55 protein-coding genes and 1 pseudogene (1 of these 56 cut by a window edge) are annotated in these 57,268 nt (G+C 65.6%); 35 read left to right on the plus strand and 21 right to left on the minus strand.

The features are described from left to right. The first annotated feature begins 120 nt into the window (after positions 1-120). The 12 genes from ACIBG0_RS32550 (at position 121) to ACIBG0_RS32605 (ending at position 13,076) form a co-directional block, all read left to right on the plus strand. Positions 121-1,248, plus strand: coding sequence for a glycosyltransferase family 4 protein (locus tag ACIBG0_RS32550; RefSeq protein WP_397037797.1), 1,128 nt, complete (start codon positions 121-123; stop codon positions 1,246-1,248). Between the two features lie 117 nt (positions 1,249-1,365). Continuing rightward, positions 1,366-1,755, plus strand: a complete 390-nt coding sequence (locus tag ACIBG0_RS32555; RefSeq protein ID WP_397037799.1) for a polyketide cyclase / dehydrase and lipid transport — start codon at positions 1,366-1,368, stop codon at positions 1,753-1,755. A gap of 65 nt (positions 1,756-1,820) precedes the next feature. Then, positions 1,821-2,258, plus strand: a complete 438-nt coding sequence (locus tag ACIBG0_RS32560; RefSeq protein WP_397037800.1) for an SRPBCC family protein — start codon at positions 1,821-1,823, stop codon at positions 2,256-2,258. Next, complete coding sequence (locus tag ACIBG0_RS32565) at positions 2,258-3,550, plus strand: ArsA family ATPase (protein ID WP_397038029.1); 1,293 nt, start codon at positions 2,258-2,260, stop codon at positions 3,548-3,550. The genes ACIBG0_RS32560 and ACIBG0_RS32565 overlap by 1 nt, the downstream gene beginning before the upstream one ends. Positions 3,551-3,614: 64 nt before the next feature. After that, on the plus strand, positions 3,615-4,079 hold the full coding sequence (locus tag ACIBG0_RS32570) for a hypothetical protein (RefSeq protein ID WP_397037802.1): 465 nt from the start codon (positions 3,615-3,617) through the stop codon (positions 4,077-4,079). Next, a complete protein-coding gene (locus tag ACIBG0_RS32575; RefSeq protein ID WP_397037804.1) occupies positions 4,076-5,089 on the plus strand; it encodes an ROK family protein in 1,014 nt (337 codons plus the stop codon). Before ACIBG0_RS32570 ends, ACIBG0_RS32575 begins: the two co-directional genes overlap by 4 nt. A gap of 134 nt (positions 5,090-5,223) precedes the next feature. Next, positions 5,224-5,949, plus strand: coding sequence for a lysophospholipid acyltransferase family protein (locus ACIBG0_RS32580; protein ID WP_397037806.1), 726 nt, complete (start codon positions 5,224-5,226; stop codon positions 5,947-5,949). Between the two features lie 548 nt (positions 5,950-6,497). Beyond that, positions 6,498-7,448, plus strand: a complete 951-nt coding sequence (locus ACIBG0_RS32585; RefSeq protein ID WP_397037808.1) for a hypothetical protein — start codon at positions 6,498-6,500, stop codon at positions 7,446-7,448. A 411-nt stretch (positions 7,449-7,859) separates the two neighbouring features. Continuing rightward, positions 7,860-9,059, plus strand: coding sequence for an RNA-guided endonuclease InsQ/TnpB family protein (locus ACIBG0_RS32590; RefSeq protein WP_397037810.1), 1,200 nt, complete (start codon positions 7,860-7,862; stop codon positions 9,057-9,059). Between the two features lie 156 nt (positions 9,060-9,215). Continuing rightward, positions 9,216-10,775 carry an alkaline phosphatase D family protein gene (locus ACIBG0_RS32595; RefSeq protein ID WP_397037811.1) on the plus strand — a complete coding sequence of 520 codons (1,560 nt, stop codon included), beginning with the start codon at positions 9,216-9,218 and terminating at the stop codon, positions 10,773-10,775. A 52-nt stretch (positions 10,776-10,827) separates the two neighbouring features. Continuing rightward, the gene (locus ACIBG0_RS32600; protein ID WP_397037813.1) at positions 10,828-12,105 is read left to right on the plus strand and encodes an FAD-binding oxidoreductase; all 1,278 of its coding nucleotides are present in this window, start codon (positions 10,828-10,830) and stop codon (positions 12,103-12,105) included. 146 nt (positions 12,106-12,251) lie between these two features. Further along, positions 12,252-13,076: an SDR family NAD(P)-dependent oxidoreductase gene (locus ACIBG0_RS32605; protein WP_397037815.1), complete on the plus strand. Its 825-nt coding sequence runs from the start codon at positions 12,252-12,254 to the stop codon at positions 13,074-13,076. Positions 13,077-13,237: 161 nt separating this feature from the next. Here the strand turns inward: ACIBG0_RS32605 and ACIBG0_RS32610 are convergent, their stop codons facing one another. After that, positions 13,238-13,654 (minus strand): cytochrome c oxidase subunit 4, encoded by a 417-nt coding sequence (locus ACIBG0_RS32610; RefSeq protein WP_040688533.1) that lies wholly within the window; start codon positions 13,652-13,654, stop codon positions 13,238-13,240. A 13-nt stretch (positions 13,655-13,667) separates the two neighbouring features. Continuing rightward, a complete protein-coding gene (locus ACIBG0_RS32615; RefSeq protein WP_397038030.1) occupies positions 13,668-14,720 on the minus strand; it encodes a cytochrome c oxidase subunit II in 1,053 nt (350 codons plus the stop codon). A gap of 643 nt (positions 14,721-15,363) precedes the next feature. On the opposite strand from ACIBG0_RS32615, the gene asnB reads away from it, so the two are divergent. Then, positions 15,364-17,349, plus strand: coding sequence for an asparagine synthase (glutamine-hydrolyzing) (gene asnB / locus ACIBG0_RS32620; protein WP_397037818.1), 1,986 nt, complete (start codon positions 15,364-15,366; stop codon positions 17,347-17,349). 458 nt (positions 17,350-17,807) lie between these two features. Here the strand turns inward: asnB and ACIBG0_RS32625 are convergent, their stop codons facing one another. Together ACIBG0_RS32625 and ACIBG0_RS32630 are read right to left on the minus strand one after the other, a co-directional pair. Beyond that, the gene (locus ACIBG0_RS32625; protein WP_397038031.1) at positions 17,808-18,776 is read right to left on the minus strand and encodes a carbohydrate kinase family protein; all 969 of its coding nucleotides are present in this window, start codon (positions 18,774-18,776) and stop codon (positions 17,808-17,810) included. Positions 18,777-19,524: 748 nt separating this feature from the next. Beyond that, positions 19,525-19,875: an iron-sulfur cluster assembly accessory protein gene (locus ACIBG0_RS32630; protein ID WP_040688522.1), complete on the minus strand. Its 351-nt coding sequence runs from the start codon at positions 19,873-19,875 to the stop codon at positions 19,525-19,527. Between the two features lie 173 nt (positions 19,876-20,048). On the opposite strand from ACIBG0_RS32630, the gene ACIBG0_RS32635 reads away from it, so the two are divergent. Beyond that, on the plus strand, positions 20,049-20,720 hold the full coding sequence (locus tag ACIBG0_RS32635) for a DUF3043 domain-containing protein (RefSeq protein WP_397037820.1): 672 nt from the start codon (positions 20,049-20,051) through the stop codon (positions 20,718-20,720). Positions 20,721-21,183: 463 nt separating this feature from the next. Here the strand turns inward: ACIBG0_RS32635 and ACIBG0_RS32640 are convergent, their stop codons facing one another. After that, positions 21,184-21,366, minus strand: a complete 183-nt coding sequence (locus ACIBG0_RS32640; RefSeq protein WP_397037822.1) for a hypothetical protein — start codon at positions 21,364-21,366, stop codon at positions 21,184-21,186. Between the two features lie 62 nt (positions 21,367-21,428). Here ACIBG0_RS32640 and ACIBG0_RS32645 point away from each other — a divergent pair, with 62 nt between their 5' ends. From ACIBG0_RS32645 to ACIBG0_RS32665, 5 genes are all read left to right on the plus strand, one after another. Then, complete coding sequence (locus tag ACIBG0_RS32645) at positions 21,429-22,412, plus strand: helix-turn-helix domain-containing protein (protein ID WP_397037824.1); 984 nt, start codon at positions 21,429-21,431, stop codon at positions 22,410-22,412. Positions 22,413-22,509: 97 nt separating this feature from the next. After that, a complete protein-coding gene (locus tag ACIBG0_RS32650) occupies positions 22,510-23,064 on the plus strand; it encodes a bifunctional adenosylcobinamide kinase/adenosylcobinamide-phosphate guanylyltransferase (protein WP_397037826.1) in 555 nt (184 codons plus the stop codon). 392 nt (positions 23,065-23,456) lie between these two features. Further along, entirely contained in the window at positions 23,457-24,572 is a 1,116-nt protein-coding gene (cobT, locus tag ACIBG0_RS32655; protein ID WP_397037828.1) for a nicotinate-nucleotide--dimethylbenzimidazole phosphoribosyltransferase, read from the plus strand. A 530-nt stretch (positions 24,573-25,102) separates the two neighbouring features. Beyond that, positions 25,103-25,852: an adenosylcobinamide-GDP ribazoletransferase gene (locus ACIBG0_RS32660; protein ID WP_397037829.1), complete on the plus strand. Its 750-nt coding sequence runs from the start codon at positions 25,103-25,105 to the stop codon at positions 25,850-25,852. Between the two features lie 317 nt (positions 25,853-26,169). Then, positions 26,170-26,883, plus strand: coding sequence for an MBL fold metallo-hydrolase (locus tag ACIBG0_RS32665; protein WP_397037831.1), 714 nt, complete (start codon positions 26,170-26,172; stop codon positions 26,881-26,883). A 45-nt stretch (positions 26,884-26,928) separates the two neighbouring features. Here the strand turns inward: ACIBG0_RS32665 and ACIBG0_RS32670 are convergent, their stop codons facing one another. The 3 genes from ACIBG0_RS32670 to ACIBG0_RS32680 all read right to left on the minus strand — a co-directional run bounded on the left by ACIBG0_RS32670 (position 26,929) and on the right by ACIBG0_RS32680 (position 29,901). Continuing rightward, a complete protein-coding gene (locus ACIBG0_RS32670) occupies positions 26,929-28,029 on the minus strand; it encodes a branched-chain amino acid aminotransferase (protein ID WP_397037833.1) in 1,101 nt (366 codons plus the stop codon). Positions 28,030-28,131: 102 nt separating this feature from the next. Next, positions 28,132-29,232, minus strand: coding sequence for a glycine cleavage system aminomethyltransferase GcvT (gene gcvT, locus ACIBG0_RS32675; RefSeq protein ID WP_397037835.1), 1,101 nt, complete (start codon positions 29,230-29,232; stop codon positions 28,132-28,134). A gap of 57 nt (positions 29,233-29,289) precedes the next feature. Continuing rightward, the gene (locus tag ACIBG0_RS32680) at positions 29,290-29,901 is read right to left on the minus strand and encodes a GNAT family N-acetyltransferase (RefSeq protein ID WP_397037837.1); all 612 of its coding nucleotides are present in this window, start codon (positions 29,899-29,901) and stop codon (positions 29,290-29,292) included. A gap of 245 nt (positions 29,902-30,146) precedes the next feature. Between ACIBG0_RS32680 and ACIBG0_RS32685 the strand changes: the two genes are divergently transcribed. Beyond that, positions 30,147-31,682 (plus strand): leucyl aminopeptidase, encoded by a 1,536-nt coding sequence (locus tag ACIBG0_RS32685; RefSeq protein ID WP_397037839.1) that lies wholly within the window; start codon positions 30,147-30,149, stop codon positions 31,680-31,682. 76 nt (positions 31,683-31,758) lie between these two features. Here the strand turns inward: ACIBG0_RS32685 and ACIBG0_RS32690 are convergent, their stop codons facing one another. Next, positions 31,759-32,121: an oxidoreductase gene (locus ACIBG0_RS32690; RefSeq protein WP_397037841.1), complete on the minus strand. Its 363-nt coding sequence runs from the start codon at positions 32,119-32,121 to the stop codon at positions 31,759-31,761. A 259-nt stretch (positions 32,122-32,380) separates the two neighbouring features. On the opposite strand from ACIBG0_RS32690, the gene sucB reads away from it, so the two are divergent. From sucB to lipA, 5 genes are all read left to right on the plus strand, one after another. After that, the gene (gene sucB, locus ACIBG0_RS32695; protein ID WP_397037842.1) at positions 32,381-34,165 is read left to right on the plus strand and encodes a 2-oxoglutarate dehydrogenase, E2 component, dihydrolipoamide succinyltransferase; all 1,785 of its coding nucleotides are present in this window, start codon (positions 32,381-32,383) and stop codon (positions 34,163-34,165) included. Between the two features lie 23 nt (positions 34,166-34,188). Continuing rightward, positions 34,189-35,094, plus strand: a complete 906-nt coding sequence (locus ACIBG0_RS32700) for a TIGR01777 family oxidoreductase (protein ID WP_397037844.1) — start codon at positions 34,189-34,191, stop codon at positions 35,092-35,094. A 34-nt stretch (positions 35,095-35,128) separates the two neighbouring features. Beyond that, positions 35,129-35,662, plus strand: coding sequence for a GNAT family N-acetyltransferase (locus ACIBG0_RS32705; protein ID WP_397037846.1), 534 nt, complete (start codon positions 35,129-35,131; stop codon positions 35,660-35,662). A gap of 354 nt (positions 35,663-36,016) precedes the next feature. Then, a complete protein-coding gene (lipB, locus tag ACIBG0_RS32710) occupies positions 36,017-36,751 on the plus strand; it encodes a lipoyl(octanoyl) transferase LipB (RefSeq protein ID WP_397037848.1) in 735 nt (244 codons plus the stop codon). Positions 36,752-36,829: 78 nt separating this feature from the next. Then, on the plus strand, positions 36,830-37,846 hold the full coding sequence (gene lipA / locus ACIBG0_RS32715; RefSeq protein ID WP_397037850.1) for a lipoyl synthase: 1,017 nt from the start codon (positions 36,830-36,832) through the stop codon (positions 37,844-37,846). Positions 37,847-38,001: 155 nt separating this feature from the next. Here lipA and ACIBG0_RS32720 read toward each other — a convergent pair whose 3' ends face one another. Further along, positions 38,002-38,436 (minus strand): ester cyclase, encoded by a 435-nt coding sequence (locus ACIBG0_RS32720; protein ID WP_397037852.1) that lies wholly within the window; start codon positions 38,434-38,436, stop codon positions 38,002-38,004. Between the two features lie 574 nt (positions 38,437-39,010). Then, positions 39,011-39,121: pseudogene (locus tag ACIBG0_RS32725) on the minus strand (nitronate monooxygenase); the annotation flags it as partial. Between the two features lie 198 nt (positions 39,122-39,319). Between ACIBG0_RS32725 and ACIBG0_RS32730 the strand changes: the two are divergent. Together ACIBG0_RS32730 and ACIBG0_RS32735 are read left to right on the plus strand one after the other, a co-directional pair. Then, positions 39,320-41,527, plus strand: a complete 2,208-nt coding sequence (locus tag ACIBG0_RS32730; RefSeq protein ID WP_397037854.1) for an elongation factor G-like protein EF-G2 — start codon at positions 39,320-39,322, stop codon at positions 41,525-41,527. A 43-nt stretch (positions 41,528-41,570) separates the two neighbouring features. Further along, positions 41,571-42,122: a hypothetical protein gene (locus ACIBG0_RS32735; RefSeq protein WP_397037856.1), complete on the plus strand. Its 552-nt coding sequence runs from the start codon at positions 41,571-41,573 to the stop codon at positions 42,120-42,122. Between the two features lie 314 nt (positions 42,123-42,436). Here the strand turns inward: ACIBG0_RS32735 and ACIBG0_RS32740 are convergent, their stop codons facing one another. Both ACIBG0_RS32740 and glnA read right to left on the minus strand, forming a co-directional pair. Further along, positions 42,437-43,327 carry a tyrosine-protein phosphatase gene (locus ACIBG0_RS32740; RefSeq protein ID WP_397037857.1) on the minus strand — a complete coding sequence of 297 codons (891 nt, stop codon included), beginning with the start codon at positions 43,325-43,327 and terminating at the stop codon, positions 42,437-42,439. A 371-nt stretch (positions 43,328-43,698) separates the two neighbouring features. Next, positions 43,699-45,135 (minus strand): type I glutamate--ammonia ligase, encoded by a 1,437-nt coding sequence (gene glnA / locus ACIBG0_RS32745; protein ID WP_397037859.1) that lies wholly within the window; start codon positions 45,133-45,135, stop codon positions 43,699-43,701. Between the two features lie 253 nt (positions 45,136-45,388). Here glnA and ACIBG0_RS32750 point away from each other — a divergent pair, with 253 nt between their 5' ends. Continuing rightward, on the plus strand, positions 45,389-45,919 hold the full coding sequence (locus tag ACIBG0_RS32750; RefSeq protein ID WP_397037861.1) for an RDD family protein: 531 nt from the start codon (positions 45,389-45,391) through the stop codon (positions 45,917-45,919). Positions 45,920-45,956: 37 nt separating this feature from the next. Beyond that, a complete protein-coding gene (locus tag ACIBG0_RS32755; protein ID WP_397037863.1) occupies positions 45,957-46,346 on the plus strand; it encodes a YrdB family protein in 390 nt (129 codons plus the stop codon). Positions 46,347-46,392: 46 nt separating this feature from the next. Here ACIBG0_RS32755 and ACIBG0_RS32760 read toward each other — a convergent pair whose 3' ends face one another. Genes ACIBG0_RS32760 through ACIBG0_RS32770 form a run of 3 tightly spaced genes read right to left on the minus strand, consistent with a single transcriptional unit; the run spans position 46,393 to position 48,133 of the window. Beyond that, positions 46,393-47,136: a DUF4191 domain-containing protein gene (locus ACIBG0_RS32760; protein WP_397037865.1), complete on the minus strand. Its 744-nt coding sequence runs from the start codon at positions 47,134-47,136 to the stop codon at positions 46,393-46,395. A 42-nt stretch (positions 47,137-47,178) separates the two neighbouring features. Then, positions 47,179-47,628 carry a TY-Chap domain-containing protein gene (locus tag ACIBG0_RS32765; RefSeq protein WP_397037867.1) on the minus strand — a complete coding sequence of 150 codons (450 nt, stop codon included), beginning with the start codon at positions 47,626-47,628 and terminating at the stop codon, positions 47,179-47,181. 19 nt (positions 47,629-47,647) lie between these two features. After that, positions 47,648-48,133: a sigma factor gene (locus ACIBG0_RS32770; RefSeq protein WP_397038032.1), complete on the minus strand. Its 486-nt coding sequence runs from the start codon at positions 48,131-48,133 to the stop codon at positions 47,648-47,650. A gap of 120 nt (positions 48,134-48,253) precedes the next feature. Here ACIBG0_RS32770 and tsaA point away from each other — a divergent pair, with 120 nt between their 5' ends. The 4 genes from tsaA to ACIBG0_RS32790 are packed head-to-tail and all read left to right on the plus strand — an operon-like array spanning position 48,254 to position 52,653. Continuing rightward, entirely contained in the window at positions 48,254-48,670 is a 417-nt protein-coding gene (gene tsaA, locus ACIBG0_RS32775) for a tRNA (N6-threonylcarbamoyladenosine(37)-N6)-methyltransferase TrmO (protein ID WP_397037869.1), read from the plus strand. Positions 48,671-48,728: 58 nt separating this feature from the next. Beyond that, entirely contained in the window at positions 48,729-50,375 is a 1,647-nt protein-coding gene (locus ACIBG0_RS32780) for a CocE/NonD family hydrolase (RefSeq protein ID WP_397037871.1), read from the plus strand. Then, positions 50,372-51,781 (plus strand): M20/M25/M40 family metallo-hydrolase, encoded by a 1,410-nt coding sequence (locus ACIBG0_RS32785; protein ID WP_397037873.1) that lies wholly within the window; start codon positions 50,372-50,374, stop codon positions 51,779-51,781. The genes ACIBG0_RS32780 and ACIBG0_RS32785 overlap by 4 nt, the downstream gene beginning before the upstream one ends. Beyond that, the gene (locus tag ACIBG0_RS32790) at positions 51,778-52,653 is read left to right on the plus strand and encodes a lysophospholipase (protein WP_397037875.1); all 876 of its coding nucleotides are present in this window, start codon (positions 51,778-51,780) and stop codon (positions 52,651-52,653) included. The genes ACIBG0_RS32785 and ACIBG0_RS32790 overlap by 4 nt, the downstream gene beginning before the upstream one ends. Here ACIBG0_RS32790 and ACIBG0_RS32795 read toward each other — a convergent pair. Both ACIBG0_RS32795 and ACIBG0_RS32800 read right to left on the minus strand, forming a co-directional pair. After that, positions 52,650-54,092 (minus strand): metallopeptidase, encoded by a 1,443-nt coding sequence (locus ACIBG0_RS32795; protein WP_397037877.1) that lies wholly within the window; start codon positions 54,090-54,092, stop codon positions 52,650-52,652. The genes ACIBG0_RS32790 and ACIBG0_RS32795 overlap by 4 nt on opposite strands. 242 nt (positions 54,093-54,334) lie before the next feature. Continuing rightward, positions 54,335-55,279, minus strand: a complete 945-nt coding sequence (locus tag ACIBG0_RS32800; protein ID WP_397037879.1) for an endonuclease/exonuclease/phosphatase family protein — start codon at positions 55,277-55,279, stop codon at positions 54,335-54,337. Between the two features lie 110 nt (positions 55,280-55,389). Between ACIBG0_RS32800 and ACIBG0_RS32805 the strand changes: the two genes are divergently transcribed. Next, positions 55,390-55,719: a hypothetical protein gene (locus tag ACIBG0_RS32805; protein WP_397037880.1), complete on the plus strand. Its 330-nt coding sequence runs from the start codon at positions 55,390-55,392 to the stop codon at positions 55,717-55,719. Here the strand turns inward: ACIBG0_RS32805 and ACIBG0_RS32810 are convergent. Beyond that, positions 55,694-56,335 (minus strand): cysteine hydrolase, encoded by a 642-nt coding sequence (locus tag ACIBG0_RS32810; RefSeq protein WP_397037881.1) that lies wholly within the window; start codon positions 56,333-56,335, stop codon positions 55,694-55,696. The two genes, ACIBG0_RS32805 and ACIBG0_RS32810, sit on opposite strands and share 26 nt — an antisense overlap. Further along, a complete protein-coding gene (locus ACIBG0_RS32815) occupies positions 56,335-56,673 on the minus strand; it encodes a hypothetical protein (protein ID WP_397037882.1) in 339 nt (112 codons plus the stop codon). The genes ACIBG0_RS32810 and ACIBG0_RS32815 overlap by 1 nt, the downstream gene beginning before the upstream one ends. A 120-nt stretch (positions 56,674-56,793) precedes the next feature. Here ACIBG0_RS32815 and ACIBG0_RS32820 point away from each other — a divergent pair, with 120 nt between their 5' ends. Then, positions 56,794-57,126, plus strand: coding sequence for a winged helix-turn-helix transcriptional regulator (locus tag ACIBG0_RS32820; RefSeq protein WP_397037883.1), 333 nt, complete (start codon positions 56,794-56,796; stop codon positions 57,124-57,126). A 68-nt stretch (positions 57,127-57,194) separates the two neighbouring features. Here ACIBG0_RS32820 and ACIBG0_RS32825 read toward each other — a convergent pair whose 3' ends face one another. Further along, positions 57,195-57,268, minus strand: partial view of a bifunctional [glutamine synthetase] adenylyltransferase/[glutamine synthetase]-adenylyl-L-tyrosine phosphorylase gene (locus ACIBG0_RS32825; RefSeq protein WP_397037885.1) — the final stretch only. 2,938 nt of this gene lie beyond the right edge of the window; 74 of the gene's 3,012 nt are visible here — the last part of the coding sequence; its start codon lies beyond the right edge, outside the window — the gene reads right to left on this strand; its stop codon occupies positions 57,195-57,197.

Genomic DNA, 57,268 nt, shown 5'->3' on the forward strand with positions numbered 1-57,268 from the left:
CGAGCCGTCGAAGCGCATGCGACGAAGTCGCGAGTCTCGACGGCTCGGACGCGAGACACCAGGGGGCCGCGAACACGCCGCGGCGAAGCCGCGGCAAATCCAACGCAGTAGTTTGTTCGCATGGCCCGAACTCTGCTGGTTACCAATGATTTCCCGCCGCGGCCGGGCGGTATCCAGTCGTATCTGCAGGCGTTGGCCGGTGAGCTGCCGCCCGATGATCTGGTCGTTTACGCTCCGCGGTGGCGTGGCGACAGTCATCTGAAATTCGATGCGAAGCAGAAGTTTCAGGTGGTGCGCCACCCGACCACACTGATGCTGCCGACTCCGCTGGTGCTGCGGCGGGCCGCGCGCCTATTGCGCAGCGAGAACTGCGACACGGTCTGGTTCGGTGCGGCGGCGCCGTTGGCATTGCTGTCACCGATGCTGCGCCGTGCGGGCGCCACTCGGATTCTGGCCAGTACGCATGGCCATGAGGTCGGCTGGTCCATGCTGCCGGGTGCGCGGCAGGCGTTGCGCGCGATCGGCGAGCACACCGATGTCGTCACCTATGTCAGCAGATATACGCGCGGGCGGTTCGCCTCGGCGTTCGGGCCGAGTGCCGGGCTCGAATATCTGCCGCCCGGAGTGGATACCGAGGTGTTCCGGCCGGATCCGGCCGCGCGCGCGGAATTGCGCGAACGCTACGGTCTCGGTGATCGCCCGACCATTCTGTGCCTGTCCCGGCTGGTTCCGCGCAAGGGACAGGATGCGTTGATCGTCGCCATGCTCGAGATCCGCGCGCGGATTCCCGGTGCGGTGCTGGTGATCGCGGGCGGCGGACCGTACGAGGACAAATTGCACGCGCTCGCGGCGGCCATCGGTGTCAGCGATGATGTGGTCTTCACCGGCCGGGTCCCGGCCAGCGAACTGGCGGCCCACCACACCCTGGCCGATGTGTTCGCCATGCCGAGCCGCACCCGTGGGGCCGGGCTCGATGTCGAAGGTCTTGGCATCGTGTACCTGGAGGCCTCGGCGTCCGGAGTGCCGGTGGTCGCCGGACGTTCCGGTGGTGCGCCCGAGACCGTGCTGGAGGGCAAGACCGGCCGCGTCGTCGACGGACGCAAGACCACCGAAATCGCCGACGCTATCGTCGAGATCCTGTCCGATCGCGATTCCGCCGCCGCGATGGGCGCGGCGGGACGCGCGTGGGTCGAGGAACAGTGGCGCTGGGACAGTCTGGGCGCTCGACTGCGTCAACTGCTGCAATAAAGGCGACGGCGGCTCACAGTTCGGCGGTGTGATCTACTACGCTCGGGCTGTGAACGAGCGAACCATGTGCCAGCGCGCTCTGCGCACGGCGGAGCCGAGCGTCAGCGAGGCGCAGCCGTGAACAGCATTCAGGTCGCTGATCAGACGTTTGTCGCCGCTCCCGGTGCCGCGGTCGCGGAGATCCTGGCCGGGGAGAACAATTGGCGCCGCTGGTGGCCTGATCTGACCCTCGCCGTCCGGGAAGATCGGGCAGACAAGGGTATTCGCTGGTCGGTCACCGGTGCGCTCTCCGGAACCATGGAAGTGTGGCTGGAGCCCGCGCTGGACGGGGTGATCCTGCACTACTTCCTGCACGCCGAACCGAAGGCGCCGATACGGGATCTGTCCGCAGCCAATCGGGCGCGCCGGGTGGCGGGCAAGGATATGTCGTTCGAGATCAAGTCCAGGCTGGAGGCGGGCCGCCCGGCCGGTGTCGCGCCGGCACACACCGGCCCGCCCGCCCGCTGACGCACACGAGCCCCGCTGACGCACCCGAGCACGAGCACAGCAGCTGAAAGGAATCGTTGTCCGCCATGGCCGACAGGACCCAGAGGTCGATCATCATCGATGCACCGTCGCAGCGGGTGATGTCCGTCATCGCCGATCTGGAGTCCTACCCGGAGTGGGTCTCGGCGGCCAAAACCGTTGAGGTGCTGGAGAAGAGCGCCGACGGGCGGGCCAGGACCGCGCGCTTCGTCCTGGATGCCGGAGTCGTCAAGGACACCTATGTGCTGTCCTACACTTGGCGGCCGGACGACAAATCGGTCAGCTGGACGCTGATCAGCGGTGAACTGCAGAAAGCGCAGGACGGCACCTATCAACTCGTCGATCAGCCCGACGGCACCACCGAGGTGACCTATGAGCTGACCGTCGACCTGAATATCCCGATGATCGGCATGTTCAAGCGCAAGGCCGAGAAGGTGATCACCGATACCGCGCTCAAGGAACTGAAGAAACGGGTCGAAGGCTGATCGCGCACAAGCCCGAGGCGGCCGGTACTCGGGTCGAACTATTCATCGGCAAAGGCGGGGTCGGCAAGACGACGTTGGCCTGCGCTACCGCCATGGCCTATGCCAGGGCGGGGCAGCGGGTGCTGGTGGCCTCGCTGGATCAGGCGCATTCGCTCGGCGACGCGCTCGGCTTCCGATTTCCGCACGATCCCGGCACCGTGCCCGGGGTCGCGAGCGTACTGCCCGGCCTCGAGGTGATCGAGGTCGATTCCCTTGCACTGCTGGAGGATCGGTTCCGCGAGGTGGTGCGCGTGCTCGCGACCGGAACCGAGCACGATCACGGCATCGACTTGGCCGCACTGGATCCGGCGGAGCTGACCGGACTGCCCGGCGTACAGGAACTGCTGATGCTGGTGGAGATCACCCAGTTCGCCGCCGAGGGCGACTGGGATGTGATCGTCGTCGACTGCCCGCCCTCGGCGGATATGTTGCGCATCATCACCGCGCCGGAAACCCTGCTCGGATATGTGGAGCGGATGTGGCCGCCGCATGCGCGGGCGATGAGTACGGTCGGCACCGATCTGCGGCGCGTTGTGCTGGCCACCACGGTCGAACGGATCGTCAAGGCGGTGACCGAGGTGCGCGATCTGCTCGCCGATCACGGCCGCACCGGTGCGCGATTGATCACCGTCGCCGAACAGGTCGCCATTGCCGAATCGGAGCGGGTGCGTTCGGCGGCAGCGCTGCTCGGACTTCGGTTGGACGCGGTGGTGGTGAACAAGGTGCTGCCCGCCGTGCCCCCGCCGACCGCACTCGAGGTGGCCGCCCATCCGGCGGTGCAGTGGTATGTGAATCGACGCGCCGAACAATTGGATGTGGTGAACCGGCTGCAACGGGGTATGAACGGGACACGGGTGCTGATCGCACAGCACACCGGGCCCGAACCGGTCGGGCTCACGTCCCTGTCCGCGCTGTCGTATGCGATGGATTCGGTTGAGCGGTTGAATGCCGACTCGAAGCTGAGCGACAATCCGGCGGAGGTTCGCACAAGTTCCGGCGAGCCGGTGGTTCGATTGGAATCGGGCACCGGTCTGCATTCGGTGTACGCGTTGCGGATGCACCTGCCCGTCGTCGATCCGGCGACGCTGCGACTGGGACGAGTGGAGGACGATTTGATCGTGGGAGCGGACGGGGTCCGACGGCGGGTGCGCCTGGCGCCGGTATTGCGACGGTGCACTGTCGATCGCGCCGAACTCGACAACGGCTATTTGATCGTGCGTTTCCACCCGGACCCGGAAGTGTGGCCGGTATGAGCGAGCCGACCATGTCACGGCGCGTATCGCGCATGCCGGGGCCGAGTGCTGGTGAGGCGCGGGCATGAGCGAATCGAACGAATGGCCCGGCGCTGCCCAGCCCGGTGACGGCCTCGGCGAATTCGCCGCGGAATTGAAGCTGCTGGCCGAGGCGGTGCTCGAGCGGGTCGAACCCGTCCTGCGCCGCGCCGCCGATGGTCAGCCGGACTGGTCGAGTTGCAGTTGGTGCCCGGTCTGCGCGGCCGCTGCGCTGGTGCGCGGTGAGCATCACGATGTGCTCGCGGTGGTGGCCGATCACGGTACCGCGATCGTCACGGTGCTGCGCGAGGCGCTCGCCGGCGTGCCGGTCGATCCGGTTATGCCCGAAGATGGCGGGCCGCACGATCATTCCTTCACTCCCCAACACCGCGACGACGCATCTGGTCCGGAATCCACACCCACCGAAGCGGATACCCCTACGCGGCAGTCGAACTCGCCAGGGCGCAAGCGATCCCGCTATGTCGGCATCCCCGTGACGATCAAGGCATGACGGCGCGAGTAGCTGATGCGCGACCACTGACCGTCGGAATCGACGTCGGCGGCACCAATATTCGCGCATCGGTGGTCGACGGTGACGGCGAGGTGCTCGACACCGTGGTGGCCCCGACACCGCATTCGGCGCGCGCACTGGAGAACGCGCTGGAACGCGCGGTCCGCGAACTGTGCCGCAGACATCCGATCGGCGCGGTCGGCCTGGCGGTGGCCGGATTCATCAACGCCGATCGCTCGACGGTGCGCTTCGCACCGCACCTACCGTGGCAGGACACCCCGGTCGCGCAGCGGCTCACCGACCGCCTCGAACTACCGGTGATCCTCGAACACGACGCCAATGCCGCCATGTGGGCCGAGTACCGATTCGGCGCCGCGGCGGGCGGGCACAATTCGGTGCTCGTCGCGATCGGTACCGGCATCGGCGCGGCACTGCTCATCGACGGCGAACTGTATCGGGGCACGCACGGCGTCGCACCGGAGCTGGGACATCTGCAGGTGGTACCGCAGGGCCGGTCCTGTCCGTGCGGTAAGCGCGGCTGCTGGGAAAGGTATTGCAGCGGAACGGCTCTGGTCGATACCGCCATCGAAATGCTGGCCACCGATCCGGTGCATTCGACGGTGCTGGCGCGTGAGGTGCTGCGCGATCCCGGTTCGCTGACCGGGCGCCGGGTTGCCGGGGCCGCCCAGGACGGCGATCCGTTGGCGGTGGCGGTGATGGCCGATTTCGCCCGCTGGCTCGGGCTCGGGCTGGCATTCGTCAGCGATATCTTCGATCCCGGACTGATCGTGATCGCCGGTGGCGTAAGCAGTTCGGCGCCGCAGTTCCTGGACGAGGCGCGTGAGGAGTACGCGCGGGCGATCACCGGCGCCGGACATCGACCGCTCGCCCGGATTCGGACCACGCAGCTCGGTGAGGCGGCGGGGATGATCGGCGCCGCAGAGCTCGCCAGGGCCAACCTCGCCGAGACCGGGCGAGGCCGTTCCTGGGTGGCTCGTTCCACCCACTGAGTGGTCGGTTATCAGTACTCGAGAACATGTGGTGAGATACGCCGCTCGGCTTGGATGTGATCTCTACCCAGCGGTAAAGTCGGCAATTGACGGTTGTACCCGTAAACGATCCCGGCTGCGGGGGTTAGGACGCCATGCTCTACTGGATGCTGAAGTACCTGTTCCCAGGACCGTTCATGCACCTCTACAACCGTCCGACGGTCGAAGGCGTGGAGCATATCCCCGCCGACGGACCTGCCATCCTCGCGGGAAACCACTTGTCCTTCTCGGACTGGTTGTTCGCTCCGCTGATGAGCCCGCGTCGGATCAGCTATCTCGCCAAGGCCGAGTACTTCACCGCTCCCGGCTTCAAGGGGCGGCTGCAGAAGTTCTTCTTCAGCGCCACCGGGCAGTACCCGATCGACCGCAGCGGCGCCTCCGCGGCCGAGGACGCGCTCAATGCCGCACGCAAACTGCTCGACAAGGGTCACCTCGTCGGCCTCTACCCGGAGGGCACCCGCTCCCCCGACGGTCGCCTGTACAAGGGCAAGACCGGCCTGGCCCGTCTCGCACTGGAGACCGGTGTCCCCGTCATCCCGGTCGCCGTCATCGGCACCTTCGAGGTCTGCCCGCCCGGCCCGTTCCGCTGGCGCCGCCACAAGGTGACCGTCAAATTCGGCGCCCCCATCGACTTCTCCCGCTACGAAGGCATGGGTGGCAACCGTTTCGTCGAACGCGCCGTCACCGATGAGGTCATGTACGAACTCATGCAACTCGGCGGCCAGGAATACGTCGACGTCTACGCCGCCAGCCTGAAGAAGGGCGTCCCCAGCGGTTCGGCCCCCGAAGCCACCCGCATCCCGGAGACGGCCGCCAGCTAGCCCCTTGCACTTCCACGAGCCCGGTGCCGAACGTACCGGGCTCGTTCTGTCTCTACCCGACTGTCGAACTTGCTTGCCTCACAAGGGTATTCACAATCAGTGCGCTGGTCCCGCACAGCGATCACACATAGGCTGTTGAGTACCGTATTCGCACCTATCCGGGGGAGCATTCGATGTCCAACGTGGATGACCGCATCAATTTGGCCGCCGACTGGTTGGTTCGGAATATACGAACCGATAACTCGGGCGCTGCCGGGTGGGGTTGGGTCCCGGACGTACCACCAAATCCCCAGGACACCGCGGAAGTCGTATGTGCGCTGTCCGAAATCGGTCACGAGGTACCTGACAAGGCACAGGTCGTCCGTCTCCTCAGGCAAGATTCCCTGACAGAAGATACCCGTGGCCCTCGCGTCTTCCGCGCACCAATAGATATGGCGTGGCGATTGCGCGCATTGCTGAGCCTCGGCCATGGCCCCACCGATCGGAGCGTATCGGCCTGCGCAGCAGCCCTCCTTGCAGAACAGGATCACGAGACAGGCGGCTGGCGGATGAGCAGTCGGTCCGGCGCCATATCCGTAACCGCGACCACCGAGGCGCTGCGAGCACTAGTTGGCGTCGCCTCCTCGAACGGCACCCCGAACGCTGCGGCGGAGGCTGTCGCTCGCGGCACCAATTTCGTCGTCTCCGCGCTGCTGGAGGACGACGTGCGGTTCCGGCCGCTATACGCATCCTCACAAGCGGCAATTGCGTTGTCACTGCCGGAGATCACCGCATTCGGCGGCAAACGAATCGAGCGCGCGCGGGAATTAGCATGGAACAATATCCTGCACACCATTCGGCACACCGGCGCGCGAGTCGAAGAAGAGATCGTCCGCCGCGGTGATGTCACAGATGCGTGGCGGCATGTCTCGTTGCATTGGGCGGTGACCGCACTGGCGTACGCGGGCGGTCGAGTAGTGTTCGATCCGATCTTCCGCAAAGCGCTGAAGGATCTCCTCGATCTTCAGGACACGGCACCGACGCTGACAACCCGCGGCGGTTTCCGGACCTCGACCGAGGGCTTCGTCACCACCTACGCGACGACACAGGCGGTCGAAGCCCTTGCGCAACTGCGACAAACACTCAACGAAAGGGTCAATCCGGCAAAGGTCTTCGACCTCATCTGCCGTGATGAGGGTGCCAGCCCCGCCGATCCACAGGATGTGTTATCGGCGGGCGGCAGGTCAATGGTCATGAACAGTTATGCGGGGGCTGGAATGTTCGCGATCGGCGGCCCGGCGGGCTTGACCATCGCGATCACCTCGGTGGCGTTCGCCGATCATCTCGGCGATATCGGAAGCCGCGCCTTGGTCGTGTGGGGCACCCTATTCATTGCCATCAGCACCTACGTCTATGTCACCACACGATTCCCGACGGTTCCGAAGAGCCGAATCGGCACAGCGGTATTCGCCGCATTCACGGCCGTCGTGCTACCGATAGTGACGTTCCTACTTTCCTGATCAAAAGTTCGGACTAGCTCGTTCCAGAGGTGACGGGGACCCTGTGATTTCGGTCCGGGTGGACCGAAATCATGGAGTCCCGTCGGGCTTACGCGGACCGCTGTGAAGGCCCACGCGAGAGGGCCGCCGGGACGAGCGTGCCCTATATCGGGCGCTGTACCTCGATGCGGTGCTTCACTACCAATGGCACGTTCCGCACTACCAATGGCACGTCCGATGGGCCCGGAGAAATACGAGCCCGCCCATAGTCGGGGCCCCGCCAACAGTGGCGCACCAATTCGGGGAATTTCATCGCGACGACACGGGGTCACCAGCTTCGATCGCAACCTTCGGTGGGAAGTTCACCCGCAGATGCGAGTGGTTGTTTTCTCCCTTGAACTCGACCAACTCACCGACTGTACTGTGACAGATGTGCAGTTGAGGTACACCTTTCGTGTCTACCCGACACCCGGACAGCAGGAGGCTCTGTCTCGGGCGTTCGGGTGCGCGCGAGTGGTGTTCAATGACGCACTACGCGCCCGCCAGGACGCGCGAGCCTCCGGAGAGCCGTATCCGAGTGATGCCGCTCTGTCGCGGGCGTTGACCGCTGCGAAGAAGACGCCGGAGCGGGCGTGGTTGGGTGAGGTGTCGGCGGTTGTGTTACAGCAGGCGTTGGCGGACCTAAACGCCGCCTACCGCAATTTCTTCGCCTCGGTCAGCGGAAAAGGCAAGGGACCTAAGGTTTCCCCACCCCGATACCGATCCCGCAAAGACCATCGGCAGGCCATCCGATTCACTGCCAACGCCCGCTTCGCGGTCACTGAAGGCGGGAAGTTGCGGTTGCCGAAGATCGGCGATATCGCGGTTCGGTGGTCGCGGGAACTACCGTCGGCCCCGTCGTCGGTCACGATCATCCGTGATGCCGCTGGGCGATACTTCGCGTCATTCGTCGTGCAAGCGAGTGATCAGCCGCTGCCCGAAGTCGATACAGAGGTGGGGATCGACCTCGGATTGACAACGTTCGCTGTGTTGTCCGACGGCACCACGATCGCCACCCCGCGATTCTTACGGCGTGCCGAGCGTCGACTCCGCAGGGCACAGAAAGCCTTGAGTCGCAAACAGAAAGGCAGCTGCAACAGGAACAAGGCACGTGTGAAAGTGGCGAAAGCCCATGCGCTGGTGCGTGACACCCGCTTGGACTGGGCACACAAACACTCCACCACGATCATCCGCGACAACCAAGCGGTGTACATCGAGGACTTGTGTATCCAGGGTTTGGCGCGGACACGGCTGGCGAAGTCGGTTCACGATGCCGGGTGGGGTTTGTTCACCCGGTTACTGGCTGAGAAAGCGGACCGCTACGGGCGGTATTTCGGGAAGGTGGATCGATGGTTCCCATCGTCGCGGCTATGTTCGGTATGCGGGATGGTCGACGGACCTAAGCCGTTGTCGGTGCGAACATGGACGTGCCGGTGCGGTGCGGTACATGACCGGGACCGCAATGCCGCAACCAATATTCTCGCCGCTGGGCAGGCGGAGAGACGAAACGCTTGTGGAGTGCAGGTAAGACCGGAACCCGTTCCGGCCCCGCGCGGCGAAGCAGGAACCCACCGACAGGCCACAACGGTCTAGTAGGAATCGCCTCCGTTTTGGAGACGAGGATGTCAACAGAAGACCGGCTCATCCCGATCATCGAACTGCGACCGCGCGGCTGATACCGGTCACCTGTTGGCCGAGCCGACGATGGGAGTTCATATGGTGTTGGACTCCCTGCGCCAAGGTGGGCCAATGACTGGTTCGGACTTCGGTATCTCCCGGCGCACCCTGCTGCGCACCTCCGCCGTCGGTCTCGTCGCGGTCCCGGCTCTGGCGGCCTGCTCGAACAACGGACCCGCACTGGTCCGTCCACGCCCGAATCTCACCCATGGCGTCGCGGTGGGCGACCCGCGCACCGACGGCGCACTGATCTGGGCACGCTCCGATCAGCCCGCGAAGCTGATCGTGGAGACCGCCGCCACCGAATCGTTCACCGACGCCAAACGATTCACCGGCCCACTGCTCACCCCGGATTCCGATGGCACCGGACGCGTGCGCGTCAATGGTCTGCCTGCGGGGCAGCAGGTGCACTACCGGGTCACTCTGGAAGGCGAGGACGGCGCGACCTCCGAACCGATCGCCGGGGTCTTGCGCACCGCGCCCACCGGCGCGTCCGATATCAAACTGCAGTGGTCCGGCGATGTGGTCGGCCAGGGCTACGGCATCAACCCCGAACTCGGCGGTATGAAGATCTTCTCCGCGATGGCCGCGCGCGACCCGCACCTGTTCATCCACTCCGGTGATTCGATCTACGCCGATGTCCCGCTGCACGAAGCGGTGACGCTGCCCGACGGCCGGATCTGGCGCAATACCGTCTCCGAGGCGAAAAGTGCTGTCGCGCAGACACTGGACCAGTTCCGCGGCAACTACGCCTACAACCTGACCGATCAGAACTACCGCCGCTTCAATACCTCGGTCGCCCAGGTGGTCCAGTGGGATGACCACGAAACCGTCAACAACTGGTACCACGGCGGACTTGTCGCCGAGACCAAGGGCTACAGCGAGCGCAGCATGGACACCCTCGCGATGCGCTCCTGGCAGGCCTTCCACGAGTGGATGCCCGTGCAGCCCAGGGAAGCCGTCGACGGCCGCCTCTACCGCAAGATCTCCTACGGTCCGCTGCTGGACATCTTCGTGCTCGATATGCGGACCTATAAGGACACCAACGACATCGATAACGGACCCACCGGCCGCATCTTCGGTCCGGAGCAGACGAAGTGGCTCATCGAGGGGCTGCGCGATTCCACGGCCACCTGGAAAATCGTCGCCAACGACCTACCGCTCGGCCTTGTCGTCAAAGACGGTGAACAAAAAGTGACGGCCTACGAGGGCCCCGCCAATGCCGACAGCGGCACCCCGTCCGGCCGGGAAACCGAAATCGCCCAAGTACTCTCGGCGATCAAGGCGAACAAGGTCGGTGGCGTGGTCTGGCTGACCGCGGACGTGCACTACACCGCGGCTCACCACTACTCGCCCGAGCGCGCCGCCTTCACCGACTTCGACGAGTTCTGGGAGTTCGTATCCGGACCGCTGAATGCCGGTGCGTTCGGCCCGAATCCGCTCGACGGCACCTTCGGCCCGGAGGCGGTATTCGTGCACGCGCCCACCGTTCAGAACGCCGCACCGCTGGAGGGGTTCCAACATTTCGGCGAGGTGCTCATCGATGGCAAGTCGAGGGAACTTACGGTCAACCTATGCGATTCCGCCGGATTCGTCCTGTTCAGCCAGCGGCTCGCGCCGCCGGTCCGGTAACCGACAGGATCGAACGAGCATCGGAGGCCGCGCTGTGGTTAGCTTTCGGTCCATGAGCACGCCGCACACTGTCGCCGCCGAAGAATATCTACCTCGTGACACCGCGGATGTCGTTCGTACGGTGCGGAATTCACGCGGTCGCGTGGAAAACCTCACGGTGCGTGGCGGCGAACCGATCGACGATGGTCTGTCGTTACCCGATCCGCGCGCAGTGCTTTCGCTGCGCAAGATGAATGCGGTCCTCGATATCAACCTCGGCAGGCGCACCGTGCGAGTGCAGGCCGGCGCCAAACTCTCCGATATCGATCGCCGCCTCGGCGCGCACGGACTCGGTCTGCCGATCGTCGGCGACCACCGCGATATCACCGCGGGTGGTTTCGCATCGGTCGGCGGTGTCAGCACGGCATCGCACAAGTACGGCATGTTCATCGATCAGATCGTGGACCTCGAGTACGTCGATCCGGACGGACGTATCGGCACCTGCGGACGCAACCACCACACCGAGCGCTTCCACCGGATCCTCGGCGCGGGTGGGCGCGCGGGCATCATCACCGCGCTCACCCTCGATGCGGTCGATATCGACAAGGACCACACCTGGCTCACCACCGACGCCGACCGCTTCCTGGACTTCGACTCCTTCGTTGAAAACGCCTACGCCGAAATCGCCCGGCCGGGCAATGTCGCACTGCAGGTCGGTCGTTGGGTCGATACCGCGCCGCTGAAGGTGTCGCGTCCGGTAGGCACCGGACATGTGCAGTTGGGCACGGTGCGGTTCGGTCAGTGGTCGAGCTTCTACCCCACCACACCGACCCGCTCGCTGCGTGCGCGCCGTGAGGTCGGCACCAAGACCAGGAAGTCGTTGGGCGCCATCGCCTCTGCCGCGGGCGGGCGCGCGGGTGCACCGGTGCGCAATGCCGCGGCAGGCGCGCTCATGTTCGCCCCAAAGGTGCTGACGCTGCGCGATGCGGAGTATCTGGCCGATACGGTCATCAGTTCCTCCGAACGCGGACCCGCCTACCGGGTCGCGATTTTCGCGCCGCTGTCGACCTACACCTCGGTTTTCTACAGACTGCACGATTTGTTTGCTGGACACCGAGAGCGAACCGGATGCTTCACCGTCATCTCCGCGATGACCTATGGCGTCCGCTCGAAGTACCTGCGTGCGGAGGCGCAAGCGCACGGACTCGCGGTCGAGGACCACGGACTGATCACCTTCACCTGCCGTTTGCGGCCCTCGGCGCTGCCCTCAGAACTGTTGCGCGACATCGTCACCGGAATAGATGAGATCTGCACGTCCGAACACGCCCTGCGGTACGACTCCACGGATTAGACTGTGTCGCGCCGCACATAGTCGCCAGCAAATAGCCTGACCGCCATCCGACGGTTCGGCTATCGGTTGGCGACCGCGGTCGACTTCGGCACTGTCGGCGGGGTGTCGATGCGTTGGTTCAGCCCATCTAGGTGAAGGTTGCTCTGATGCTCGAATTCCGAACTGCCCCAACCCGTTTGCCGGACCGCAGGCGTCAGCGGCCCGAATCCGTCGAGGGGCTACGAGTTCTCGTGACGGATGCGTGTTCGGAGATCGGTCGCGCCACCGCCACGTTGCTTGCCGAACAGGGCGCACAAGTGCTGCTGGTCGCGCGGCGCGGGGATCAACTCGTCGCCACCTGCAATCAGATCGTCGACGCGGGGGGCGCGGCGAATTGGTTCCGCTGCGATATCTCGGCACTAGGTGATGTCGATCAGCTGGTCGAGTGGGTGCTCAGCGATTTCGGCCGGGTCGATGTGCTGATCAATAATGCGGGCCGTCCGCTGCGCCGACCGGTTTCGCAATCCCTGGATCGCTTCCGCGACTACCAGCGCATGATGGCGACCAATTACTTCGGTCCGCTGCGCCTGACGCTCGGCCTGCTGCCCGCCATGCTGGAATCCGGGTCCGGCCATGTGATCAATGTCGGACCGTGGAGCCTGAAGACCGGCGCCACCCCGAATTTCGCCTCCTATGCCAGCTCCCAGGCCGCCTGGACCACCTTCGGTCAATGCGTGGACGCCGAACTCTCACCGCGCGGCATCCAGGTGACGGACGTCCAATATCCGGCCGTCCAACCGGATACCGGCACCATCGCGCACTACGTCACCGAACCCGCGCTGGAACCAACCGACGCCGCCCGCCTGATCGAGACAGCCATCCGCACCCGCCCGGCACGTCTCGAACCCCGCTTCGCGCGCACCCTGCGCGGACTTGCCGGTGTCGCCCCTCGCTGCACCAACCGCATCCTGTCCCGCCTCGCCTCCCTCTAGCCCGCGCGGCAGCAGCGCCGACCGTAATCGAATGGTGGCTCCGAGGCCCCTCGGGTTCAAGGGATCGATGCAACAACCATTCGACTACCGTCGGCGACATCTCGGCCCAGCAACGACGAAGCGCTCCACCGGATTCCGGTGGAGCGCTTCGGAGCTCTAACTCAGTGCTTTTCGGGGCCGAGGTAGTACTCGAAGACCAGACCGGCGGCCGCACCGAGGATGCAGACCACACCGATGCCGATCAGCCAGAACTGGAAGAACGCCAGGCCGAGGGCGGTGATGGAGCCAGCACCGGCCAGGGTGATGGGCCAGAAGCTACCGGGCGAGAAGAAGCCCAGATCGCCCGCGCCGTCTACGATCTCGGCGTCCTCGTAATCTTCCGGACGCAGGTCGAGACGACGTGCGACGAAACGGAAGTACGTGCCGATGATCAGCGACAGACCGGCGGTCAACACCGTCGCGGTGGTGCCCGCCCACTCGACACCGGTCCGCGACTGGCCGGTGAAGTAGCCGTATACGACCGCCACGATGATGAAGAACACCGTGAGCAGTTCGAAAATCCGCGCTTCGATCTTCATTTCAGATCAGTCCTCACTTGCTCTCTACCGCGGACGCGCTCTTGGTGTCGCGCTTGGTGTTGAACGGCTGGGTGGAGGTCGCGACCGGGGATTCACCGATGGACTCGAGCGCCTCGGCGTTGGTCTTACCGGCCTTGCGCGCGTCGATGTACTTGGTGAACTTCTCCGGCGATACCGCGCGTACCTCGAAGTTCATCATCGAGTGGAAGGTGCCGCACATCTCGGCGCAGCGGCCGACGAAGGCGCCTTCCTTCTCGATCTTGGTGATCTGGAAGACGTTATCCGAGTGGTTTTCCTTCGGATTGGGCATCACGTCGCGCTTGAACAGGAACTCCGGCACCCAGAAGGCGTGCACCACATCGGCGGCGGCCAGCTGGAATTCGATGTTCTTGCCGGTCGGCAGCACCAGCACCGGGATCTCGCTGCTGGAGCCGACGGTCTCGACCTTGTCGTAGTGCAGGTAGGACAGGATGTCATTCTCCGGCTTGCCGTGCACGGGGCCCGGCTGCGGGTGACCGTCCTTGGTCCGCTCCTTGTACTCCTCGAGCTGCTCCTGGTTGGCGTCCTCGCGAGCCTTATCGATGCCGTCGAAGCGGTAGCCGTCCTTGAAGTCGACATTGCGGTAGCCGAACTTCCAGTTCCACTGGAAGGCGGTCACGTCCACGGTCACGTCCGGATTGGCGACCTTCTCGTGCACATAGTTCTGCACGACCACGGTGAAGTAGAACAGCACCGCGATGATGACGAACGGCACTGCCGTGTAGGTCAGCTCCAGCGGCACGTTGTAACCGGTCTGGCGCGGGAACTCCGGGGAGTCCTTCTTCTTGCGGTGGAAGGTGACGGTCCAGAAGGTGAGACCCCACACCAGCACGCCCATCGCCAATGCCGCGATGACCGACCAGGTCCACAGTTCCCGCATTCGGGTGGCCTGCGGCGTGACACCCGAGGGCCAGCCGAATCGCAGCCAAACATTGTCGATCGAGCAGCCCGAGACGAGCATCGCGGTGATCCCCAAGGACACCGCCAAGCCGACCCGCCGAAGAAGACGGCCCTGCCGACCCTTCACGGGTCGTGCCCCGATCTCTTCGCTCGCCTTGTGCGCCACGCTCACGCCTTCCTGGTCGCCACACATTCCGACAGTGCACCGCTCGGGTTGCGATCGCCCGGCGGTGCGTCCTAAGCACGTTTCAGGGCATTCCGGCCTGCGCACGCGCCACCTAAGAATGTCCTGAGTACTACGCAGCGTAGACCAAACCGGCGCCCCGTTTGACGTCGGGTCGCATTCGACACTCCGCCGCCTCCGGGGGTGGGTTCGGTCACCCGGACATCGTCCCAGGACAGGGCACGCGCCGCGACCGGATCCGAGCCATGCGATGCGCTCGGACACAACATTTCGGAGGCCACACGAGCTGCGGATTCCTTCGCTCGACGCCACATCGTCCACGCCGGCGACGCCAGGCTGATCCGGTGAGGTGCGACGCACTGGAACACGAGATTTCGTCGCGATGTCAGACGCTGACCGGGCATTTGCGGATCGCGGCACTCACCGGGCCCGGCCTTCCTGGAACACGGTGGGCGCGACACACGAATCCGCCCGGTGCGGCATACTCGGACACGAGATTTCGTCCTGTGCGCCCATCTATCGGGCGCAGCCACCCAATGAATCGGGCCAGCGCCCGTACCAAGTAGGAAACGAGGTTGCCGACGCCGTGTGTGGACTGCTCGGATTTCTGACATCTGATGCGGCAACCGACGACAGTCGGGGACGGCAGCCAGCGCAGCTGGCGGGGTGGGTAGACACCGTAGAGCGGGTGTACGACGCCCTGCACTGCGCACGACATCGCGGCCCGGACGAGCGCGGGACCTGGCACGACGATCATGTGATCTACGGCTTCAACCGACTGTCGATCATCGATATCGAGCATTCGCACCAGCCGCTGCGTTGGGGACCGGCCGAGAACCGGGAGCGCTACGCGCTGACCTTCAACGGTGAGATCTACAACTACATCGAGATCCGCGAGGAACTCGCGAAGGCGCACGCCGACGAGTACCCGGACGGCAGGATCTTCGAGACCGAGGGCGATAGCGAGGCGATCGTCGCCGCCTTCCACTACTGGGGTCCGGAGGCGGTGCGCAAGCTGCGCGGCATGTTCGCGTTCGCGATCTGGGATACCGAAACCAAGGAGCTGTTCCTGGCGCGCGATCCGTTCGGGATCAAGCCACTGTTCCTGGCCACCGGACCGGGTGGGACCGCGTTCGGCAGTGAGAAGAAGAGTCTGCTGGAGCTGCTGCCCGCGCTCGGACTGTCCGATGCGCTGGACCCGCGGGCATTGGAGCACTACACGGTGCTGCAGTACGTGCCGGAGCCGGAGACGCTGCACAAGGACATCCGTCGCCTCGAATCCGGGCACTACGCGACCGTGCGGGCGGCCGAAGCGCCGCAGATCACCCGCTACTTCAACCCACAATTCAAGGTACGGCCGTTTGCCCCCGGATCGGCGGCCGCACGCTATCGCGATATCGCCGAGGCCCTCGAAGACTCGGTCGCCAAACATATGCGTGCGGATGTGACGGTCGGGTCGTTCCTGTCCGGCGGCATCGACTCCACCGCGGTCGCGGCGCTGGCCATGCGGCACAACCCGAAGCTGATCACCTTCACCACCGGCTTCGAGCGCGAGGGCTACTCCGAGGTCGATGTGGCCGCCGAGAGCGCGGAGGCGATCGGCGCGCGGCACATCGTCAAGGTGGTCTCCCCCGCCGAATTCGCGGCCGCCATTCCCGAAATCGTCTGGTACCTCGACGATCCCGTGGCCGATCCGGCGCTGGTTCCGCTGTACTTCGTGGCGAAGGAGGCGCGCAAGCACGTCAAGGTGGTGCTTTCCGGTGAGGGCGCGGACGAGCTGTTCGGCGGATATACGATCTACCGGGAACCGTTGTCGCTCCAGCCATTCGAATACTTGCCGCGCGGGGTGCGCAAGCTGGCGGGCAAGCTCTCGGAGCGGATTCCGGACGGTACCCGGGGCAAGAGCCTGCTGCACCGTGGTTCGCTGCCGCTCGAGCAGCGCTACTACGGTAATGCGCGCAGCTTCAGCGATGCGCAGCTGCGCGCGGTGCTGCGCGAATTCCGGCCGGAATGGACCCACGAGGACGTCACCGCGCCGATCTACGCGCAGTCGCGCGGCTGGGACCCGGTGGCGCGCATGCAGCATCTGGATCTCTACACCTGGTTGCGCGGCGACATCCTGGTCAAGGCCGACAAGATGACGATGGCGAATTCGCTCGAGCTGCGCGTGCCGTTCCTGGACTCCGAGGTACTGAAGGTCGCCGAACAGCTGCCCTACGAGCAGAAGATCACCAAGGAAACCACGAAATACGCACTGCGCCAGGCACTCGAGGGCATCGTCCCGCCGCATGTGCTGCACCGCGCGAAGCTGGGTTTCCCGGTCCCGCTGCGGCATTGGTTGCGCGGCACCGAACTGTACGACTGGGCGCACCTGCAGATCGCCGAATCGCAGACCGATCACCTGCTGGACAAGGGCGCCATCAAGAGCATGCTGGAAGACCACCGCGCGGGCCGCGGCGACCACAGCCGCCGCCTGTGGACACTGCTGGTCTTCATGGTCTGGCACGGCATCTTCGTCGAAAAGCGCATCACCCCAGCCATCCAGGAGCCGGTCTACCCCGTCGCGCTGTAATCGCTGGTGCCGCGCACGTTACGCCCGCGGCAGATGCAATGCGGCTGTGCCGCGCATCTTTTCGCCCGCCGCGCATGGAGTGGCCCGGTGAATTCGTACGTGTCGCGCGAAAACGTGCGCGGCAGCGGAGTCCGAATGCGAACGGCCACACCGAGACGGTGCGGCCGTGGGGGTCGGCGTCGCTCAGGGTTGCCGTCGGCGGCGGTGCAACACAACGCGCGCGGCGCCGAGGTGAGGACGTGCCGTCACCTCATGCGATGCGCCCTCTAGCGCGCACCTTTCGTGCGCCGCACATGGATTCGCGCGCCACGCATGGATTCACACGCCCCACATGGATTTGCGCGCCACGCATGGATTTGCGCGATGAATCGTGCGCGGCGCGCGAGAACGTGCGCGGTGTGGGCAGTGAACGCGAACGGCCGCACCGGGGATGGTGCGGCCGTAGAGAGCGGTGTGGGTCAGAGCAAGGGCTTGATGTCGGCGGCGGCTTCGGGGCCGTAGGCCTTGGTGAGGCGTTCGAGGGCGTCGTCCTTGTTGAGGGTCCACTCCTGGGTGCCCATGGTCTCGAGTACGAGAACCGCGATGAGCGAACCCAATTGGGCGGAGCGCTCCAGCGAGAGACCGACGGTGTGGCCGGTGAGGAAACCCGCGCGGAAGGCGTCGCCGACCCCGGTGGGCTCGACCTTGTTCACCTCCGGGACCACACCGACGCTCACCTCGGTGCCGTCGCGGTCGACGATCTGCACGCCGTCCTTGCCGAGCGTGGTGACCCGGATGCCGACCTTGCGCGCGATCTCTTCCTCGCTCAGACCGGTCTTCTGCAGCAGCAGCGCCCACTCGTATTTATTGGTGAAAAGGTATGCGGCGCCTTCGATCAGCTGCACGGCCTGATCGCCGTCGAGGCGGGCCAGTTGCTGGGACGGGTCAGCGGCGAACGGAATGCCCAGTTCGCGGCATTCGGCCGTGTGGCGCAGCATGGCCTCGGGATCGTTGGCGCCGATGAGCACCAGGTCGAGGGTGTGCTGCTCGGCGAGTTCGCCGATCGAGATATCGCGGGCCTCACTCATCGCGCCCGGATAGAACGAGGCGATCTGGGCCATATCATCGTCGGTGGTGCAGACGAAGCGGGCGGTATGCGCCCGATCCGAGATCTTGACGGTCGAGCAGTCGACACCGTGCTTCTCGAGCCAGGCGCCATACTCGGCGAAATCGGCGCCGACCGCGCCGACGAGCAGCGGCGTACGGTTCAAAACGCCCATGGCGTAGGCGATATTGCCCGCGACACCGCCCTTGCGGATCTGCAGATCATCGACGAGAAAGCTCACCGAGACATGGTCGAGCTGATCGGCCAGCAGCGCGTCGGCGAACCGTCCGGGGAAGCGCATGAGATGGTCGGTCGCAATGGACGCGGACACGGCGATAGACACGAGGCTGAGCCCCTTCGAGTAGGCGGCAGACGACGAAAAGCGCGGGGACGAACCCGCGCCTTCACCGTAGCTCACCCGCCTCCCCGAGTCTCTTGCCGACGGCGGAGTGCCCAAGGCTTACGTCGCGGACCGGCGGTCGACACCCAGTTCAGATCTCAACGTCCCGACGAGTCAGCCATGACTCCCGCCTACCCTTAGCCTCTTGCCGACGGCGGAGTGCCCAAGACTTACATCGCGGACCGGCGGCCGACACCGGTTCAGATCCCAACGTCCCGGCGAATCAGCCATGACTCCGCCCCTGAGTCTCTTGCCGACGGCGAAGTACCCAAGGCTTACATCGCGAACCGGCGGCCGACACCGGTTCAGATCTCACGTCCCGGCGAATCAGCCATGACTCCGCCCCTGAATCTCTTGCCGACGGCGAAGTACCCAAGACTTACATCGCGGACCGGCGGCCGACACCTAGATCAGATCTCAACGTCCCCGGCGATTTACTCGTGCCCGCGCCTCCGCGCACCTTTTGCAGACCCTTCAGAGCCCGAACACCTACATCGCGGACAGGCAGTCAAACACCCATATCAGTCCTGGCCGCCCCCGAGAGTTACCCATGACTCCCGCGCCTTTCGCCGCCCCTGAGAGGCCGAAACTTACGTAGCGGACCGGCGGTCGGTCAGATGCGCGGAAGTCTTGGACGTGCCCGCCCATGGCCTCGCGAAGTCAGTTGTCGCGGGCGGAGACGGATGAATTGTCAGTTGAAGGAGTCGCCGCAGGCGCAGGAACCCGTGGCATTCGGGTTGTCGATCGTGAAGCCCTGCTTCTCGATGGTGTCGACGAAGTCGATCGAGGCACCCTGCACGTACGGCGCGCTCATCCGGTCGACGGCCAGCTTGACGCCGCCGAAGTCGACGGTCAGGTCACCGTCGAGCGAGCGGTCGTCGAAGAAGAGCTGGTAGCGCAGGCCCGCACAGCCGCCGGGCTGCACGGCGATACGCAGGGCGAGGTCGTCGCGACCCTCCTGGTCGAGCAGCGCCTTCGCCTTGCTGGCGGCGGCGTCGGTCAGAGTTACACCGTGGGTGGTCGTCTCGTCTTGCACAGTCATGAACTCTCCTCAGGACAGCTGTGTTCAACCCGTGAACAGCGCACGGCTCGTGGCAGTCAACACCACTCAGCGGGCTGTTATTCCCCCATCTTGCCACCACCGCGTACTGCGGTGGACACAACCTCCCGCCGACCTCATTTCCTGCGGGGTAGCGCATCGAATAGCCTGGTCGCGTGAAATTGTTCCGTCGCGGCGAGTCCAGCACCACCGACGAGAGCGCCGACAAGACGGCGGGCTCGGACGGCGGCTCGACCGCAGTCTCCACCACTAAAGCGGTCACCGCCACCGAGGGCAAAGGCCGACCAACTCCGAAACGTCGTGACGCCCAAGGCAAGCGGCGCGGGCCGGTGGCTCCGGCCCCACTCACCGCGAAGGAGGCGCGCGCCCGGCGCAAGGCGACCCGCGGTAGCCGCGAGGACCGCAAGACTGCCTCGGCCGAACGTCGGCTGGCGGCCCAGGACCGGCGCGCCCGAATGCTGGCCGGTGAGGACAAGTACCTGCTGCCCCGCGATCAGGGCCCGGTGCGGGCCTTCGTGCGCGATATCGTCGATGCCCGGCGCAACCTCGTCGGATTGTTCATGCCGATGGCGCTGGTCCTGATCCTGTCGATGTTCGTCGCGCCCGCGCTGCAGACAATTGTGACGTTGGCCATGCTGGTGATGATGTTCTTCATGATCGCCGAGGGCTTCCTGCTCGGCCGGATCGTCAACGGACGGGTGCGTGAGCGCTTTCCGGAGAGCACCGATACCGGCTACAAGCTGGGTTGGTACGCCTTCGTCCGCGCCTCGCAGATCCGCAAGATGCGCGCCCCTAAGCCGCGAGTCGGCCCCGGCGATAGTGTCTGAATTAATTTGCTGTGTTATTTGGCCGCGGCTCCGCTGCGGCGTGTTCGCGGCCCCCTGGTGTCTCGCGTCCGAGCCGTCGAGACTCGCGCCTGCGGCGCATGCGCTTCGACGGCTCGGACGCGAGACGGGCCGCGAACTCCTCGCTCGTAAGACTCGCTCCGTGGTGGTCGGTGATGGCGGGACCTTCGGCACCTGATGCGCACGCATCAGAGATTCGCGCCTACGGCGCATAGGCGTCGACAACTCGGACGCGAACGAGCTACGAACGTCGCTCGGAAGACTCGCTCCGCGCTGGTTGCTGACAGTCGGGCATTCAACACCTGATGCGCGCGCACCAGAGACTCGCGCCTACGGCGCATACACGTCGACAACTCGGACGCGCGACGGGCCACGAACGTCGCTCGCAAGACCCGCTGCATGCTGGAGCGAAAGCTGAGGATGCCGCAGTCCGTCGCCGCAGCCCTCAGTGGTGATGTGAGTGGGCGATGATGGCGGACAGATCGGACTGCACGCGCTGGGCGTCGCGATCGATGACATTGGCTGATCCGGCGTGACCGCCGCCCCGTGTAATGAGGACCGCGAAGCCCACCACGACCGCCATGCTGACGAGAAAAGTAATCATGGCAGTAATTTTGCGCTCGGTCATTTAGCGCCGAAAGTGGCTGTTCTGACATTGTTCGTAAAGATCCAGCCAGGTACGCTCTACCCATGCTGTCCAAGGTCGCGGTAGTGCTCACCGAGCGCTTGGCCATGTTCGAATTCGGCGTGGTCTGTGAGGTTTTCGGACTCGATCGGACCGCGGACGGACTGCCCGGATTCGATTTCAAGGTGTGCGGGGCCGAGCCCGGGAAGCCACTACCGTCCACAACTCCTGGCATAACCGTCACGCCGGAGTTCGGGCTGGCGGAGTTGGCGAAGGCCGATCTGGTGGCGATTCCGGCTTTTCCCGCATCGGCGTTCGAGAAGGGACTCGATCCGCGGGTCGTCGATGCGATCCGGGACGCGTCGGATGGTGGAGCGATCGTGCTCACCGTATGTTCCGGTGCGTTCCTGGCCGGGGCGGCCGGGCTGCTCGACGGTCGCAAATGCACCACGCATTGGCGCTATGTCGACCAGTTGGCAGCACAATTTCCACAGGCCACGGTCGATCCCGACGTGCTGTTCGTCGACGAGGGCAATCTGATCACCTCGGCGGGTACGGCCGCGGGCATCGACGCCTGCCTGCATCTGGTGCGTCGAGAGATCGGCAGTTCCGTCGCGAATGCGATCGCGCGGCGCATGGTGGTGCCGCCCCAGCGCGATGGGGGGCAACGCCAATTCATCGAGCGTCCGGTGCCCGAATGCACCTCCGACAGTCTCGGCTCCACGCTGCAGTGGATGAACGAAAACCTCGACCTGCCGCACACCATCGACGATCTGGCCGCCCGCTCGATGATGTCCACCCGCACCTTCGCCCGCCGCTTCGCCGCCGAAACCGGAACCACACCGGTGAAATGGCTGACCAATCAGCGCGTGCTCTACGCCAAGCATCTGCTCGAGGACACCGACGAGGGACTGGAACAGATTGCCGCACAAGCGGGATTCGGATCCGGAGCGCTGCTGCGGCATCATTTCCAGAAGGTCGTCGGTATCGCGCCGACCGAGTATCGACGCCGGTTCGGGGGCGCGGAGGCGACCGAGCAGCGCGCCTGAGCGAGCGAACAATCAACACAGCCGCTAACGCGGTCAGACCGGAGCCGAGTGGCAGCGAGGTCCAGGCTTGTGCGCGGCGGATTGATACGGTGCTGCCGTGTCGGACCATTCATCTACCAGCAGTCGCGCGCACCGCATCCTCGTGCTGGGCGGTGCGCGATCCGGTAAGTCGGCGTTCGCGGAGGTGCTGGCGGCCGAGGGTGGACCGGTGCGTTATATCGCAACAGCGATTCCCGATCCGGCCGATCTCGACTTCGCCGAGCGCATCGCGCGCCACCGCGATCGCCGGCCCGCGGACTGGACAGTTCTGGAAAGTGCCGATCCGGCAAGGGTTCTCACCGCGGCTCCACCGGCCGGGACCACACTGCTCGATGATGTCGGCACCTGGCTCACCGGGCGTATCGACGGCCGCGCGGCCTGGGATGCCCCGCGCGGCACCATCGCCCCCGACGCGGACGCCTTGGTCGCCGCCGTCGCTGTCTATCCCGGCCGCTTGGTGATCGTCACCCCCGAGGTCGGTATGGGCGTCATCCCCGCCACTCGCTCCGGGCGCCTCTTCCGCGACGAAATCGGAACCCTGAACCAGCGCCTGGCGCAAACCTGCGATGAAGCCTTCTTCATTGTCGCCGGGCTCCCCCTCCGCCTGAAATGACACCGCACGGCTGCGGCGATCACGTCGCGACCTCGCTGCACCGCGCCCTATCGGGTGCCGCAACCGTGCATACGCCGTACGGAGGCCGAGTAGGGACGCAAAACACACAGGACGACACATCCGGCAGAGCGTGGGCCGTGCAGTCCACCTGAAACACGAGCCCACGGCCACGGCGATCATGTCGTCACTCGCGAGAGCCGCGCCTTATCGGGTGTCGTGTCGAGCGTGCAGGATGCGCCGTGCGGACCCGTCGAGTCGGACCGCGAGCGCGCGGGACGAGGCATCGGGTGGCGGGGTGGGTGGTGCGCACGGGTGAGGGTGGCGGCAAGATTGGGCCGGATATGGACTGCGCGGTGTAGGAATGAACTGCCCCGACCCGGAAAGGCTCGATAGTGACAGACGGATTCGGACCGGTTGCGCCACCCGATGCGGGAGTTCGGGCGGCGGCGGAGCAGCGGCAGGCGCAGCTGACCAAACCAGGTGGGGCGCTCGGGCGGCTCGAGACGCTCGGAAATTGGGTCTCGGCATGTCAGGGGGTGTGCCCGCCGAAGCAGTTCGAGCGGGCGCGGGTGGTGGTGTTCGCGGGGGATCACGGCATTGCGCGCCATGGCGTTTCGGCATATCCGAGCGAGGTGACCGCGCAGATGGTCGCCAATTTCCTCGGCGGCGGCGCGGCGGTGAATACGCTGGCCGGGGTCGCGGGCGCGACCGTGCGCGTGGTCGATATTTCTGTCGATGCCGATACCGATCCGCAGGTGGCCAAGCACAAGGTGCGGCGCTCGAGCGGGTCGATCGATCGCGAAGACGCGCTCAGCGAGGACGAGATCTATGCCGCGCTCGCCGCGGGCAAGGCGATCGCCGATGAGGAGATCGATTCGGGCGCCGACCTGCTCATCGCGGGTGATATGGGGATCGGCAATACGACCCCCGCGACAGTCCTCATAGCGACCCTCACCGACACCGAACCCATCGCCGCTGTGGGCCGGGGCACCGGTGTGGACGACGCGGGCTGGATCCGCAAGGTCGCCGCGATCCGCGACGCCATGCGCCGCGCCCGCCCCGTCGCCAAGGACCCCGTCGAACTGCTGCGCGTAGCCGCCGGCGCCGACTTCGCCGCCTTGGCGGGCTTCCTAGCTCAAGCCGCGACCCGCCGCACTCCGATCATCCTCGACGGTGTGGTCGTCACTGCGGCAGCCTTGGTCGCCGAAGATTTGGCCGCCGGCGCCAGCGCTTGGTGGCTCGCGGGCCACCGCTCCACCGAACCTGCCCACACGCTGGCCCTGCGCCACCTCCGCCTCGACCCGCTCGTCGACCTGGACATGCGCCTCGGTGAAGGCTCTGGCGCCCTCACCGCCCTCCCCATCCTGCGCGCCGCCGTAGCCACGCTCGCGGAAATGGCCACCTTCGCGGAAGCCGGTGTCAGCACCGCCGATTCCGCCACCGCCGAAGCCGAAGCCGAAGCCGGCATCGCCTCCGTGGCGAGTGCGCAACCGGACTTGCGGAAGTAGACGGTGACCGCAAGCGCGTTCGCCAACGAACGAGCCCGGCGCTCCGGACAAGCGGACCACACGCGCGGCCGGGAGCGCCCTGGCAATCGGCGTCAGCATCGGGCGATCCCGACTAGGAGGTCGACCGCGAACACCAGCAACACGCACGCCGCCACCGACAAACGAACCTGGCCCTCACAGCCCACAGACCACACGCGCGGCCCGGAACCCTCCAACAACCGACATCACCAGCAGACCATCCCGACAACTAGGCCGACCGCGACCACCAGCAACACACACCCCACTACCAACAAACGAACCTGGCATTCACAGCCCACGCACCACACTCGCCGACCGGCCCCCTCCAACAACCGACATCACCAGCAGACCATCCCGACGAACAGATCGACCGCGGCCACCGGCAACACGAGCCTCCAGCGACCTGTGGGCCGGACGCTCCAAGCCGAGGAAGCGCTCCGCAGGAACGGTTTGCGGCGTACGGCGGTGGTTTCGGACGAGGGCGACGGTCGAGCGATTCCCGGTCGGCGAATATGAATGGTGTGCGGCTTGCGGTGTCGTGGCTGACGGTGCTGCCGGTGTGGGGGCCGGAGAGTGTCGATCGGAGCGCGGCGGGGCGGGCGATTGCGTTGGCGCCGTTGGTTGGGGTGGGGCTGGGGGCGGCGGGGGTGGGTTTGCTGTGGGTGTTGGTATGGAGTGGGGCGAGTGCGGCGGTAGCGGGGCTGGTGGTGGTTGCCGGGTTGGCGCTCGTCACTCGCGGGATGCACCTGGATGGGCTGGCCGACACGATGGACGGGTTGGGGTCCTATGGTCCACCTGAGCGGGCCAGGGCGATACTGAAGAGTGGCGACACGGGTCCGTTCGGGGTAGCCGCAATTGTGTTCGCCGTTGGGCTCCAAGCGTTTTCATTCACCGCGCTGGCGCAAGCCGAGCGTTGGTTCGCGGTGCTGCTCGCCGTGGCCGTCGGCCGAGTGGTGGTAGTCATCGCCTGTCGGCGCGGCATCGCTGCCGCGCCCGATACCGGCTTCGGCGCGCTGGTCGCCGGGACCCAGCACCCGATCACCATCGCGGTCTGGTCCGCACTCGCCATTGCCGCGGGCATATTCGCGATCCCGGACCATCGCTGGCTCGGCCCTGTCGTTGTCCTTGTCGCCCTGGGTATTTCAGCTTTAATGGCCCGACACTGCACCCACCGCTTCGGCGGCCTCTCGGGTGACATCCTCGGCGCGACACTCGAGATGTCCGTCGCCATCACCGCCGCCGGACTAACCCTGGGCACCTGACTCACAACAGCGTCGCCAGCAACGCGTTGCCATGCCGCACTCGATATTTCGGGTCTCATGACCCACATCGGTCCCCGCGCCTTCGGGCCTGAGTGTGCATTCTCGCGTGGACTAGGCGGGAAGTGCAGGCTCAGACCACGTCCACCGTCAGGTGGACAGTGCAGCGGCCGAATTCACGCGCCTGCCAACACGACGGCTTGGTCGGTCCGTCAACTACGCGCACGCGCGAGCCCGCACTCATATCCGAACACATTGCCCACGATGAGATAGCTGGCACGGTGCGCGCATTGTCTGGGTCAGGCAATACAGTGGACGGTATGTCTTCCGAGCGTCTGTACTTTCGTCAATTGCTGTCCGGTCGAGATTTTGCCGTGGGTGATCCGATCGCGACGCAGATGCGAAATTTCGCGTATCTGATCGGCGATCGGGAGACCGGCGAGTGTGTGGTGGTGGATCCGGCGTATGCGGCGGGCGATCTGGTGGATATCGCCGAGGCCGACGGGCTGCGGCTGACCGGGGTGCTCGCCACCCATCACCACCCGGACCATGTGGGCGGCACCATGCTGGGATTCACCCTGCGCGGGGTACGGGAGTTGCTGGAAAAGACCAGTGTTCCGGTGCACGTCAATGCCGAGGAACTGTCCTGGGTCGCCAACGTCACCGGCATCGCGCCGAGCGAACTCACCGGACACCAGCACTGCGACAAGGTCAGCGTCGGAGCCTTCGATATCGAGCTGCTGCACACCCCCGGCCACACGCCCGGCAGCCAGTGCTTCCTGTTCGACAATCGCCTCATCGCGGGCGACACCCTGTTCATCGACGGCTGCGGCCGCACCGACTTTCCCGGCGGCGACTCCGACGCCATGTTCCGCAGCCTGCGCTACCTGGCCGACCTCTCCGGCGACCCGGTCGTCTACCCCGGTCACTGGTATTCCCAGGACCCGTCCGCCGCCCTGTCGACAGTCAAGGACGCCAACTACGTCATGCGTCCGCAGACGCTGGAGGAATGGCGCACCTTCATGCCCAGTTGACCTACGAACGGCACACGGCTGCGGCCGTCCGCGAGACTGCCGCAGTCACATGCCGCGCATCCACCCGTGGATATCGGCGAAGGTGCCGCGCTGGATCCCGGTGAGTGTGTCGCGCAGCGCCATGGTGACCTCGCCCGGTTCCCCACCGCCGACGGCGAATTCACCATCGGCGGAGCGAACCCAGCCGACGGGAGTGATCACAGCAGCGGTACCACAGGCGAAAACCTCGGTGATCGCACCGGATTCGGCGCCCTTGCGCCACTCCTCCACCGAAACCTTGCGCTCCTCCACCACATAGCCCGAATCGGCGGCGAGAGTGAGCAGCGAATCACGGGTGATGCCGGGCAACAGCGATCCGGACAGTTCCGGAGTGACCAGCCGCGCCTCCGAACCGGAGCCGAAGACAAAGAACAGGTTGTTGGTACCCATCTCCTCGACATAGCGACGCTCACAGGCATCGAGCCAGACGACCTGATCGCAGCCCTTCTCCGAGGCCTGCGCCTGCGCCAGCAGCGAGGCCGCGTAGTTACCAGCGACTTTCGCCTCACCGGTGCCCCCCGGTGCGGCCCGCACGTATTCGGTCGACAGCCAGACCCGCACCGGCTTCACACCGCGCGGGAAGTACGCGCCCGCAGGCGATCCCAGCAGCAGGTATTTGTAGGCGGCGGCGGGTTTCACACCGAGCCCGGCCTCGGAGGCGAACATGAACGGCCGCAGGTACAGCGACTCTTCACCACCGGCCGCCGGCACCCAGCCGCTATCGACCTCGAGCAGTTGCCGCACGGATTCGATGAATAGTTCCTCGGGCAGCTCCGCCATCGCCATCCGACGCGCGGACTTGCGGAAGCGCGCCGCATTCGCGTCGATGCGGAAGCAGGAGATGCTGCCGTCGTTCTGCCGGTAGGCCTTGAGACCTTCGAAAATGGCCTGGCCGTAGTGGAACACCATCGTCGCCGGATCCATCGCCAACGGCCCGTACGGCTCGACCCGGGCATTGCCCCAGCCTTCGCCCTCGGTGTAGTCGATGGAGACCATGTGGTCGGTGAAGAAGCGTCCGAATCCCGGCGCCGACAGAATCTCCTGTACCCGCTGCGCCGGGGTGGGCGCGGGATGCGGAACATGGGTGAACTGTGCGGCAGCGGTCATGAGGCAGATCCTATCGGTCGCGATTTTCTCGCCGCGCGAGTGTCTACGTGCAGCGAATACCCGCGTCACCCGCCGACGTCGGCGTTAGCAGCCGGACGCCGACTATTTGGTCTTCGTGTCGACGAACGGCGGGCGCACGACCTCGCAGCGCAACCGTCGCCCGCGCACATCGACCTCGACCTGTGCGCCGGGTTCGATAGCCGCTTCGGTATCGAGCAGGGCGAGGGCGATACCGATCTGCAGCGTGGGTGAGAAGGTGCCGGAAGTGGTTTCACCGACAGGCTCGCCGTCGCGCAGCACGGTCTGTCCCTGGCGCAGCACGCCGCGGTCAAGCGCCTTCAGTCCCAAAAGGATTCGGCGCGGACCCGTCGACTTCTCCTGCTCCAGCGCATCTTTGCCCCAGAACTCGGACTTCTTCCAGCCGATCGCCCACCCGCAGCGCGCCTGCGCGGGCGAAATCTCCAGCGACAGTTCATGTCCGTGCAGTGGATAACCCATCTCGGTGCGCAACGTATCGCGGGCGCCGAGCCCGGCGGGCTGCCCATCGTGCGCGCGGACCTGCTCGACGAGCGCGCGGAACAGCGGCTCGGCATCGGCCCACCGCGGCAGCAACTCGTAGCCGTGTTCGCCGGTGTATCCGGTGCGACAGACCCGAATCCGGCGGTCATCCCAATCGGCGTCGGCGTAGGCCATGTACTCCATATCGGTCGGCAGCCCGAGCGCGGTGAGCACCTCGGTCGAGCGCGGTCCCTGCACCGCGAACACCCCGTACTCGCGGTGTTCATCGGTCACCGTGATGCCCTCCGGCGCGACCTTCTGCAGTTCGGCGACGACCGCCGCGGTGTTGGCGGCGTTGGGCACCAGGAAGATCTCGTCATCGCCGACGTAATAGGCGATCAGATCGTCGATCACACCACCGTCGGGCGCACAGCACAGCGTGTACTGCGCCTTGCCCGGTCGGATCCGGCCGAGATCGTTGGTGAGGGCCGAGTTCACGAACTCGGCCGCACCGGCGCCGCGCACCGTTGCCTTGCCGAGATGGCTCACATCGAACAGGCCGACCGTCGTGCGCACCGCCTGATGCTCGCCGACCGTCCCCGCATACGACACCGGCATCTGCCACCCGCCGAACGGCGCGAACTTCGCCCCGAGTTCGACGTGGACGTCATGGATCGGCCCTTGCAGCAGATTGGTATCGGTCACCCGGCGAGCTTATCCCGGCGTTGTCCGCTGCTCGACCTGCTGGCGCGGCGATCTCGATCAGCCGCGGAACCACATGGGAATCAGCGTCGGGCCGTGCTCCGGGAGGGTGTGGGTCTGCCCTTCGCGCACGAATCCCTTGCGCGCGTAGAGCCGGGCCGATCGTTGCGTACTGGCTTCCAGGAATGCCGGAATACTCGCATCGGATGCGGCCTTCAGCCGGTCGGTGAGGATGGCGCCGCCCGCGCCCTTTCCGCGATGCTCCGGAACGGTGACGATCACCTGGAGGTAGCGGTGCGGGAATTCGCGTGGATGTTCCCTGGCGAGCAGGCCGGTGACATAGGCCGCGCGGCGCAGCGCCGAGACCTCGGGGGCAGCATCGGCGGCGGCCCGGAGTTCGGCGGCCTCGGCCGCGTAGCGGTCGACGGAAGTGACGGTCTGCCACAGTGATACGGCTCGGATGCTGCCGTCGGCCTCGGCAATCCAGATCTCGTCCTCGCGCAGCGCCTTGTCGATGAGATCGGGCACCCAGCCCGCGAGGAACTGGTCGGCGGGGTGGCCATGCAATATCCACACGGTCACCGCCTCATCCAAGGAGGCCGCGGCGAATGCGGCGATGAGCGGATCGCGATCCGCCGCGGTCGCCTGCCGAACGGTCGAACCGGTACCCATAGCGCAATCCTCTCGCCGCGAACGATGTGTTCATTGGCCAATGTAGGTCGGACATACCGGGGTTGGTAGCGATGACCGAATTCGTCGTGGCCCGAAATGCACCCGCACCAAGGACATCGGCGGACCGACGGGTCGAACTCAGCCACTTCGCCCGGTCCCGAACTGGACTTCGCCGCCCTGCTCGATACCGGCCTCGAACTGCTCCTCGACGGGATAGCGGCACGTCTGCCCAGTAACCTGTGCCCATGACCGCTGTTGCAGATCGTTCGCTCGGACCGGAACTGGACCTGGTCGACACCATCGGCCCCGACACCGACGTACTGGTGATCGGATTGGTGTCCGGTGACGACGGCCCGACGATCGCCACACTGGAGGACGAATTCGTCGACAACATCCTCGCCCCGGATGTCCGCGCCGCGCTGCAGGAACAGCTGCGCGCCGTCGGCGCGAAGGGCAAGGCCGAGGAACTCGCCCGGATTCCCGCACCGGCCGGCCTCGATGTGAAAAGTGTGCTCGCCGTCGGACTCGGCGCCGCGGACAAGATCGATGCCGAACAGATCCGTCGCTCGGCCGGTGTCGCCGGCCGTGCGCTGACCGGTGTCGGCTTGGCCGTGACCACGCTGTCGGGTCTCGAGGGCGGCATCGGCCCCACCGCCGAAGGAATCTTCCTCGGCGCGTACTCCTTCACCGCGTTCAAATCCGAGGACGCCAACGGTAAGCCGGACGAGCAGCCGGTGCGCAAGGTCCAACTCCTGGTCGGCGACCCGAGCGTGTCCTACCGCAAGGGCTTCGACCACGACCGGGTGATCGCCGAATCCATCGCCATCGCACGCGATTTCGTCAACACCCCGCCGAGTCACTTGTACCCGGCCGAATTCGCCTCCCGCGCGAAGGCTTTGGCCGAGGCGGCAGGTCTGCAGGTCGAGGTGCTCGACGAGCAGGCGCTGGCAGAGGGCGGCTACGGCGGCGTGCTCGGCGTCGGCAAGGGCTCCTCGCGCCAGCCGCGCCTGGTGCGACTGACCTACAACGGCGGCGCCAAGAAGGTCGCGCTCATCGGCAAGGGCATCACCTTCGACACCGGCGGCATCTCGATCAAGCCAGCCGCGAATATGGAAAATATGACCTCGGATATGGCGGGCGCCGCCGCGGTCATCGCCGCCACCATCGCCGCCGCCGAGCTGGAGCTACCGGTCACGGTGATCGCGACCGTGCCGATGGCGGAGAACATGCCATCGGCCACCGCGCAGCGCCCTGGCGACGTGCTCACCCAATACGGCGGTAAGACCGTCGAGGTGCTCAACACCGATGCCGAGGGCCGCCTGATTCTCGCCGACGCGATCGTGCGAGCGAGCGAGGACGATCCGGAGTACATCATCGATGTCGCCACGCTTACGGGCGCGCAGATGGTCGCGCTCGGCACCCGAACCCCCGGTGTAATGGGCACCGACGAATTCCGCGACCGCGTCGCGCGACTGTCGCGTTTGGCCGGTGAAAACGGCTGGGCGATGCCGCTGCCCACCGAACTGCGCGCCGATCTGAACTCCAAGGTCGCCGATCTGGCGAATGTCGCATCACACCGCTGGGGCGGCATGCTCTCGGCCGCGATCTTCCTGAAGGAGTTCGTTCCGGAGGGCGTGCAGTGGGCGCACCTGGACGTCGCGGGTCCGGCCTACAACACCGGCGGCCCGTTCGGCTACATCGGCAAGGGCGGCACCGGGGTTCCGGTCCGCACCCTGGTCTCGGTAATCGAGGACATCGCGCACGAGGATGCGACGGAGTAACCGAATGGCGGTGCGGCGTCCGGATTGCCGGGCGTCGCACCGCGCTCGGCGAACAAATTGAACGAAAAGAACAGCACTACAACTCGCCCAGATCGCGTTCCAGCGCCCGCTTGCGCTCGATCCGCTTGCGGGCGTCGTGGTCGCGCATCCGCTGCGGATAACCGGTCTTGCGCACGTCGTAAACGGGAATCCGCAAATCTCCGGCTAGCCGGCGCGCACCGCGCTCTCCGACGACGCGACGGGTCCATTCGCCGTCGGCCGCGATCAGTACAACAGTGACATCCGTCACCGTCGTCTTCGGCTCTACGTAGGCCTCCACCCCGCTGTGCGTGCGCACCCACTCGGCGAGGTAACGAGCATTCTCACCATTACCCGAACCCGCACGTAAAGCGCTGCCACCTCGGGCCACGCCGCCTCGGAAACGATCCAGCAAACCCAACGACGCCGACCTCCTTCGCCCGGTGACCCACAGCTCGGCACCGGTCATTCCATCTTGCCAGCCCCGTGCAGTTCGCTGCCCTGTGCTACACGTCTCGCAAGCGAGTGCAAGGATGGATCGCGGTACAAGAACCACACAGATCTCCGGTGCCACGCACAATGATCGGTGGCTTTCGGACACCCATCGCGACCCGCGGTGGGTGTCCGCAGTGAGATCAACTGTTGTAGAACCCGTCGAGCAGTCAGAGGAGTCAACGGACATGGCCTTCTCCGTCCAGATGCCGGCTCTTGGTGAGAGCGTCACCGAGGGAACGGTGACCAGGTGGCTGAAGCAGGAAGGAGACACGGTCGAGGTCGACGAGCCACTGCTCGAGGTCTCCACCGATAAGGTCGACACCGAGATCCCGTCGCCGGCGGCGGGTGTGTTGTCGAAGATCGTCGCCGCCGAGGATGACGTCGTCGAGGTCGGCGGTGAGCTCGGTGTGATCAGCGAAGCCGGCGAAGCGCCCGCGCCCGCCGCCGCCCCCGCACCTGAAGCCGCGCCTGCACCCGCCCCGGCACCGGAGCCGGAACCGGCCCCCGCGCCGGCCGCCGCCGCTGCGGCCCCCGCACCCGCGGCTCCTGCCGCCCCCGCCCCCGCCGCCGCGTCGGGCACCCCGGTCAAGATGCCGGAACTCGGTGAGTCGGTCACCGAGGGCACCGTCACCCGCTGGCTCAAGCAAGTCGGCGACCAGGTCGCCGTCGACGAGCCGCTACTCGAGGTCTCCACCGATAAGGTCGACACCGAGATCCCCTCGCCCGTGGCGGGCACCCTGCTGGAAATCTCCGCGCAGGAAGACGATGTCATCGCCGTCGGTGGACAGCTCGGCGTGATCGGCAGCGGCGCCCCCGCGGCCGCCGCACCGGCACCCGCCGCCCCCGCACCAGCTCCGGCGGCTCCGGCTCCCGCCCCGGCTCCGGCTCCCGCCCCGGCTCCGGCTCCCGCCCCGGCTCCGGCTCCCGCGGCCGCGGCACCTGCCCCGGCCCCGGCCCCGACCCCGAAGCCTGCTCCGGCCCCGGCCGCCACGGCTCCGGCGCCGACCCCGGACACCTCCGGCAACGGCGCGACCCCATACGTCACCCCGCTGGTTCGCAAGCTGGCCGAGGAGAACGGCGTCAACCTCGCCACCGTCACGGGCTCCGGAGTCGGCGGACGCATCCGCAAGCAGGATGTGCTCGCCGCCGTCGAGGCCAAGAAGGCACCGGCTCCGGCCGCCGCCCCCGCGGCAGCCGCACCGGCCGCGAAGGCGCCCGCCGCCGCACCACAGTCGCAGCTGGCGCACCTGCGTGGCACCGTGCAGAAGGCGAGCCGCATCCGTCAGATCACCGCCACCAAGACCCGGGAATCGCTGCAGACCACCGCGCAGCTGACCCAGGTGCACGAGGCGGATGTCACCAAGATCGCGGCGCTGCGCAGCCAGGCCAAGGCCGCGTTCAAGGACCGCGAGGGCGTCAACCTGACGTTCCTGCCGTTCTTCGCCAAGGCGGTCGTCGAGGCGCTCGGCGTACACCCGAATGTGAACGCCAGCTACGACGAGTCCACCAAGGAGATCACCTACCACGCCTCGGTGCACCTCGGCATCGCCGTCGACACCGAGCAGGGTCTGCTGTCCCCGGTGATCCACAACGCCAGCGACCTGTCGCTGGCCGGACTGGCCCGCGCCATCGCCGATATCGCCAACCGCGCCCGCACCGGAGGCCTCAAGCCGGACGAGCTGGCCGGCGGCACCTTCACCATCACCAATATCGGCAGCCAGGGCGCGCTGTTCGACACCCCGATCCTGGTTCCGCCGCAGGCGGGCATGCTCGGCACGGGTGCGATCGTGAAGCGTCCGGTGGTCGTCACCGATGAGACCGGCAACGAGTCCATCGGCGTTCGGTCCATGTGCTACCTGCCGCTCACCTACGATCACCGCCTCATCGACGGCGCCGATGCCGGTCGCTTCCTGACCACCATCCGGCACCGGCTCGAGGAAGCGGCGTTCGAGGCGGACCTCGGTCTGTAGTCGGAAAGGGTCGTCTGTCGCGTATGAAGGTGGTGATCGCCGGTTCGTCCGGGCTGATCGGGACGGCACTCGTCGCGGCATTGCGCCGCGAGGGGCACGAAGTCTCCAGATTGGTACGCCGCTCGCCCAACGCGCCGGACGAACACCGCTGGGACCCCGCTCGCGCCGATCTGGACGAGCGGGCCCTGCGCGGCGCCGACGCGGTGGTCAACCTCTGCGGAGCGAGCATCGGGCGGCGGCGCTGGAACGGCAGCTATAAACAGGAACTGCGCGATAGCCGCCTGACCCCGACCGATGTGCTGGCCAATGCGGTCGCCGCCGCTGGTGTGCCGGTACTGGTGAATGCCAGCGGCGTGCACTACTACGGCGGCACCACCGGCAATCGGGTGGTCGACGAAACTGCCCCCGCGGGAACAGGTTTCCTCGCCACCCTCTGCCGGGACTGGGAGGCCGCGACCAACCCCGCCGTCGAGGCGGGTGTGCGCACAGTGCTACTGCGCAGTGCCGTGGTGCTGTCCCATCACGGTGGCATGCTCGGGATGCTGCAGCCGCTGTATTCACTCGGGCTCGGCGGGCGACTCGGCAACGGACGCCAGTACACGCCGTGGATCTCGATGGCCGACGAGATCGGCGCGATCATCTTCGCGCTCACCCACGACAGCATGGCCGGGCCGATCAATTCGGTCGGTCCGGCACCGGTCACCAATGCCGAATTCAATCGGGCACTCGGCCGCGTGCTGCACCGGCCGACCCCATTTGTCGTGCCCGCCTTCGCATTACGCGCGCTGATCGGCGAATTCGCCGAAGAGGCGATCCTGAACGGCCCGCGCGCGATTCCGACGGCGTTGGAAGCGGCGGGTTACCCGTTCCAGCACCAGACGATCGGCGCTGCGCTGGCGGCCGCCCTCGGCCGCGACGACGATCGTTGACGCGGCATCCGAAGACCCACTATGGAGTAGATCGATGACCGAGCTGGACACCCGACCCGCCACCGTCATCCGTGACGCGCGCGAGGGCGATCTGCCCGAGATCCTGGTCATCCACAACGCGAATATCGCCGCCTCCACCGCCATCTGGGATCATGAGCAGGTCGATCTCGACGATCGGCGCGCCTGGTTCCGCGGCCGCACCGCCGCCGGGCTGCCCATTCTGGTCGCCGATATCGGCGGCGAGGTCGCCGGTTACGCCAGCTACGGCCCATGGCGGACCCGCTCGGGTTACCGCTTCACCGTGGAGAATTCGGTATACGTCGCCGACCGTTTCCACCGCCGCGGTATCGCGAGTGCCCTGCTCACCGAGCTGATCGAGCGCGCCAGCCAAGCGGGCACCGTGCACGCGATGGTCGCGGCCATCGAATCCGGCAATACCGGTTCGATCGCGCTGCACGAGCGATTCGATTTCCGCATTGTCGGGGAACTGCCGGAGGTCGGACGAAAGTTCGGACGTTGGATGGACCTGACCCTGATGCAGTTGAGTCTGCCGATCGAGGGCGACTGAGCCAACTGGCGCCAGTGCCCGCCCAGATAGGTCGCTCGCGTAATGACGGATGCCGCGTGCGAATTCGTGCGCGGCAGCAGCCCGAGTAGGGGCCGGTCACTTGGCCGGAGGGCGATGGTTATCGGTCCGACATTTTTGGGCGCGGCACTGACCGCACTCTGGACCTGGCTACCCGGCCTGGCGAACGCTGCATGCGGTTTACGGGGTGAAGCCTGCTTACAGGACGCAGCTCGTCGATAGGCTGCCCGATGGACCAGCGCACACTTGAACCTGACGCCAAACCTGGCAACCCTGTGGCATCGGCCACATCGGGTTGGTTTATCGGATCGTCACACTCGGCGTACCGTCAAGGGCGTGAACGACACGCGCACCACTTGGTCCGCCCGATTCGATACGACCCCGATCGTGGTCGAGGATCTCGGACTCATCGATTACCACAGCGCCTGGGATATGCAGCGGTCTATCGCCGCGCAGCGGGCCGCCGGGGAAGGCTCCGACCATCTGCTCCTGCTCGAGCACCCGTCGGTCTACACCGCCGGTCGCCGCACCGAGGCCGAGGATCTACCGATCGACGGCAGCCCCGTGGTGCAGGTCGATCGCGGCGGCAAGATCACCTGGCACGGTCCCGGCCAACTGGTCGGCTACCCGATTGTGCGGCTGGCTGAGCCGGTGGATGTCGTGCACTACGTCCGCAGGCTCGAAGAAGCGCTGATCACCGTCTGCACCGACCTCGGGCTGGATTGCGGACGGGTCGAGGGCCGTTCCGGTGTGTGGCTGGCCGCGACCGAGCTCTACTCCGAGCGCAAGGTCGCCCAGATCGGCGTGCGGGTACAGCAGGGCGTCGCGCTGCACGGCATCTCGCTCAATTGCAATTCCGCACTCGACGGCTTCCAGGCGATCGTCCCGTGCGGCATCCGCGACGCCGGTGTCACCACGCTGTCGCGCGAACTCGGCCGCGAGGTCACCGTGGCCGAAGTCAAGCCGCTGGTCGCCGATGCGATCACCCGCGCGCTCAATGGCGAACTCCCGGTGACCGCACACGACATCGTCCGCGCCGCAACGGCCGTGGCGCCTGCGAGAGCCGAATGAGTCGGCTGCTGTCGCGTTGCCCGGGACAGTGACGGACTGCATCCGACGGCGGCGCACGGCAGGCGTAAGGTCGATCGAGTGACCTCAGCTTCAGCACCGGCAGGACGCAAACTGCTACGCATCGAGGCGCGCAACGCGGAGACCCCGATCGAGCGCAAGCCTCAATGGATTCGGACCCGAGCAAAGATGGGCCCCGAGTACACCGAACTCAAGGGCCTGGTGAAACGCGAAGGCCTGCATACGGTGTGCGAGGAGGCGGGCTGTCCCAATATCTTCGAATGCTGGGAAGACCGCGAGGCCACCTTCCTGATCGGCGGCGAACAATGCACGCGCCGCTGCGACTTCTGCCAGATCGACACCGGCAAGCCCGCCGCACTCGATCGTGACGAGCCGCGCCGGGTCGCCGAAAGTGTGCAGGCGATGGGTCTGCGCTACTCCACGATCACCGGTGTCGCACGCGACGACCTCGAGGACGGCGGTGCCTGGCTCTACGCCGAAACCGTCCGGGCCATCAAGGCTTTGAACCCGAACACCGGCGTGGAACTGCTCATCCCGGACTTCAACGCGGTCCCCGAGCAGCTCGCCGAGGTCTTCTCGTCCCGCCCCGAGGTGCTCGCGCACAACCTGGAGACGGTGCCGCGTATCTTCAAGCGGATCCGTCCGGCGTTCCGTTACGAGCGTTCCCTCGCCGTGCTCACCGCGGCGCGCGAAGACGGCCTGGTCACCAAGTCGAACCTGATCCTCGGCATGGGCGAAACCCCCGAGGAAGTCACCCAGGCCATGCGCGACCTGCACGAGGCCGGCTGTGACATCCTCACCATCACCCAGTACCTGCGCCCCTCCCCGCGCCACCACCCGGTCGACCGTTGGGTCAAGCCGGAGGAATTCGTCGAGCACTCCCGTATGGCCGAGGAAATCGGCTTCGCCGGTGTCATGGCCGGACCACTGGTTCGCTCCTCCTACCGCGCGGGCCGACTCTATGCCCAGGCGATGGCCCACCACGGCCGCGAAATCTCCCCCGCCATGGCACACCTCGCTGCGGAGGGCACCGCCTCCCAGGAGGCCAGCTCCGTCTTGGCGCGCTTCGGCAGCTGAGTGCCGCTGCGGCGATCGGACCGGGCGGCGGAAGCTGCTGGTTCGATCGCCGGTGGCCGCAACGATGTCGGCTTCGCGTGGGCGCAGACAACCGCCGACTCGAATTTCACCGCCGCACTTGACTTTATCCAATTGTGGCGCGGATACGGTGCGAGTCAGGTTGTTGCGGGGTGCGCCGACTGGACGACACCGAGTTGCTGCATCATGCCGAGTGTGTCCCAACATGACCAGCTTTCGACGATCTTGCCGTCCTGGAAGCGGTTGATTGTGATTCCCTGAACGGTCGCTGATTTGCCTGTCGGGGACATGCCCATCATCTCGCCGTCGTTGGTACCGGTCGCCGTCCACCGGGTAGTGACGAAATCGCCTTCGGCGATCTGTTCGTTGACCAAGAACCGTTGATCCGAGAATGCGGCGATATACATCTGCACGAGCTTTTTGTAACCGTCCGGGCCGTGAATATCGGCGAACGGGCTCTGCGGATCGTGATTGATGCAGTCAGCCGAAATCACCTCGTCGAATACGCTGAGGTCTCGCATGTTCCATGCGTCGAGGACGCGCTTGGCGGTGGCCTTGTTCTGCTCTGACATGACCCTTCCTATCGCTTGATGGTGCCGAACTGGCGGGGCGGCCTTGGTCGCTACAGGCAGCATTCGCGGCGCCCGGTATCGAGCGTGGTGTGGAGCGCGGCCACGATGCCAACAGCGGACCCGGGCACCGCCCCCAATATGTGGACGCTGTCATCACGGCGGATGACCGTCCGAATGCTCTCGGCGGACATCCAGTTACCCGCCGATCACAAACGCTGAAGCCGGTGTATCGCAACCATTGTGCGCCTCTTTCGTGCACGAAGTAAGGGGCAACGGAGACTACTTCGAGCACGCGTACATCACCTACCTGCGCATTGGTAATTCAGCATGCTGGGTTGGGATCGACGGTCAGGACGCCTCGGGCGGCCACATCGCGGTGATGTCTGAGCGAGTTGCCACACAGATCTGGCAAACGAGCAAATGTGGCGAATATTTAGTTAATAAACGTTCGGTTTAACGGTTCGCCTTACGAGGTCGGCGAAGACAGCTGGGCACCACGTCGCTGGCGCCCAGACCGGCAGCGATGCGCAGACCTTCGCCGTCGAAATCACCTTGGTGGTACGACTCTGCGTCATGCTCCAGCAGTCGTACACCGGCGAGTGCCGATCAGCGCGCCCGCCTCACCGAGTACGAGGGCGGCCGCGAGTCCGCGCCCGTCGGCTATCCCACCCGCGGCCAGCACCGGCTTGCCCGCCACTGCTCGGCCACCAAGATGTACACACCACCAGCGGGCAACCGGCACCAACGAGGTACGGACCTGAACCCCACATGCACACGCCCCGACGCCTACCTGAACACACCGGATCTTCCGATCCGGGCACGCGACGCGACCGCTGGTGGGAAGCTCGAAGCAGCGCAGGTGTCGACCCCGAAAGCGAGACACATGGTCGAGAAAGCGAGTGCGTCCGCAGGGACCAACGGTAAGGCTGTGACGGCGCAGCGGCCGGAGGACATCCGGAATGTGGTGCTGGTCGGGCACAGTGGGTCGGGTAAGACCACGTTGGTGGAGGCGTTGGCGCTCACGGCAGGCGCGGTGAATCGCGCTGGCCGGGTGGAGGACGGGACGTCGCTATCGGATTACGACGAGATCGAACACCGCCAGCACCGATCGGTGCAGTTGTCGGTGGTGCCGATGGTGTGGCACGGGATCAAGATCAATCTGCTCGACACCCCCGGATACGCCGATTTCGTCGGTGAGCTGCGCGCGGGTCTGCGTGCGGCGGATGCGGCCCTGTTCGTCATTTCCGCGGCGGAAGGGGCCGAGGCCGTGAGCGGCGCGACCCGTGCGCTGTGGGAGGAGTGTGCGGCGGTCGGGATGCCGCGGGCCATCGTGATCACCCACCTCGATACGGCGCGCGCCGAATTCGACGAGATGACCGAGACCTGTCGGGTGGTACTCGGCGGCGGTTCCTCGGAAAACATTCTGCCGCTGCATCTTCCGGTGTACGGGCCGAAAAGTCCGGACGGTCATCGCCCGGTGACCGGATTGGTCGAACTGCTGCCGCACTGCATCGCGGACTACTCCTCCGGGGAGGAGGTCCAATGCGAACCGGCCGACGATCAGTTGCCGCTGCTCGAAGAGGCGCGCAACCGGCTGATCGAGGGCATCATCGCCGAGAGCGAAGACGAGACGCTGATGGAGCGCTATCTCGGCGGCGAGGAGATCGAGCTGGCGGCACTGGTCGAGGACCTCGAACGCGCGGTCGCCCGAGGCAGCTTCCATCCCGTGCTGTTCGGCGCGCCCGCTCCCGAGGGGGCCAAACAGGGCCTGGGCACCATAGAACTGTTGGAGCTGATCACCGGCGGATTTCCAACACCGTCGGAACATGCGGTCTCGGCCGTCACCACCTCCGACGGCGCGGCGCCGACTCCGTTGCACTGCGATCCGGATGGCGCGTTGGCGGCCGAGGTGATCCGCACGGCATCGGATCCGTATGTCGGGCGCGTCTCGCTGGTCCGCGTTTTCTCCGGCACCCTGCGACCCGACGACACCGTGCATGTCTGCGGCCACGGCCTGGAGGACCGCGGCCACGAAAGCCACGATGTGGACGAGCGCATCGGCGCCATCACCGCACCGTTCGGCAAACAGCAGCGTCCGCTCGGCCAGGCCATCGCCGGGGACATCGCCTATGTCACGAAGCTGAGCCACGCGGAAACCGGCGACACTCTCTCCGGCACCGCCACCCCGCTGCTGATCGAACCATGGCAGATGCCCGATCCCCTACTGCCCATTGCCATTCAGGCGCGCAGCAAGCCGGATGAGGACAAGCTGTCGAGCGGCCTGGCCAGGCTGGCGGCCGAGGATCCCGCGATCCGGCTGGAACAGAATCCCGATACCCATCAGATCGTGCTGTGGTGTCTGGGTGAGGCACACCGCGATGTCGCGCTGGAGCGATTGCGCACCAGGTTCGGCGTGCAGGTCGACGTGATCGACCACAAGGTCGCGTTGCGAGAAACGTTCGCGGGCAAGGCGACCGGTAAGGGCAGGCACGTCAAACAGTCGGGTGGGCACGGGCAGTACGCGGTCTGCGAGATCGAGGTGGAACCGCTGCCGGGTGGATCCGGTATCGAATTCGTCGACCGGGTCGTCGGCGGAGTCGTACCGCGGCAATTCATTCCGTCGGTGGAGAAGGGTGTGCGCGCCCAGGCCGCACGCGGTGTGGCGGCCGGGTATCCGCTGGTCGACATGCGTGTGACACTCTTCGACGGCAAGGCACATTCGGTCGACTCCTCCGATGCCGCCTTCCAGACCGCGGGCGCGCTCGCATTGCGCGAGGCCGCGGCCGCGGCGGGTATCGACCTGCTCGAACCGATCGCCGACGTATGGGTGGTGGTCACCGACGATTACGTCGGTCCGGTGCTCAGCGATCTGTCCGGACGTCGCGGACGCGTCCTCGGTACCGAACCACACGGCACCGGCCGCACCCGCATCCACGCCGAGGTCCCCGAACTCGAACTCACCCGTTACGCAATAGATCTCCGCTCGCTCTCCCATGGAGCGGGTGATTTCACACGCTCGTATATCCGGCACGAGCCCATGCCGAAGGCATTGGCTGGTTCGGTCCGCGAGCAGGCCAAGAAGTCGGGTTGATACCCAGCGCCACAGGATGTTTCGCTAGCGTCGAAGGAGCCGGGTGAGCAGTCCAGAGCGTTTTGTCGTCGACACCGAGCATTTCGGCAAGATAGTGATCACGCGTACCGATGAAAGAGTGGTCACCGCGCCGGTATTCGATGATGCCACCGTGGTGACGATCGAGCGCATCGGTCCGCGCACCCGTCAGCGTGTTCCGATCGGTACGCGCAATGCGAAGCGGCTGCGGGCATCGATCAATGACCGCCCCATCAGGTTGACGGTCGGGCGCGGACACTTCTACCACCGGTGGACCTATCGCGCGGCCGCCGAGGTGGACGGCAAGTTTTTGCGGTTGATGCCGAAGAATCTGCATTCGAGCACCTTGATCCTGGGGCAGAAGGGGCAGGGCGATCATGTGCTCGGCGAATTCATGCTGACCGGAACGCACCAGATCGACGTCGACTGGGCACTGCCTTTCACATCGCGCGACCACAAGGTAGCCGGTCGGCAGCCGACTCTGGAGGACGCACTTATCGCATACGCCTTGGTTACGGCATTCGGCACCGGAGGGGTCTCACTATTGGACCTGGCCGAGATGGTGCTGCCGGTCTAGTTCTGCTGTCGCACAAGGTTTGCCGAGCTCGCGCAGGCTATAGAGCTGGTTGCCGGAACGGCGGATTTTCGCCGCGCCACAGATCAACCGCCTGGACGGACTACTGCCCGGTGATCATGCTCGCCGGTAGGTAATTGTGGGCCCCGCTGTGACGTCACGATCGCGTGCTGGGCGTATTCGGCAACAGACTCCAGTTAGTGCGTGCGATCGGGAAAGTTTGTGCGGCAGCTCGTGGATTCGGCCGCGGATGCCAGGCTGAGCTGAATGCGCTCGGGCCCACTCCGCCGGAAAGGAGTGGGCCCGAAACGTTCTCGTCAGCTCACCAGATTCTTCCGCAGTTGTACGAGGGTGCTGCCGTCGAGGCCCAAGCCCTGTGTCAGGAACTTCCCGAAATCGCCATAGGTCTGCTCCATCGCAGTGATCGCGGTATCCAAGTACTCGTTACGAACCTCCTGCAGCGGAATGAGCAGATCGGGATTCTGCATCAGCCCCGCCTGCGCGACCTGCTCCCGCAACTTCGCATCCGCCGCGGCCCGGTACTGATTCGACAGCAGATAATCTTGCCGCGCGGTAGCTTCCGGCACCCCGACCGCCCGCAACACCACATACGTCAGCCAGCCGGTGCGATCCTTGCCGGACGTGCAGTGATACAGCGTCGCCCGGTCGGTCGCCGCCAAATCCCGAATCGTCTGACCGAACTTGGCTCGCGAATCATCGGTGAAGAAGCTGCGATACACGTTCGCCATGATCTCCTCGGCCTTCCCGTTCCCGAGCAGTTCCTGCTGCTTCACCGGATCCCGGGACTGAATGGCCGCCAGCATCTGCTGGAACAACCCGGTGTCATCGATGGGTCGCGCCACCTTCTGCACCCCGGCAGGTACCTTGTCGGCCCCGGCAAACTGCACCTCGGCAGGTGTCCGCAAATCAATAACGGCTTTGAGGTTCAGTGTCCCGAGCTTCTGCACATCGGAATCCGTCAACTTCTCCAACGAATCCGCCCGAATAGCCTTACCCGACTTGACCATTGCCCCGTCATAAGTCCGATATCCCCCGATATCCCGAACATTGACCGCCCCCTGCACATCGATTTTCCCGCCGACCGCCGCAACACTCGGCTCAGCGATCGCCGAAGGCTGCACCCCCGTCGCAGTCAACGCCAAAGCCGCCGCAGCAGCACCTATAAGTGAAAGAAGTGAAATCCTCATGGCGCGGGACAGTAGAACCATTCGGCACTCGGGTGCGCCAATTCACCCGAACCAGCCGCCGTAACCCCGCTCACCGGTATCACCGTGCCGCTCAACGGGATTCAGACTGTCAATTCGGCGCTGAAGTGCCTATTAACCCGAAAACGGTTGCGCCAGTACCGAAGCAGTATATGCCTACTCGAAATTACCCGCGCGGCAAGAGGGTTGCAACAACCGGCTACGTCGAGATGCGACACTGCACCGGTGCGCCGCTTTAGGTAGGGCTTCCAGCCGAAAGCTTCCCCGAGAAACGAAGGAGCCCCATCCGTCGAAACGAATGGGGCTCCTTGCGTTACAGCGCAGGAGCGAAGCCTGCGGAGCGGCCGACGGGCCTACACGTCGAAGTAGAGCTCGAACTCATACGGGTGCGGACGCAGGTTCACCGGCGCGATTTCGTTTTCGCGCTTGAGGTTGATCCAGGTCTCGATGAGGTCGGGGGTGAAGACGTTGCCTTCGGTCAGGTAGTCGTGGTCCTGCTCGAGGCGGTCGATGACCGAGGCGAGGCTGGTGGGGGCCTGCGGGATGCCCTTGGCCTCCTCCGGCGGGAGCTCGTAGAGGTCCTTGTCGACCGGGGCCTTCGGCTCGATCTTCTTCTTGATGCCGTCCAGGCCGGCCATCATCATGGCGGCGAAGGCCAGGTACGGGTTACCCGAGGAGTCGGGCGCGCGGAACTCGATGCGCTTGGCCTTCGGGTTGTTGCCGGTGACCGGGATGCGGACCGCGGCGGAGCGGTTGCGCTGCGAGTACACCAGGTTGATCGGGGCCTCGTAGCCCGGGACCAGGCGGTGGTAGGAGTTCACGGTCGGGTTGGTGAACGCCAGCAGCGACGGGGCGTGGTGCAGGATGCCGCCGATGTAGTGGCGCGCCAGGTCGGACAGGCCCGCGTAGCCGGCCTCGTCGTGGAACAGCGGCTTGCCGTCCTTCCACAGCGACTGGTGCACGTGCATACCCGAGCCATTGTCACCGAAGAGCGGCTTCGGCATGAAGGTGACGGTCTTGCCCTCGGCCCACGCGGTGTTCTTCACGATGTACTTGAACAGCTGCAGGTCGTCGGCCGCGCCGAGCAGGGTGCCGAACTTGTAGTTGATCTCGGCCTGACCGGCGGTGCCGACCTCGTGGTGGCCGCGCTCGAGCTCGAAGCCCGCGTTCTGCAGGTTGGTCGAGATCTTGTCGCGCAGGTCGACGTAGTGGTCGTACGGCGCGACCGGGAAGTAACCGCCCTTGTTGCGGACCTTGTAGCCGCGGTTGGGGGTGCCGTCCGGGTTGAACTCCGCGCCGGTGTTCCAGGAGCCCGAGATCGACTCGATCTCGTAGAAGGCGCCGTTCATGCCCGAGTCGTAGCGGATGGAGTCGAAGATGTAGAACTCGGCCTCGGCACCGAAGTAGGCGGTGTCGGCGATACCGGTCGAGCGCAGGTACTCCTCCGCCTTGCGCGCGACGTTACGCGGGTCGCGGCTGTAGGCCTCCCGGGTGAACGGGTCGTGCACGAAGAAGTTGAGGTTCAGCGTCTTGGCCTGACGGAACGGATCCAGCCGGGCCGTGCTGAAGTCGGGGAGCAGCAGCATGTCCGACTCGTCGATGGACTGGAAGCCACGGACGGAGGAGCCGTCGAACGCTAGCCCTTCTTCAGCGAGGTCAGCGGTGAAAGCCTTCGCGGGGATCGAAAAGTGCTGCTGCACACCCGGAAGATCGCTGAAGCGGATGTCGACGTATTCGACTTCCTCTTCCTTGATGTGCTGAATGACCTCGTCGGCCGTGCTGAACGTCACTTGTTCTCCTTACGGATCGGTTCCCAGCCAGTGTCGATTGCATGGGTTCGTCGCGTCCAGACGGTATGGACGCGGTGTTTCCCAGTAATCAAGGCTGTGTTTCGCCAGTGTTACACGTGCGGCTGGTCGGATGTTTAATGCCACCCTGGCTCGAACAGCATGGTAATCCTGCCGTCTTTACCAACGCCCGCCGAGGTCACCTTGGGTTAATGCGGTGTCCTACGACCGGTCGTAGAGGCCTATTCTGAGGGTTATGGCACGCATCAGCGGATCCTGGCTCTCCGGACCTTCGGCGGACCCGGGCGATCCGGCAACCCCGGAGTTCCCCGGTCAGCACCTGGGTCTGCCCCGCTCCGGCGCCGGGTCGCTGGTCGGTATGTCGCGGCGCATCGTCGCCCTCGTGGTGGACTGGTTCATCTCCCTCGGTGTGACCGCGATTATCGTGCGGCCGAACCCGGACAAGATCATCGCCGGGATGGATATCCCGGCCGGGAAGCCGCGTCCGTCGAATTTCGAGGCAATTGTGAGTGCTCTCACGACGCCCAACTTGCTGGTGTGGTTCGTGATCGGCGTCGTCGCGGTGTCGCTGTTCGGGTACACGCCGGGGCAGTACTTCCTGCGCCTGCGCGTCATCCGCGTCGATGCGCCGGTGGGCGTCGGTTTCGTGCGTGCGCTTGCCCGCCAGGTCCTGCTGGTCTTCGTGGTTCCAGCGCTGTTCACCGACGCCGACGGGCGCGGCATGCACGACAGAGCCACCGGCACCGCGGTCGTCCGCTCGCGTTAGTGCCTCGAGGCGGGCGTCGCAACAGTACGCTCCGGCGGTGTCTCTGAATCCGGTCATGCTGGCGGTCCGCCTATTCCTCGAAATCGCCGCCATTTCCTCGTTCGCGGTCTGCGGTTGGCGCGCGTTCGATTCGCCATGGCGCTATGTGCTGGCCGTCCTGCTGCCACTCGCCGCCGCCGCGGCTTGGGGGACATTCGCGGTGCCCGACGATCCGAGCCGCAGCGGAAAGGCGCCGGTCGCGGTGGACGGCTGGGTCCGTCTGCTCGTCGAGCTCGTGGTGCTGTTCGGTGGCGCGGCGGCATTCTGGATCGCGGGACTGCCGCGCTGGGCGCTGGTCTTCACCGTGGTGCTCGTCGTCTACCACGCCATCGGCTACGACCGGATCACCTGGTTGCTCGATACCGGGCGAACCGGAACGACCCCTTAGAAATGCGAAGGCCCGCATCCCATGGGATGCGGGCCTCGAAACAGGATCAGCGTCGGCGGATGGTGCGCTGCACCCCGCGCATCTTGGCGCCTGCGGGCATCGGGCCCTTGGGCAGTGCGGGACCGCTGCGCGAACTCAGCGCGGCGAGGCGACCCTCGATGAGGTCGATGCGCTTGGTATCGATATTGCGGGGCAGCTTGGTGAGGTGCTTCTGGAGCTCCTTCAACGGGATCTGGCCCTCGTCGTTGCCGATGATGACGTCGTAGATCGGAGTGTCGCCGATGAGCCGCGCGGTGCGCTTCTTCTCCTGGGCAAGCAGCGATTTCAACCGCTGCGGGGAACCCTCACCGATCAGGATGACGCCCGGCAGACCGATCACCCGGTGCACCGCATCCAGTTGGGTCGTCGCGGCGATGCCATTGCTGACCCGCCATTTGCCCTGCAGGTTGTCCAGCACCCAGGCCGCCGCACCCGCCTGGCCCTCGGCCTTGGCGTAGACATTCCGCTGTACCCGGCGACCGAAGATGATGAACGCGACGAGCACGCCGAGCAGTAGGCCGAGCGGCAGCAGGAACCATTGCAGGCCGAAGATCAGGCCGACCACCAGGAATACGACCGTGATGCCGACGACCGCGCCGATCATCAAAGGCAGCAGCAGCTTGTCTTCCTTGCGCTGCATCTGGAACGCCTGCCAGAGCTGTTGGCGGCGTTCTTTCGACTGCTGCTTGCGGGCCGCCTTCGCCGCGGCCTTCGCTTCCTTGGACGGCGTGCCGCCCTTGCCTACTGCCATATTCACAGAATAGTGCCACGTCGGGCCGGTCTCCCCACCGCGTCAGTTCACGCCGCGACGCGCGATCTCGCCCAATGCGGTGAGATCCAGATCACCGGAGGTCTCCGTCCAACCCATGGCGCGCAGGTCCGCGGGCGTGCCGACGCCGAGCGCGTCGTGCAGGCCGACGGCGACCGAGCGGGCGAGGCCGCGCAGCGTGTCCAGAGACAGTGGCCAGAGCAGCGTGCGGGTCCAGTTGTCGATTTCGCGACGTGCGACGGGTTCGCGCCAGCCGAGATCGCGCAGCATACGTTCAGCGATCGGCGAGATGGGCTGCGCAAGATAGGAATTGCCCGCCAGTTCGACGGTCAGTTTGATGTCGTATTGCACGAATTGGACATATCGATTGCCGGGGGCGGCGATGATCAGCGTTGCGCGGGAAGGTAGTTCGAAAAGACACTGCGCCAGCGCCCGCCCGAATAGGTCCCAATCCGTGGTCACCGACTCGGTCATGCCTGCGCCTCGCTAATACTCAGCTCCGGCATGACCGCGCAACTCGACTGTATTTACTGTTCACTCGCTGCGCTCGCTCACAATTCCCCCGGGGACCCGCACTGGCCCGATCATACGCCGCGCTGCCTGGGACACCAGCCGAATCGTATTGGCCGAGCACAACCTTCACCAAGCGATAGCGAAAGCGAATAGCCAGCGGCAGGGACAGGCCGATCGAATCGCCGAGTGCCGCTTCCTGCTCCAGGCCCTCGACATCAGTTACCGGTTCGAATTCCTCGCGCCGTGTCTTGCGGGACTGCAGCATATTCAGACAGACCCGGCCGACGACGGTGGTGAGCCACCCGCCCAGATTCTTGATCTCATCGCTATCGCAACGGCTGAGTCGCAGCCAGGCCTCCTGGACAGCGTCATCGGCCTCGCTGCCGGAGCCGGAGCATGCGACCCACCGTCGACACCGGACGACGTGGCGGCCAGGACATCGAGAAGCAGCTGGCCATCTGGTCAAGGCCGGTGCCGAGGTGACCCAGCAGCCGACGAATGTCGGCGGTGGGAAGCTGATCGCGACGGTCGAGGATATCGACGGGAACGTCTTCGGCCTCATGCACCCATGAGCGAAGATCGACCCATGCCTTCCGAGACCTATGACGTGCGCCCCATCGGCCGGGTGCGCTCGCCACTGACCGATCCCGCGGCTGCGCCGAAACAAGGCGACGAAGGCGCACCGCACGCCGAGATCGTGCTCGACCCCGAGGTCACCGCGGGCACGGCGGGCTTGCGGCCCGGCGATGAGGTGTTGGTGTTCACCTGGTTGCACCGGGCGGATCGGCAGGTGCTCACGGTGCATCCGCGCGGCGATCGCACCCGCCCGGTGGCGGGGGTGTTCGCGACGCGCGCTCCACATCGACCGAATCCGATCGGGCTGCATCGGGTCACGATCGCCGATATCGCTGGGTCGGTGCTCACAGTGCACGGTTTGGAAGCGATCGACGGTACCCCGGTGCTGGATCTGAAGCCGGTCCTCGGTCCGACCGCCGAGCGCTGAGTGGCACCCCCGGTTCCGGGGGCTGGACTATCGACCAGCAGCAGTCGATAGTTCTCGAGTGACTGTGCTGTTGCGTGCTGTGGCCGGGGTTCTGCTGATGCTCGCAGTGCTGGCGCCCGTGACGGCGGCGGACCCGATCGGGGTGCCGTTCCAGTGGTCACAGAGCTTCATCACCGCGCCGGACGGCACCCGGCTGCACGCCGATATTCTGCGCCCGCAGGGCATTTCCGCGGATACGCGCACGCCGGTGGTAATGACCGTCAGCCCGTATCGCTCACATACCGCATACCTGAGCGTGCCGCGGCTCGAGGGTGGGCCGTCCACCGATGACCTGCATGTCGCGATGTTCCTGAAGGCGGGCTATACCTACGTCATCGTGGATCTGCGCGGCTACGGCGGCTCGTCGGGATGTCCGGACTTCGGTGGACCTGGCGAACGTTCGGATGTGACCACCGCGGTGGAATGGGCCGCGGGGCAGCCGTGGTCGACCGGTCGGGTGGGCATGATCGGCACCTCGTACGAGGCCTGGACCGGGATGATGGGCTTGGCCGCCAAGCCCGCGGGTCTGGTCGCCGTCGCGGCGTTCGGACCGGATGTCGACCCCTACGCGTATATGTACATGCAGGGTGTCGCCTGGAAGTTCTCCGGAAAGCCGGTCACCGAGAGCGGCATTCGCCCGGCCGAAATGACAGGTTTCGAACACCTGCTCATCGCCTCCACACCGGGCCGCCCCGACGACTCCCCCGAATACCAGGCCAATGCCGTCCAGATACCGGCCGGATGCTACGAACAATTCGCGGCGAACACCACCAACCATGACGCCACGACCCCGTTCTGGCGTGCGCGCGATCTCGTGGACCAATTACGCGGCAATACCATTCCGCTGTTCGTCGGCCAGGGCTTTCTCGACTACAACACCCGGGCGTATCGCATCTTCGACGTCTGGAATGCGCTCGGACCCGGCGATCATCGCGCCTGGTTCGGCCAATGGGGCCACAGTGATTGCGACAGCAAATGCGGTGCACCGGATTTCGCTACCCAACTGCTCGCCTTCTTCGATAAGCATGTCGCCGCTCGCGATATCGAAGTGCCCGGCCCGCGCATCACGGTCGGCCAATTCGACGGCGGCTGGCGCTCCGAAACCGCATGGCCGCCCGCTGACTCGCGCCGCATTCCGATCGATCTGCGCACCGGCACCTACACCGATCGCGGCCCACTGCCCGGACCCGACCGTGAGATCTGGTCCATTTCCGAACCGCTGAGCACCACCCAACACATCTCCGGAATTCCGACGGCAACGCTGCGTCTATCCGGTCCACCGACCGCTACGGTCGCGGTCGAACTGTTCGATATCGCCCCCGACGGACGAGGCACCATCATCACGCGCGGCATCGCGCCGGTCGCCGACACCGCCGATGTCAGACTGTTGGCGCAGGACTGGCCGATCATCGCCGGGCACCGCCTCGGCGCCCGGATCACCGATGTCGTCGACGACGTGTGGTCACATGCCGCTGTCAATGCCCAGGTCACCGTCCTCGCGGCCCGCCTGGACCTGCCCCTGCTGAGCACCCCGCGCACCCCCGACCGCACCGGCGGCACCAGCGAGGCCTGGGCGAAGTGGCGAGACCAGAAGGTCCGCGCACTCGGGCCCGAGGTGTTGAACAATGCAGTGATGCCCATGAATTTGCCCCATGAGACCCGATGACAGGTAAAGCCGCACAGACCCACACCACCCCGGTTGTCGTCGATACGCACGTCGCCGAACGCCTCGCGCAGGCCTTGCGCTGCGCGACGGTCTCCTATGAGCCATCGGATATGACCGAGCCCACAGAGCCCAGCGACGCGGAATTCCTCCGGCTGGGCACGCACCTGGAACAGGCGTTTCCACTGGTCCACGCCGAACTGGAAGTGGAGCGGTTCGGGCACAGCAGGCTGTATCGCTGGCCGGGCGTCGAACCGGATCGGGTGTCGGCGATTCTGCTCGCCCACCAGGATGTGGTGCCGGTCGATGATCTGCAGCGGTGGACCCATCCGCCGTTCGCGGGCGTCATCGATGACGAATTCGTCTGGGGCCGTGGGGCAATCGATGACAAGAGTCGATTGATCGCGATTCTGGAGGCGGTCGAATCCGCACTCGCCGCCGGAATTCGCCCGAGGCACACCATCTATCTGGCCTTCGGGCACGACGAGGAGGTGTTCGGGGATAACGGTGCGGTGCGAATGGCGCAACGGCTGCGCGAATCCGGTGTGCACGCCGATCTGCTGCTCGATGAGGGCGGGGTCATTCTGAACGATCTGGCCGACGGTATCGATCGGCCGGTGGCCTCGATCATGGTGGGCGAGAAAGGCTATGCCACCGTTCGCCTTTCGGTGTCGGCGGTGGGCGGACATTCGTCCATGCCCGGCAAACAGACCGCGGTCGGACGGATCGCCCGCGCGGTCGGCAGAATTCAAGATCATCCGATGCCGCTGCGGTTGACGCCGGTGGTATCGGACATGGTCACCAGGCTGCGCCACGTCATGCCCGACTATCGTCGCCGCCTGCTCCGATTCGCCGGACTGGCCACACCCCTGATCACCCGGATACTGGCGGCGCGTCCGCAAACCGAGTCGATGGTGCGCACCACGACCGCGCCGACGGTCATCCGCGGCGGCGTCAAACCCAATGTGCTGCCACAGCAGGCCGAGGCCCTGGTGAATTTCCGCATTCTGCCCGGCGATTCGGTCGCATCGGTGCTCGAACACTGCCGCAAGGTGGTGCGTGACGCGGACGTGCGGATCGAACTCGTCGGCATGACGTCGGAGCCCTCTCCCGGCAAACCGCCCGGCCCGGCATTCGACATGATCGCGCGCCTGGCCGAGTCCGTCGTCCCGGGCATCGCGGTGACCACCGGCATCGTCCCCGGCGCGACCGATTCCCGGCACTACGACGACCTCGCCGTCACCCGCTGCAACTTCGCCCCCATCCTGCTGAGCAAGGCCGATGTGGAAACGATCCATGGAACCGACGAGCGCATCTCGCTGGTGAACTACGCTCGGCTCATCGAGTTCAATCGGCGGCTGATCGATCAGCTCGCGGCGCCGCCACATACCCAAGGAGCCGATGCATGACAACCGATCCGCAGGCCGGCGAATCCGCCGAGCCGACACCGCGCACCGAGGGCGAATTCGACGGCATCGGCAGCCGAATCGCATGGCGCGCATGGCTTCCCGATACCACGGCGCACGCGGTGATCGTGCTCGTCCACGGCGTGGCCGAACATTCCGGCCGCTACGCCCATGTCGGGAAGCGCCTGGCGGACAATGGTTTCGCGGTCTACGCGCTGGATCACCTCGGCCACGGCAAGTCGGCGGGCAATAACGCGAATATCGGTTCGATGGCGGGCTCGGCCGACAATGTCGCGGAAATGCTGAAGATCGCCAGCCGTGAACATCCGGATGTGCCGCGGTTCCTGCTCGCGCATTCGATGGGCAGCCTGATCACGTTGTATCTGGCGGTCCGGGCGCCGATCGACGTCGACGGAATCGTATTGTCGGCACCGCCGGTGGATATCGCCGTCGGCAATCCCCTGCAGCGTCTCCTGGGCCCGGTGTTGTCCCGGTTCGCGCCGAATGTCGGTGTGCTGAAACTGGATTCGTCGATGATCAGCCGCGATCCCGAGGTGGTCCGTGCCTACGACAGCGATCCGCTGGTCTTCCGTGGCAAGCTCCCGGCCCGCACCGGTATGGAGATGCTGAACGCCACCGAGTTCGTCAAGAGCCATCTGGACAAGCTCACCGTGCCGCTGCTGGTGTTGCACGGCACCGCCGACGCCATCGCCGCACCGTCGAGCACCGATCTGATCGAGCGGGGCGCGGGCTCGAAGGATCTCACCGTGATCCGCTATGAGGGGCTCTACCACGAGGTTTTCAATGAACCCGAACAGGACAAGGTGATCTCCGATGTCCTGGAGTGGCTGCAGGCCCACGTAACGCAAAGCTAGCGGTAGTTCGTCAGACAGGTCTGCTCGCCGTCGAGGACACCGGTGCGGAACGCCTCCAGCCGTTGGAAGCCGCTCGGCACCACCTTGCCGTCCACATCGCTGGCGACCAGACCGTCGGCGAGCAGTCCGGAGACCGCCTCGTCGAGGTCGTTCGCCGACAACCGCGGATCGCTGCCCGGCTCGCTCAGCTTGGTCGTGACGACGCCGGTGAGGCATGCGGTGCGCAGTCCGGCGGTCTCGGCTCCGCTGATCGAGAGCTTGCGTTCCTGTTGCACCGCAAGGACATAGCGGGAGATGAAGACCGCGAAGGCGTTGTAATCACCGTCCACCACCGCCGAAAGCGGTTCATCGTCGCCCTTCATCGTCCCGCCGCGTTTGGCGAGTTCGGGCACATCAATGCCGATCTTGTTCGAACTCGGGCAGTACGAGACCGGCTCGGTGGCCATCACCTTCGAGCAGTTCTCGATGATCCCGTTGTAGTCGTACTGTGGCGCCTGCCGCAGTGGGAAGATCTTCGCCAGCGCCTGGCTCAGGCTGGTCAGCGACAGCACGTCGACCGGAAGCTGAGCGTCTTGTTCGCCGTCCTCGTATGTCGTCGGCAGAGTGCCCCGACGCTGTTCGATCTCCTTCTTATTGATCTTCTTGCAGCCCTGGGCGCCGTCGGCGTAGCCGATCTGCACCGCGGTCACCCGCTCGAAGGCGGAACCGTGCACATTCTTCGGGTTATCCGGATCGGTATCGCGCACGGCGATGGTGGCACCGAGGACAGCATTGAGTCCGTCGGTCATATTCAGCGTGAAATGCGCCGAATTACCCTCGGCCACATGACGCAGGAAGACACCGGCGAGGCAGTCGGCCTGCTGCTCCTTCACCAATGTCCCGGTGAAGAATCCGGCGATCTTGGCCTGGCCCTGGATGGAGTGACCGTATTCGTGGGCCAGCACCATCACGATCGCCATATCGCTGTACTTCTCCTGCAGCAGCGGCAGCAGCACACCGCGATCCCAGCCGATGCTGTGGTCCACGCTGCAGTAGGCGGCATTGACCAGGTGATAGGTGCTGGACTTGCAGAACTTGACCGCTTGTTCCTTGGACGCCTTGGCATCCCAGGAGATATAGCGGCTCACCGGTTTGAAGGTGCCGGGAAAGTTCTTGCCGTACTCGGTCTTCCAGAAATCTTCCAGGTCGGCGATGGTGTTGAGGGCGAGTTTGTCGACCGCCCCGCCGTCACCGTTCTCCGCGGTGAGCGGTGCGTCCGGGACCCCCTTGCGCGGGCCGCTCGGTCCATTGTTGGAGACCGCGCCGGTCAGCTCCCAGGGATTGTCCGCGGTCACCGCGCTCGCCCCTTGCTGGCCTGTCTTGCTATCGCAGCCCACCAGCGCCGCACCGACCAACAGCATTACCGCGACCACCCCGAACCGCAGCCGTCCAGTCCTCATCAGGTCTTCCTCCCCGAACTCACGGTGGGGCCGTCCTCGTCGAACCCCGACCCGATGGGGTGCGTTCCCACCCACCCCATCAAGCGATCACATGGTAATCGCAGAAGGCCCCGCGCGCGTATACGTCTGAGCGGGACGGGCATGGTTGCCGCGGGTCCGGCTGACAATGGCCGCACCTCACATCCACAGGCAATCTGCCCCGCGCGCACAGCTATGCGATAAGTGCTGTTGTGTTCAATACCTCAGGCGCTCAACTGCACTCGCGCGAGCACTGCTCGGTGATCCGAGCCCGGGATGGTCAGCGATCGCATATCGGCGGCCGTGCCGTCGGCGATCAGAATGTGGTCGATGCCGATCACTGGACCCCACCGACGGTCGGCGGGGTAGGTGAGCAGCGGCCCGGCGCCCGCCTGGTCCGCCGCCGCGACGAACCGTCCGCGCAGCAGATCACGGAATGCCGAATGATCACGGGTGGCATTGAAATCCGCCCCGACGATCGCGGGACCCTTTTGCGCGTCCAGTATTTCGCGAATCATGCCCAGCTCCGAACTCCACACCGGGAAGTCGACCGAAGGCGGCACCGGATGAAATGCGAACACCGCGACCGGTCCCCGCTGTGGATACTCCATGGTGGCGGACAGATTGTTCATCCAGAAGCCATCGTATTTCTTGGTGTCCCGCAACGGATATCGGCTGTAGATCCCGGTACCGCCGGCAGCCCGACCGGCCTGTAGGAACTGATACGGCAGCGAGTCCTCGATTCCAGCCGCCGCGAGCCGCTGCGCCACCTCCGGTGTCAGCTCATCGACGGTGAGCACCTCCACCTGGTACTCCCGCACCGCCCGAACCACGGCCGCCGCATCCGCCTCCCCGAGCAACAGATTCGACTGCATAACCGAAATCTCCGGCCCACTCGCCGCCCGCCCCTCGGGCACGAACATTGGCAGCTGCATCCACAACACCGCCGCGACGAGCACTGCCGCTGCCACCGCACTGCGCCATCCCCGCACGATCAGGAAGAGCACCAACCCCACCACTGCGCCCAGCATCAGATACGACGCCCCCGCCGCCGCCAGCACCAGCACCTGCCGCCGCCAAGCCCCGAAATGCAGCACAATCCCGAGTAATCCCGCGACCAGCGCACACCACCCGACCCCAAGCACCACCCGGTCCACCCATTTCCGCATTCCCCGACCCTAATGGGCAACAACGGAGGACTTGTGCCGCGATTGTGCGCATTCCGTGTAGGCGCAAACCGTCCGACGTCCCCCGTAGACTGTCGGGGAAGGAAGTCGAGGTGGTCGCGGTGTATGTCGAGGAATTCACGGCGACAGGTGCGCTTACTGCCGACGCGGCCGATGATCTTGCCGACACGGCGGGCCGCTTCACTTCTCGGATCACCGTGACATGCGATGGGCACACCGTGCTGACACCGGTGCTGCCGTGGTGCTGGGACGAGCTGCGGGTGCGCGCGGGGAGCACGGTATGGGTCACCGTCGAGCGAGGGTACCGCCCGCCCGACGATGAGGACCGCATTGCGCTGCGGGAATTCGTGCGCCGCTTCCAGGTGCTGACCGCGGTCGCGCCGGCGCGGCTTCGGCTCAGTGGCGGTGCATCCGCTCGATGAGCACACCGGCGTCCGTGGTAAGCGAACCACCGGCGAAAGCCAGTGTGGCCAAGGAACGTTCGGCTGCGGCCGGGTGCCCCGCGCCACAGGCATCGGTCACCACAATCGGGAGATAGCCCAGGTCGAGGCTGTGCCGGACGGTGGGTTCGATACCGACCTCCATGGCGATGCCCGCAATGGCGTAAGTGTCGATGCCCAAGTCGCGCAACGCGAAATCGAGCGGTGTGGCCGCGAAGGCGGACATGGTGATCTTATCGATGACCACCTCGTTCGGACCGGGCGTCAGCTCGGGGACGAGCTGATATTGGGGCGAACCCTGCGGGAAGCTGGAATTCACCTCGTTCGGGTTGTCGACCCGCTGCCATTCCATGGCCGTGCGCAGTTGTGAAACACCGGCCGCCGCGGGCGGCAGTGACATGTGCCTGGTGTAGAAGACGCGAAAACCGTTCTCCCGCGCCGCATCCCGCAGCCGCACACAGGTCTCGACGACCTTGTCGCCGTCGGGCAGCTGCCGCACGATGCCGACCTGCATGTCGTAGATGAGCAGCGCCATCCTGGTCGGATCGCAGGCATCCGCGAGGGTCCGCGGGATGCTCAGACCGTAGGCGTATTGCATCAGACAGACCCCACCTTCGTCCGGTCGTAGGGCTCGGCGACATCGACGGAGGGATCCATCAGCGCTTCCAGCGGCAGCGGCGCCTGCACGGGGACGTAGGTCCACTCGAGATGACCGGCCTTGGTCAGCGGGAAATCGTCGACATATCGCTTGGCCTCCTCGACGCTGTCGACCTCGAATACGATCACCACGCCCGGCTCGTCGGCGCGCGCGTAGTTCTCGCGCACGATGCCCGCCTTCCACAGCCGCCACACATTGGCGACTTCTTCGGGGAGATAAGGGGTGATGGTCTCCATCGTCACGCCGGGCTTGAAGCTGTCGAAAACGATGACTTTCATGGGAAATCGAACTCCATGTCTGCAGAATGTGGTGCGGCCGCGCCGCGTACGAGTTCCATGTAAGTCCGATGATTACAGTGTTACAAGAACGCACTTTTTGGTGAGTACCGGAGGCGAGCGATGCCGGAGAAGCGCTACTACTGCGCGGTGGAGGTGACCGTCGATCTGATCGACGGCAAATGGAAGCCGGTCATCCTGGCCCATCTCAAGGAGGGCGTGCGCCGCTACGGCGAATTGCGTCGCCTGATGCCGAGCACCAGCGAAAAAATGCTCGTCCAGCAGCTGCGCGACCTGGAGTCCGACGGCCTCATCCGCCGCACCACCTTCGATACCGTTCCGCCTCAGGTCGAATACGACCTGACCGAGGAAGGCTGGAGCCTGGTCCCGGTATTGACAGCCCTCTACGAATGGGGCCGCAAGCGCGCCGACCGGGCGGGCATCACCTTGCCCTGACCGAACCCTCGCCGACGGTAGTCCTCGGCGGTCCGAAGAACGGCCACCATTCGACCACCCGCACCGGCTCAGCCCCCGAAGACGCGCTCGACTACCGCTTTCGCCCGCCGAGTGATGCGCATGTAATTGTCCAGGAACTCGC

It is taken from the genome of Nocardia sp. NPDC050630 (genome assembly GCF_044457245.1).
Lineage (GTDB): Bacteria > Actinomycetota > Actinomycetes > Mycobacteriales > Mycobacteriaceae > Nocardia.

Excerpts from the sequence above, each read along its gene's own strand:
- ACIBG0_RS32810 (WP_397037881.1), bottom strand. The coding sequence starts at position 56,335 with ATGCAATACGCCTACGGTCTGAGCATCCCGCGGACCCTCGCGGATGCC.
- sucB (WP_397037842.1), top strand. The coding sequence starts at position 32,381 with ATGGCCTTCTCCGTCCAGATGCCGGCTCTTGGTGAGAGCGTCACCGAG.
- ACIBG0_RS32550 (WP_397037797.1), top strand. The coding sequence starts at position 121 with ATGGCCCGAACTCTGCTGGTTACCAATGATTTCCCGCCGCGGCCGGGC.
- ACIBG0_RS32630 (WP_040688522.1), bottom strand. The coding sequence starts at position 19,875 with ATGACTGTGCAAGACGAGACGACCACCCACGGTGTAACTCTGACCGAC.
- ACIBG0_RS32785 (WP_397037873.1), top strand. The coding sequence starts at position 50,372 with ATGACAGGTAAAGCCGCACAGACCCACACCACCCCGGTTGTCGTCGAT.
- ACIBG0_RS32580 (WP_397037806.1), top strand. The coding sequence starts at position 5,224 with ATGCTCTACTGGATGCTGAAGTACCTGTTCCCAGGACCGTTCATGCAC.
- ACIBG0_RS32815 (WP_397037882.1), bottom strand. The coding sequence starts at position 56,673 with ATGAAAGTCATCGTTTTCGACAGCTTCAAGCCCGGCGTGACGATGGAG.
- tsaA (WP_397037869.1), top strand. The coding sequence starts at position 48,254 with ATGCCTTCCGAGACCTATGACGTGCGCCCCATCGGCCGGGTGCGCTCG.
- ACIBG0_RS32665 (WP_397037831.1), top strand. The coding sequence starts at position 26,170 with ATGTCTTCCGAGCGTCTGTACTTTCGTCAATTGCTGTCCGGTCGAGAT.
- ACIBG0_RS32645 (WP_397037824.1), top strand. The coding sequence starts at position 21,429 with ATGCTGTCCAAGGTCGCGGTAGTGCTCACCGAGCGCTTGGCCATGTTC.
- ACIBG0_RS32585 (WP_397037808.1), top strand. The coding sequence starts at position 6,498 with ATGAGCAGTCGGTCCGGCGCCATATCCGTAACCGCGACCACCGAGGCG.
- ACIBG0_RS32730 (WP_397037854.1), top strand. The coding sequence starts at position 39,320 with ATGGTCGAGAAAGCGAGTGCGTCCGCAGGGACCAACGGTAAGGCTGTG.
- ACIBG0_RS32570 (WP_397037802.1), top strand. The coding sequence starts at position 3,615 with ATGAGCGAATCGAACGAATGGCCCGGCGCTGCCCAGCCCGGTGACGGC.
- ACIBG0_RS32820 (WP_397037883.1), top strand. The coding sequence starts at position 56,794 with ATGCCGGAGAAGCGCTACTACTGCGCGGTGGAGGTGACCGTCGATCTG.
- ACIBG0_RS32680 (WP_397037837.1), bottom strand. The coding sequence starts at position 29,901 with ATGGGTACCGGTTCGACCGTTCGGCAGGCGACCGCGGCGGATCGCGAT.
- ACIBG0_RS32575 (WP_397037804.1), top strand. The coding sequence starts at position 4,076 with ATGACGGCGCGAGTAGCTGATGCGCGACCACTGACCGTCGGAATCGAC.
- ACIBG0_RS32800 (WP_397037879.1), bottom strand. The coding sequence starts at position 55,279 with ATGCGGAAATGGGTGGACCGGGTGGTGCTTGGGGTCGGGTGGTGTGCG.
- ACIBG0_RS32705 (WP_397037846.1), top strand. The coding sequence starts at position 35,129 with ATGACCGAGCTGGACACCCGACCCGCCACCGTCATCCGTGACGCGCGC.
- ACIBG0_RS32685 (WP_397037839.1), top strand. The coding sequence starts at position 30,147 with ATGACCGCTGTTGCAGATCGTTCGCTCGGACCGGAACTGGACCTGGTC.
- ACIBG0_RS32720 (WP_397037852.1), bottom strand. The coding sequence starts at position 38,436 with ATGTCAGAGCAGAACAAGGCCACCGCCAAGCGCGTCCTCGACGCATGG.
- ACIBG0_RS32605 (WP_397037815.1), top strand. The coding sequence starts at position 12,252 with ATGCTCGAATTCCGAACTGCCCCAACCCGTTTGCCGGACCGCAGGCGT.
- ACIBG0_RS32670 (WP_397037833.1), bottom strand. The coding sequence starts at position 28,029 with ATGACCGCTGCCGCACAGTTCACCCATGTTCCGCATCCCGCGCCCACC.
- ACIBG0_RS32600 (WP_397037813.1), top strand. The coding sequence starts at position 10,828 with ATGAGCACGCCGCACACTGTCGCCGCCGAAGAATATCTACCTCGTGAC.
- ACIBG0_RS32700 (WP_397037844.1), top strand. The coding sequence starts at position 34,189 with ATGAAGGTGGTGATCGCCGGTTCGTCCGGGCTGATCGGGACGGCACTC.
- ACIBG0_RS32660 (WP_397037829.1), top strand. The coding sequence starts at position 25,103 with ATGAATGGTGTGCGGCTTGCGGTGTCGTGGCTGACGGTGCTGCCGGTG.
- ACIBG0_RS32640 (WP_397037822.1), bottom strand. The coding sequence starts at position 21,366 with ATGACCGAGCGCAAAATTACTGCCATGATTACTTTTCTCGTCAGCATG.
- ACIBG0_RS32750 (WP_397037861.1), top strand. The coding sequence starts at position 45,389 with ATGGCACGCATCAGCGGATCCTGGCTCTCCGGACCTTCGGCGGACCCG.
- ACIBG0_RS32790 (WP_397037875.1), top strand. The coding sequence starts at position 51,778 with ATGACAACCGATCCGCAGGCCGGCGAATCCGCCGAGCCGACACCGCGC.
- ACIBG0_RS32595 (WP_397037811.1), top strand. The coding sequence starts at position 9,216 with ATGACTGGTTCGGACTTCGGTATCTCCCGGCGCACCCTGCTGCGCACC.
- ACIBG0_RS32560 (WP_397037800.1), top strand. The coding sequence starts at position 1,821 with ATGGCCGACAGGACCCAGAGGTCGATCATCATCGATGCACCGTCGCAG.
- ACIBG0_RS32740 (WP_397037857.1), bottom strand. The coding sequence starts at position 43,327 with ATGAGGATTTCACTTCTTTCACTTATAGGTGCTGCTGCGGCGGCTTTG.
- ACIBG0_RS32610 (WP_040688533.1), bottom strand. The coding sequence starts at position 13,654 with ATGAAGATCGAAGCGCGGATTTTCGAACTGCTCACGGTGTTCTTCATC.
- ACIBG0_RS32765 (WP_397037867.1), bottom strand. The coding sequence starts at position 47,628 with ATGACCGAGTCGGTGACCACGGATTGGGACCTATTCGGGCGGGCGCTG.
- ACIBG0_RS32795 (WP_397037877.1), bottom strand. The coding sequence starts at position 54,092 with ATGAGGACTGGACGGCTGCGGTTCGGGGTGGTCGCGGTAATGCTGTTG.
- ACIBG0_RS32760 (WP_397037865.1), bottom strand. The coding sequence starts at position 47,136 with ATGGCAGTAGGCAAGGGCGGCACGCCGTCCAAGGAAGCGAAGGCCGCG.